Source organism: Bacillus cereus group sp. MYBK5-2 (assembly GCF_051915685.1).
Taxonomy (GTDB): Bacteria; Bacillota; Bacilli; order Bacillales; family Bacillaceae_G; genus Bacillus_A; species Bacillus_A cereus.
Window position 1 is genome coordinate 115,343 of the sequence record NZ_JBQAFE010000005.1, and the last position, 57,671, is coordinate 173,013.

Here is a 57,671-nt window from a genome sequence, read left to right on the forward strand (position 1 = left end):
CGTATTCTCGTTTTCAAGAGCTGTCACTTTTATATTTGAAGATCCGACTGTTTGTAAAAAATAAATAACATCTTGCATTGTCATAGAGCTTCTTGCAGCAGGAGCAGTAGATTCTTGATATGGAATAGCTTCTTTATATTGTACGATTGATTCTTCTTGTACTAATTCTTCATAATCAGTTATCGAATCTGAAGCTGGTGGTGTATAAAGTAAACGTTTTTTCGCTTGTTCACCGCTTGCAGCACGCATTTTATCTTTACGATGTTTTTTTGCTAGTTGAAGAGCTTGTTCATAGCTATAGCGAACAACAGCATTCCAGCGGAAACCACAAGCAGCAGATGTACGATTTAACTGATCCCCTACTTCCTCAAATGCATTTAATTGCGTACTTCCTTCTCTAACATGACGAAGTACCGTTTCAGCAAGTAATAAATCATCCTCATCTGTCCAAGCATCTTGTCTTACTTTCATAGATTCAACTCCCTTTCTTTTTATGAACTTCCTATTTTTATAATGGGCAAAAAAATAAACTTTTATACAAAGCTTTTAAAAATATGGTAGATTTCGATGAAAGGTAAAAATTTTCCCATGAATGGTGAGCGCTTCTGTAGGAGAGCATATAAATATGTAGCAATATGTAGAGAATAGGCTTTGTAGGGAAACTTGCAACGAGCTTCAAAGAGCGGTAAAATACCATTTAGTGTTTATTTTTAAATGTACTTGAGAAAAGTTTAAAATAGAGGAAGTGTTATATAATGGGAAACGAGTTTCGCGTGTGCGATGACTGTCAGGCAACGAACGTTAAAACGTTAGTTCCGAAGCTAAAAAAAGTAGATTCATGTGCAACGATTGAAGTTGGATGTCAGTCTTACTGTGGTCCTGGTCGTAAAAAATCATTCGCATTTGTAAATAACCGTCCAGTTGCGGCTCCAACAGAAGATGAGTTAATCATGAAAATTGAAGCAAAGTTAAATAAGTAAGAAAAAGAAGAGTGAAAAGATTCCTCTTCTTTTTTTATGCCCATAAGAGGAATGGTTTATTCTGCGAAAGTAATCTTGTGTGGATGAACGTTTTCTAAAGGATGGACATAACTTTTGTATTAAAATTCCAATTTATATAAATTTATATTTCAAAATAATGGTTGACAGTCTTTTAAAGCGATAGGTAGAATAGAAGTGTCTGATTCTGAGAATCATTATCAGGGAAATAACAATTCACCTAATTTTTTTATTACTATTTGAGAATAAATTTCATTTCAATAAATATATGTTGTTGGTTAGGATGGTTGAGGGATGGAAGCGAGCGCAAGCAGTATAGAACAGCAAGAAGAGAATGTTAAAGAGATTAAGAGCAGACCGCTCATCGCTTCTATTATTTTAGTAGCGGGTACAATTTTGTTAGCTTTAAGCATGGCAGTTTCTATTTCTTTTGGGGCTGCAGATATTAGTTTAAAGACTGTATGGCAAGCTGTATTTCAGTTTGATGGATCTATTACACATCATAACGTAATTCAAGAACTTCGCATGCCTAGAGCAATAGGGGGCGTAGTTGCAGGTGCCTTTTTAGCGGTATCAGGAGCAATTATGCAAGGTATGACGCGAAATCCACTTGCTTCACCATCGTTAATGGGGATTACAGATGGAGCTGTATTTGGAATTGCAATTATGTATGCATTTTTCCCTAATTCACCTTATTTAATGTTTGTTATCGCATCTTTTATTGGAGCTGCGTTTGGTGCAAGCATTGTATATGGAATTGGATCTTCTTCACCAGGTGGATTAACACCTGTGAAATTAGCTTTAGCAGGTGCAGCTATTAGTGCTTTATTAGGGGCAATTTCATCTGGAATCGCATTGTATTTCAATCTTGCCCAAGAGGTGAGTATGTGGAATGCAGGCGGAGTCGCTGGAGTGAAATGGCAAAGTATTAATATGTTAGTGCCAATTGGCCTTGTTTGTCTTTTTATCGCAATTATGATGTCGAGATATATTACAATTTTGAGCTTCGGTGAAGAAATTGCAATTGGACTTGGTCAAAATACGACATTGATTAAATTTATCGGAACAGTACTTGTTCTTGTTTTAACGGGTTCCGCAGTTTCCATGGCAGGATCAGTTGGATTTGTTGGTCTTGTAATTCCGCATATGACTCGTTTCCTCGTAGGCTCGGACTATAGATGGGTTATTCCATGTTCTGCGGTCTTAGGTGGGCTGTTAATTGAATGTGCAGATATGTTATCTCGCGTTATTAACCCGCCATTTGAAACGCCAATTGGAGCAATTACAGCGCTAATTGGGGTTCCATTCTTCCTCTACTTAGCACGTAATGAAGGGAGAGGAAAGATGTGAGGACGAGTGTCTTAACAAAAAAGAACATTTCTATATTAACGATTTTAGTAGGACTAATCGTTTCTATATTTCTTATTAGTTTAAATACAGGAACTTTTAAAATCCCGCCAATGGACGTATTAAAGTCATTGGTTGGACTAGGGGCTGAAGATCAGTCTGTTATTTTATTTGAATTCCGTATGCCGCGTATGGTAATTGCTATACTAGTCGGATCTGCTTTAGCTATGTCAGGCGCGATTTTGCAAGGTTTATCACGAAATCCGCTTGCTGATCCAGGTATTATAGGTATTAATGCTGGAGCGGGATTAACAGTTGTTATATTCGTCTACTTCTTCTTCGGAAAAGTAGGGACTGGTACATTTTTATCTGTATTCATTCTTCCATTCTTTGCACTAGTTGGAGCGATATTAGCAGCGGTAATTATTTATTTACTAGCATGGAAAGACGGCGTTTCATCGACTCGATTAATACTAGTCGGTATTGCCGTTGCAGCTGGATTTGGAGCTGTTAGTTTAATTTTCTCTATGAAGATGACATCTAACGATTTTCGTTTTGCTACGATTTGGCTGGCGGGAAGTCTATGGGGGACAGATTGGAAATTCGTATTAAGTGTACTTCCATGGATGGTTATTTTCTTACCGCTTGCTATAAGTAAAGCACACATATTAAATGTAATGAACCTAGGCGATTCTACAGCAGTTGGCCTTGGTGTAAACGTAGAAAAAGAAAGACGTAAATTATTATTTATTGCAGTTTGTTTAGCAGGTGCATCTGTTGCTGTTGCCGGCGGAATTGGCTTTATCGGTTTAATGGCCCCGCATTTAGCAAGGCGCCTTGTTGGTGGTAAACATCAAATTATGTTGCCCACAGCTGCGCTAATAGGAACGTTTTTACTTTTATTCGCAGACGTAATTTCAAGAAGTGTACTAACAACTTCAGAAATACCAGTCGGTCTTGTTATTTCTGTAATTGGTGCACCGTATTTCATTTATTTACTTATGAGGACAAAATAAAGGGAGGCTTTTCGTATGGCAACTTTAGCGGTGGATGCGGTATCTGTTGGCTATAATGAAGGTTTAATTATTGATGGGTTAACAGTTGAAATTCCGGAAGGGAAAATTACAACAATTATTGGACCAAATGGTTGTGGGAAGTCCACATTATTAAAAACGGCGTCTCGTATTTTGAAGGCAAAGCAAGGTACTGTTTATCTTGACGGAAAAGCAATTGAGAAACAGCCAACGAAAGAAATTGCAAAGAAAATGGCGATTTTACCACAAACTGCAGAAGTGCCAACGGGTCTTACTGTATTTGAGCTTGTGTCATATGGAAGATTCCCTCATCAAAAAGGGTTTGGCACGTTGAAAGAAGAGGATTATCGCTACATTAACTGGGCACTTGAAGTGACAGGAATGAAAGAATTTGCGAATCGTCCAGCAGAAGCGTTATCAGGCGGTCAACGTCAACGTGTTTGGATTGCAATGGCTCTTGCACAAGGAACAGAATTACTTGTATTGGATGAACCAACGACGTACTTAGATATGGCTCATCAATTAGAAGTATTAAACTTATTGAAAAAGTTAAATGAAGAAGAAGGTAGAACGATTGTTATGGTTATCCATGACTTAAATCACGCTTCTCGTTTCTCAGATCATATGATTGCATTAAAAGCAGGTAAGTTAATGAAACAAGGAACGCCAGATGAAGTTATGACAAGTGAAACACTTCGTAACGTATTTGAGATTGAAGCTCAAATCGTTCCATGTCCAGTAAACTGTAAGCCAATTTGTTTAACATATGATTTAGCGATGATTAGTAATCAATTGCGTAAAAAAGCATAAGTAGAACCCCCTCGTGAAGAGGGGGACTTCTAATGGACGTTGAGCTTCTTATATAAGAATGGGAAGTTGAACGCCCGTTAGAATGGGTTATTAACAACAATTAATAAATATATATTGATTAATTGTTATCTTTGTTTCTTATAGTTCGTTGTAACTTATAAGATAAATACAGCTAGAAGGAGTGGGAACATGAAGAATTTTAAAATGGCACTATTAGCAATGGTACTAGTTGTGACTTCTGTACTATTTGCAGCTTGTTCTAACAAAGAAGAAGAAAAGAAAGCAGATGCAAAGACTGAAGAGCGCACTGTAAAACATGCAAAAGGGGAAATTAAAATTCCTGCAAACCCAAAGAAAATTGCTGACCTTAGTGGTTCAACAGAAGAATTATTAATTTTCGGTATGAAACCGGTTATTACTGCTAATACATCTCAAGAAAAAATTGATGCACATATTGAAAAGAAACTAAAAGACGTTAAACCAGTTGGTTCTGCTTGGGGCGATAAAATTAACATCGAAGCAGTAGCTGCTGCAAAACCAGATTTAATTCTTGTAAATAATCGTCAAGAAAAGATTTATGATCAATTATCTAAAATTGCACCAACAGTTATGTTAAACACTCCATTAGATCAATGGCGTCCAAAATTTGAAGAAGTAGGTCAAATTTTCGGTAAAGAAAAAGAAACAAAAGAATGGTTCAAAAAGTATGATGAAAAAGCAAGCAAATTACATGACAAAATCGTCGCTAAAACTGGTGAAGCAACATTTATGAAAATGGCTGCATATCCAAATGCTTTCCGCGTATACGGTGACTACGGTTACGGTAGCGTAATCTTTAATGATTTAAAACTACCAGCAGTTAAAGGTACACCAACTGATAAACCGTTAGTACAAGTACAAAAAGAAGCTTTAATCGATTACAACCCAGATTACTTATTCGTGTTTACAACTGGTGACGGTTCTCAGCGCTTGAAAGAATTCCAAGAAGAATCAATTTGGAAAAACATGAACGCTGTTAAAAACAACCACGTATTTACAATTAAAAATGAAGACTTAAACAAAGGTTACTTCCCACTTGGGAAAGATATGATCTTAGACGAAGTTGCTGAATTCGTTTTAGGTAAATAATGTATAAAGGAAATCACTTTTACTTCGGTAAAGGTGATTTTTTCTTTTTATAAAGGGAATTAATACAGTCTTTCATTTCTTTCTGTTTCTCATTTCGTTTATAATATAAAGTAAGAATGTAGTAAAGAAAGGGGGATGTCGGAAAGTGGTATATTTAAACGACAAACTCAGCGAAACAAAAGTGTTTAAAGACCCAGTACATAAATATGTGCACGTGCGTGATCGTGTTATTTGGGATTTAATCGGAACGAAAGAATTTCAACGCTTGCGCCGTATTAAGCAGCTTGGAACGACATTTTTTACATTTCACGGTGCAGAGCATAGTCGCTTTACTCATTCGTTAGGTGTATACGAAATTATTCGTCGTATGATTGATGATGTGTTTGATGGCAGACCAAATTGGAATGCTGAAGATAGATTGTTATGTTTATGTGCGGCATTACTTCATGATGTCGGCCACGGCCCATTTTCTCACTCGTTTGAAAAAGTATTTTCATTAGATCATGAGAAATTTACGCAAAAGATTATCGTTGGCGATACGGAGATTAATGATGTATTAAGTCGTGTTGATAAGGAGTTTCCACAAAAGGTAGCAGATGTAATTGCAAAAACGTCTACTAATAAATTAGCGATTAGTATGATTTCGAGTCAAATTGATGCGGATCGTATGGATTATTTATTAAGAGATGCTTATTTTACAGGCGTAAAGTACGGAAATTTCGATATGGAACGTATACTGCGTGTAATGCGTCCGTATGGGAATCAAGTAGTCATTAAAAATAGTGGTATGCATGCTGTTGAGCATTACATTATGAGTCGTTATCAAATGTATTGGCAAGTATATTTCCACCCGGTAACGCGAAGTGCAGAAGTTATTTTAACGAAGATTTTACACCGTGCGAAATCACTGCACGAGAAGTATTATACATTTAAAAATCATCCTGTTCATTTCTATTCTTTATTTGAAGAAGAAGTAACAGTAGAGGATTATTTAAAGTTAGACGAGAACGTTATGTATTACTACTTCCAAGTATGGCAGGAAGAAGAAGATCCAATTTTAAGCGATTTATGCCGCCGTTTTATGAATCGAAATCTATTTAAATATGTAGAGTTTACAGATAAACACGGTTTAGATAATTGGATGGAATTAAGTAGTTTATTTAAAAAGATTGGACTTGATCCGGAGTATTATTTAGTAGTTGATTCAACATCAGACTTACCGTATGACTTTTATCGTGCAGGAGAAGAAGAAGAGCGTCTACCAATCCTACTTCTTATGCCAAACGGAGAGCTTAGAGAGCTTTCACGTGAGTCGGATATTGTTGAGGCGATTACAGGTAAGAAAAGAACGGATCAAAAGCTATTCTATCCACATGATTTAATCTATGAAGATGGAAGAAAAGGAAAATATAAAGAGAGAATTATTGAGTTGTTAGAAGGAAAGAAATAAGAAGCAGCTAATGGCTGCTTCTTATGAAAAAACTTGAAATTATTTGTCGCTTAAGCGTTTTCCGCCAACTGCATAATGGTTTTTAGACATTTCTTCGATGAAAACAACGATGTTTTCTTCAGGAGCACCAGTTGTTTCGCTTACTGCTGCTGTTACTTTCTCAGCAAGAGCTTTCTTTTGTTCTTCTGTGCGTCCTTCTAGCATTTTCACTGTTACGTATGGCATGTACAATCGCTCCTTTTATGTAAGTTACACTCTTATTATAGCGGATTATGGGGAAGAACAATCGAAAAAACAAATAATTTCTTTTTTTGACATATGGAAGAGGAGATGAAGTATGGATCAGTTATTTAGATATCCATTGCACGAAATTCCGTTAGTAGCAATGGCAATTATTATTGCACTATCCGTTCATGAATTTGCACATGCATATGTTGCATATAAATTTGGGGACGATACAGCAAAGAGACAAGGGCGTTTAACGTTATCACCGATGGCCCATTTAGACCCTATCGGTTTGATTGCAGTATTAATTCTTGGATTCGGTTGGGCAAGACCAGTTCCTGTTAACCCATATAACTTTAAAAGACCGCGTCTGGCAGGTATATTAGTTTCAATTGCAGGGCCGATTAGTAACTTAATTTTAAGTGCAATTGGTTTAATTATTTGGTATAGCTTATTAAAATTTGGTGTATTATACTCAATTCCATCTGCAGTGGCAGATACGTTAGCTCAATTTTTCCAGATTTTTATTATGCTGAATATCGTTTTACTTGTATTTAACTTATTACCAATCCCGCCACTTGATGGATATCGAGTTGTGGAAGATTTAGCGCCAGCAAATATTCGCGCGAAAATGACACAGTATGAAAAATACGGGGCAATTGCGTTATTAATTCTCGTTATTACACCGCTTAGTAATTATACAATTCAACCTATTTTTCAGGTAGTTATTCCGCATGTATTTGTATTTTTAGATAGCATCATTGCGCCTATTTTTGGCCTTTTATAATTTTTAAGTGAGGAGGATTTTACATATGACAGAGAAAAAGAAAAAAATCGGTTTTAATATCGTGAAAAATGATTCAACAGATGGACATGGTGGATTTGGTGTTGGGGCATTAAGCTTAGAAAACATTTCACCTGTATTTGTTGATGTACTAGAGAAGACTGCATTCGTTGATATCGGTGCGATGCATGCACGTAGTACAGTAGAAAAAGGTATTAAGTTTTTAACAAATAAAGATGAAGTTCCAAATGGAAAACCATTTTGGCTTGTTTGGGTAACAATTGAAAGAACTGCGACAGGTGCGTATTACGCAGGTGTAACAGCTTGTGAAATGACAGTTGACCGTGAGATTCGCCGCGGATATAAATCACTTCCAGAACACGTAAATAAAATGGATAAATCATTGAAGCGTCACATTATGGTTGACCATATGGATGAATCATCTAAAAAGGTACTTGGTACGTTCTTGAAAGAACATAATGAAGCGATTTGGAACGAATCTAGTGAAGAATTGCGCCGTGCATTATTAAGTGAATAAAAAATAGCTGACGGGTGCCCGTCAGCTATTTTTTTACCAAGGAAGATATTTTTTCCACCAACTTGTTTTTTTCTTTTCTTCAGTCGTTTTTTCAAATTCTTCTTTATCATCGACGTGATCCATACAATATTCAGTCGGTTCGGTACCTTTAGCGAAATACATTTTCACAGAAATAGGACAATTTTTTGTAGCAATTTTACCGTTCTCTGGATTGATATTAACCGCTACGACGTCACTTGGTTGTTTAAATTCTTTTTTAGGCTGTCCATCTAAGCCTTTCTCCATCGTATCAGTCCATATTTTCTTCGCATATCCTTGTTCTGCTACGTTTGAAATAGATTTAGGTTGATCATATCCGACCCATACACCTGTTACGATTTGCGGAGTAAATCCGATCATCCAACTATCCGTTTCAGTAGAACCAGATTTGCCGGCATATGTTCTTGATAATTTTGATAACATCGATTGGCCAGTTACAGCAGCATAACTGCTTAGTTTCTTATTAAACATACCAGTCATCATTTCTTCCATTACAAACGCTTTGCTCTTGTCGAGAACTTGTTTACTCTCTAAATGAGCATCGTATAATATATTTCCTTCATGATCCATAATGCGGCGAATGAAAGTAGGTTTTACTTCTTTTCCACCGTTTGCGAACATGCTATAAGCGTTAACCATTTCAATTGGTTTTACTGGTGATGTACCGAGAGCTAGAGAAGGTACATCTTTTAATGCACTTGTAATTCCAAATTGTTTCGCTGTTTTTGCAAGCGCGTCATCTCCTAAAAACAAATTCGTTTTCACAGCATATATGTTATCAGAGACTGCGAGAGCTTGTGCCATCGTTACGAAATCATCGGCATAATAATCTTTATAGTTCTTCGGTTTATACTTTGAAACGCCGTCACCTAAGGTGAATACAGTATATTCGCTTTTTAAGCGCGTAGCAGGCGTGAATCCTCGTTCTAATGCCGCATAATATAGAAATGGCTTAAATGTAGAACCAGGCTGACGAATGGCCTGTGTAGCCCTGTTAAATTGACTCGTAGTATAATCGGTTCCGCCAACAAGAGCAGCCACTTCACCTGTCGTTGGATTCATAGAGACGAGAGCAGTTTGTATGTTTGTTGTGTCAGGTATATGATCCTTTACAGCTTGTTCTGCTACAGCTTGTAGTTTAGGGTCTAGCGTTGTATAAATTCGTAAGCCACCTCGTTGTAAAGCTTGTTCGTCTAATCCGACATCACGAAGAAGCGAAGCTTGTACAGCATCTTGGAAATATGGTGCGACCTCTGCTACTTTTTTCGTATCTAATGAGGCAAAAGTTAGTGTTTCTTTCTTCGCTAAGGCTGCTTGTTGCTTCGTAATATATCCTTGCTTTACCATTTCATCTAATATGAGAGCTTGTCGTCCTTTAGCACGATCCTCTTTCAAAAAGGGAGAATAGACACTTGGCCCTTTCGGGATACCTGCCAGCATACTAGCTTCTGCTAATGTTAACTCTTTTGCCGTTTTATCGAAATATAGACGGGACGCAGCTTCGATGCCATAAGCGCCATGTCCGTAATAAATTGTATTTAAATATCCTTCTAAAATATGATTTTTATTATAGTTTACTTCAAGGCGGATAGTGTACATTGCCTCTAACAATTTTCGTTTCCACGTTTTATCATGATCTAAATACAGGTTACGCGCGTATTGTTGTGTAATTGTACTAGCTCCTTGTACCTTTGCCATCGCTTTTAAATCAGCAACAATTGCACCTGCAATCCGTTTCAAATCGAAGCCGTGATGTTTATAAAATCTTTGATCTTCAATAGAAAGGGTCGCTTCTTTTACATAAGGTGAAATTTCATTAAGAGAGACATTGTAACGTTTTTGAATTTCGTTACTTTGTCCAATAACAGTATCATCGTTTGCGTAAAAGACGCTTGTTTGCGGGACCGCAACAGGAGGAGGTCCCATAATTTTTGCAACTATAATAATAACAAAAAAAGAAAAAACGAAGAAAAGGACGCACGAAAACATTGCGGTGAAGAAAAGACGTTTATATTTTTTAAGTTTTGGATTCATAGTTTGATCCATCTTTTTTCAGCCCCTCATTAATACAAGCGTTATTGTATTAGTATTGAGGGTTTTCGTTTATTTTAAACAATGAAATTTCGAAAATAAAAAAGCCCTTTCCATTAAGAAAGGAGCTCAAAGGCACGTGCTGGCCAATCGGTAATGATGACATCTACACCATAATCAATCATAGTTTGTAAATCTTTGTATTCATTAATTGTATATGGACGGAAAACATATCCTTGCTCTTGTGCTAACTGCACAAATTCTTTCGTTAATAACTGGAAGTTTGGATGTAATCCACTTGCTTCTCTATGTTTTGCTTCGGAAATTGGATCAGCAAGTGGTGTATCATATAAAATTGCTCTTGGGATTTCAGGAGCAATTTCTGCTAATAATGAAACAGAGTCATGGTTAAATGATGAAAATACAATTTGATTAGAAAGATGATATTCACGCACAAGTGCAACAGCTTTTTCCTCAATATTTGGGTAATGAATAACATCTGTCTTTAATTCAATATTTAGTTGTAAGTTCGTTGTGGAAAGCCAAATGAAAACCTCACGCAACGTTGGGATTTTTGCTTCATGGAAAGAAGGGTCTTTATAGCTACCAGCGTCCAATAATTGTAGTTCCTCTACCGTTTTTTCAGAAACAAGTCCAACGCCATTTGTTGTACGATCGACGGTTTCATCGTGAATTACGACAAGTTCACCATCTTTTGATAAGTGGACATCGAGTTCAATTCCGTGAGCACCAATGCGTTCTGCTTCTTGGAAGGCAATCATCGTATTTTCGGGATGTGTTCCTTTTACTCCGCGGTGAGCGAAAATAAGTGGTTTACTCATGTGAAATTCTCCTTATTATCTCTTTTCTTTTATTATGAAACTGCTTTAGTGAAAATACAATTGAATATGACAAACATTTACAAAAGTCTAACAGTTGCAGAAAAGTTAACGTTAACGTAAAATGTAATAATCAAGTGAAGGGAGGAATAAACATGTATAAAATTGATGAAGTAACAAAGCAAGTCGGTTTAACAAAACGTACACTTCGTTATTATGAGGAAATTGGTTTAATTCATCCCCCAGAACGTAGTGAGGGAAATATCCGTCTGTATACGGATGAGGATATTGCCAGAATTAAAAGAATTGTAGAAGCGAAAGAAGTGCTAGGAATCACACTTCAAGAAATGCAGCATTTCTTATCACTAAAAGAAAGAATGGAGCAAAGAAGAAATAGCGAAAACCCTCGTGATCGTGAAGTGATTCAAGAAATTAAAGATATGCTTGAAAAACAAGTGCAAACGTTAGACGAAAAAATGGAGCAAATGCAACGTGTAAAGGCAGAACTAGAAGATAGTTTACATCGTGCAGTAACATTTTTAGAGAGCACAAAAGGAGAGTAATCAAAATGGAGAGCAAACAAAAACTAGGGAGATTGATTACAGTGGTGGCTACCTTCCTTGCCTTTTCGGGTATAGGAGTAGTCGACCCAATTTTGCCGATTATTGCAGAGAAAATTGGTGCATCGCATTGGCAAGTTGAAATGTTATTTACCGCTTATATTTTAACGATGGCAATTATGATGTTACCAGCTGGTATATTTGCATCGAGATTTGGTGATAAACGGATGATGACAATCGGTCTTGCGATTGTGACTGTATTTGCGTTTATATGTGGTATGTCGCAAACGATTGCTCAATTATCTCTTTTCCGCGCTGGATGGGGATTAGGGAATGCGATGTTCTTCGCGACGGCGATGACTTTATTGATTGCATTAAGTAAAGAAGTTCATGAAGCAGTAGGATTATACGAAGCAGCTATCGGCTTAGGTATGGCTGGCGGACCGTTATTAGGCGGGATATTAGGTGGTCATTCTTGGCGTTATCCGTTTTTCGCGACGAGTATTTTAATTTTCTTAGCATTTATTTTAGTATTCTTTTTTGTAAAAGAACCAGAACGAAAAGTGAAGCGTAAGGCTGCTGGCGTAGGGGAATTACTTAACCTGGTGAAGTATAAACCATTTATGCAAGGTGCCATTTCAGGGATGCTATACTACTACGGATTTTTTGTCGTGTTAGCATATTCACCACTTATTATGCATTTATCAGCTATTCAATTAGGCTTTGTATTTTGCGGATGGGGACTCGCGTTAGCTTACGGTTCTGCAATTTTAGCACATAAGCTAGAAGGGAAATATGAACCAAAAACATTATTGAAGGGTAGTTTACTCGTATTTGCGATTTTCTTAATTGCACTATTCTTTGTGAAAATTATGTGGTTACAAATTACTCTTATCGTTTTATCAGGGTTGGCATCTGGCTTAAACAATGCATTATATACAAGTTATGTAATGGATATTTCACCTTATGAAAGATCTGTTACGTCAGGTGTTTATAACTTTGTTCGTTGGTTAGGTGGTGCGATTGCTCCGATTTTATCAGGAATTATCGGTCATACTGTTTCACCACAAAGTCCGTTTTTAGTAGGTGGAATTGTTGTGTTAGTTGGTTGTATTATGATCCTAATTCCAATTCGTAAACCATTAGAAATAGAGACAAAAACCCTTTCTTAAGAAAGGGTTTTCTTTCCTTTTACGGTGCAAACCCTTTCCACACATATGTTAGAACCCTCTGACTAAAATATATTTTCGGTATTTTTGTACTTTTAACTATACATTTTGGATGTTTTGTTTTATTTTTGTTAGGGGACATTAATGATGTCCCTATTATAAATTTGCATTGAAAGGCGTGATTGTACGATGGAACTATGGTTCACTGAGAAACAAACAAAACATTTTGGGATTACGGCGCGTATTAACCGCACATTACATACGGAGCAAACAGAATTCCAAAAACTTGATATGGTCGAAACGGAAGAGTTCGGAAACATGCTTATTTTAGATGGCATGGTTATGACAACAGAAAAAGATGAGTTCGTTTATCACGAAATGGTAGCACACGTACCTTTATTTACACATCCAAACCCTGAAAACGTATTAGTTGTTGGCGGCGGTGATGGTGGTGTTATTCGTGAAGTGTTAAAACACCCAAGTGTAAAGAAAGCAACTCTTGTTGAAATCGATGGAAAAGTAATTGAGTACTCTAAACAATACTTACCATCAATTGCAGGCGCATTAGATAATGAGCGTGTAGAAGTAAAAGTAGGAGACGGTTTCCTACATATCGCAGAAAGCGAAAATGAATACGATGTAATTATGGTAGATTCTACTGAGCCAGTAGGACCAGCGGTAAACCTATTTACAAAAGGCTTCTACGCTGGAATTTCAAAAGCGTTAAAAGAAGATGGTATTTTCGTTGCACAAACGGACAACCCTTGGTTTACACCAGAACTAATTACAACTGTGTTTAAAGACGTAAAAGAGATCTTCCCAATCACTCGTTTATACACAGCAAACATTCCAACTTACCCAAGTGGTCTTTGGACATTCACAATTGGATCTAAAAAACATGATCCATTAGAAGTAAGTGAAGAGCGTTTCCACGAAATCGAAACGAAATACTACACAAAAGAATTACACAATGCAGCATTCGCATTACCGAAATTTGTTGGCGATTTAATTAAGTAAGAGAATTGTATCAAACAAATAAAGTGTAAGTAGCTCATTTAAGGTGTTTGTCCAGAAGACTTGAACATGCTAGCTACTTACACTTCTGTAGAGAAAATCGTCTTCTTGTTGTTAAAAAGAAGACCCGGTAAATCGAGAAAGAGGAGCAATTCGCTCCAAATTTGAGAAATAGTGAAAGGTTGGGATACCTTAAGTTCCACATAAGGAGGAAAAGAATATGCGTTTTGATGAAGCTTATTCAGGTAAAGTATTTATTAAAAGTCATCCAAGTTTTGAAGAGTCAAAGGTAGTTATTTATGGGATGCCTATGGATTGGACAGTAAGTTACCGTCCGGGATCTCGTTTTGGCCCTGCACGTATTCGTGAAGTATCAATCGGTCTTGAAGAATATAGCCCGTATTTAGATCGTGAACTAGAAGAGGTAAAATATTTTGATGCGGGTGATATCCCATTACCATTCGGAAACGCACAACGCAGTTTAGACATGATTGAAGAGTATGTATCAAAACTTTTAGATGCCGATAAGTTTCCACTAGGTCTCGGCGGTGAGCACCTAGTGTCTTGGCCAATTTTTAAGGCAATGGCAAAAAAATATCCGGATTTAGCAATCATCCACATGGATGCTCATACTGATTTACGTGAATCGTATGAAGGGGAGCCTTTATCCCACTCTACACCAATTCGTAAAGTGTGTGATTTAATTGGTCCGGAAAACGTATATTCTTTCGGAATTCGTTCTGGAATGAAGGAAGAATTTGAATGGGCGAAAGAAGTAGGTATGAACTTATACAAATTTGACGTATTAGAACCGTTAAAAGAAGTATTACCGAAACTTGCTGGCCGCCCAGTCTATGTCACAATCGACATTGATGTATTAGACCCAGCTCACGCTCCAGGAACAGGAACGTTAGAAGCTGGTGGTATCACATCTAAAGAATTATTAGATTCCATCGTAGCAATTGCAAATTCAAATATAAATGTAGTTGGAGCAGACTTGGTAGAAGTAGCTCCAGTCTACGACCATAGTGATCAAACACCAGTCGCAGCAAGCAAATTCGTGCGGGAAATGCTGCTCGGTTGGGTGAAATAAAAGCGAAGCCACCGATTATTCTAGCCGCTGCAGCTAGATAAAGTAAGAGCCCTCTATATGATTAGAGGGCTCTTATTTTGTCGTTATGTGCCGGTAAGTCGATATATTAAAAAAATCGCTGATATAATTCGAGTTGCGCCGATATATTTAAAAAACCGCCGATATAATTTCATTTACCGTTACGCGATACAAAAAAGAGCTATTCCTAAACGATGGGAATAGCTCTTTTTCTTATGCAACCTTCTCTTCCGAAGTAACTCCGCGAATTTCATCAGCAGAGCGGATCGGATATTTACGGAACACAATAGATCCGATGTATCCGACAATAGTGGTAACGATTCCACATAATATAGCAGCAATTGTTACTTTTACAACGTCATTAAATCCGAATAAGACAAGAAGTCCTGGGATTGGTGATGCTGTTCCTGGTGCATTATTAACGAGTTGGAACAGAGAGGTAATAATACCAGCAAGTGCACCGCCAACGAAGTTTGTCGCATAAATTGGAATCGGATTTGCTGAAACAACATCGGCTTGTGTTAAAGGCTCGATTGCTACAGCAATTGTATCTTTCTTTGAACAAATTTTTAAGCGTTTAAAGAAAATAAAGTTCATTGGGGCTGAAGCTGCTACAGCCAGACTACCAATTGCCATTGGTAAACCTGTTAATCCAAGCATTGCAGTTAGTGCCATAGAACTCAGTGGAGAGGTAGAAATAACTGTTATTAATCCACCAAGCATAATACCCATAATGATAGGACTTTCTGTAGTTGCAACTGAAATCATAGAACCGATTTTACCAAGTGTGGCGTTAACGAGCGGATCCATAAGCATTGCCATTCCGCGTGAGATTGGTGCAGCGATAAATAGGATTGCTAAAAATTCCACACCAGCTGGTAATTTCTTTTCGAGAAATTTCACGACGAAGGCACAAACGTATCCAGCGAAAAATCCTGGTAAAATACCGAATCCACTAGTAGCGATACCAATTAAAACAGCATATACGGGGGAAACACCGATTGCTAATGCGACTAAAATCGCTGCTGCGACACCGCTCATACTACCGGAAGCTTCTCCTACTGATTGTAAAAAGTCATTATGAAACATTTCTCCACCTATATAACGGTGAAATGCTTCAATAAGAAAACTTGCAATTGCTGCATTAGCTAAAGCACCCATCGCCTTCATTCCGTAAGGCGCACGGTAACTGAAAAGTGTAAATAGACAAAGTACAACAAGTAATAGTGCTAAACCTTGCAAGATAGCCATTTGAAAACTGTCTCCTTTGATTTTTGTAATAAAAATTCGTATCATTCAATAATAATATAAAAGTGTATGAAACGGAAAAATTTTTTCTTGGGAACTGGCTGTAAGAAAAAATCCCTTACAATAATGTAAGGAAAGTGTAAGACTTTTAGATAGAGTATAGTATGCTCTTTTCCGTATAATACAAGTATAGATATAATACTAGCGAGAAAGAAGTGCAAACAGGAGGTTCATGTATGAAATTGGTAATTAAAGTTTTAGCTGTATTCGCCATTATTCTAGGTGGAACAGCGTATTATTTGAACACAAAAACAGAAGGTGTACATGCTTTTGTAGACAACTTCTTTTCAAATAAAGAAATACAAGATTATTATGCGGTTATAGATAAAGGTGAGAAAAAAGACGGAGAATACTTGTATACTTTTAAAGGGTATACAGAAGATGGAAAGTTACAGGTTATTAAAAGAATGATGAACCGTGAATTGCATACGGGGGCGTTTATAAAAATTTATGCAAAAGGTATGCAAGGAAAAGGATGGGCTGAAATCCCGAAAGAATCCATTCCGCAAAAAGCGTTGGAAAAAATAGAAAAACCATAAAAGGAGCGACTCATTCGCTCCTTTTTTAGTACGTTAAAATAGTGATAGATGTCTTCTCTTTGTGAGAAATAATTTTTGCACGTCCACCAATTGGAAAAGTGAAAATCGGGGTTGTATGCCCGAAACTTGCGTTTGCAATGATAGGGATATGTGCAAGTTCAGGTTTTGAAGCAATCATTTCTTGAATGTCTTCTATCGTACATTCTGCACCTTTTTGCATCTTTCCTATAACGATTCCCTTTATGTATTCAAAACCTTGCTGCTGCATAAGGGAATGTAAATAACGATCAAAAGTTTTAAGAGTAGATGTTCCAGTTAAACTATCTTCTTCAATAAATAAAATTTTCTCCTTTAAATTTGGCATATATGGTGTACCTTGCAGTAAGTTAAATGTGCTCATATTGCCACCGATAATATCTCCCGTAGCTTCTCCTTCTTGAATTGAAACATATCCTTCATTTTTAATAAATTCTCGATTTTCCTGATCTATATACCAAGAATCATCGCTCCATGTTTCAGATGGAAGGACTTCAATAGGCTCATTAGAAGTTAAGCACTTTAAAAAGTAATCGGTTGTATAACCGAGCCCTTTCTCCATTCCAAACGAAGAGAAATGGGGTCCTGAATATGTAACAAGCCCTGTTTTTGCGTAAATTGCATTATTTAAGGCAGTAATATCAGAATAACCACAGAAAAATTTCGGGTTTTCACGAATTAAATCATAATCGAGATGTTTCAATAAACCATTTGAGTTGTATCCGCCAAGTGTAGTCAAAATAGCTTTTACATTAGGGTCTCGAAATGCTTCATGGAGGTCTTGAATGCGGGAAGAAATAGAGGAGGAAGCAAATCGATCTATCTCATCAGCATATTTTGAGAATGTAACTTGAAAGCCCATGTCAGTTAATCTTTTTATAGCAAGTTTTCTATTTTCATTTGAAACAATACTTAAACTACACGATGGTGAAATCACTCGTATTTCAGCACCCTTTTTTAACTTTGTTGGTATCACTACATTCACCTCTTTAATTGAAAGAATATTTAGATTTAAAAAATATTTTATCATATGAAATAAAGTAGAAGTGAATTATTTTTTGAAATGGAGTTTTCCTGATTTTTCAGCAGACAGACAGAGTCTTTTTTTGATATGATAGGAAAAGTGATTTATTATAAGTAGTATTTAATATCTATAACATTTGAAAGGTGTGCAAGACGTGGAGAAACAACTTGCAGGCTTGCCGGTACACGTTCATTTCGTAACAGAAATCCGTGAAGGGGCGAGGAAGGAAACCGTTGCTTTTGAAGCAAATGGTCAATACTATGTAAAAGGTCAAGGTACATATGTAACATTCCAGGAGCCGAACGAACAAGGCGAAGTGAAAACAATTATTAAAATTCAAGATGAACAAGTTCTCATTATGCGTTCAGGTGCTGTTTCTATGCGTCAGACGCATGTGAAAGGTGAATGGACAACTGGTACGTATACGAGTGAACTTGGTACGTTTGCATTGCAAACAAAGACTGATAACGTTCTTTTTAAATGGTCGGATGAAAAGAAAAAAGGACAACTCTTCTTAACGTACGCATTGCTTCTAAGTGAACAAGAAGCTGGCAGATATACTATTACAATTAATTTGAAGGAGGCAAAATAATGAATTCCTTAGAACAGGTAAAAGGATTGATTAAAGAAGAAATTCAGGCTGCTGTATTAAAGGCAGAATTAGCGACAGAAGAACAAATTCCAAACGTTGTATTAGAATCTCCAAAAGATAAAACAAATGGTGACTTCTCTACAAATATGGCAATGCAACTTGCACGCGTTGCGAAAAAAGCACCTCGTATGATTGCAGAAGAACTAGTTGCAAACTTCGATAAAGCAAAAGCTTCTATTGAAAAAATCGAAATCGCTGGTCCTGGTTTTATTAACTTCTATATGGATAATAGCTACTTAACAGATTTAATTCCAACAATCGTAAACGCTGGTGAAGCTTACGGTGAAACGAATACTGGTAAAGGTGAAAAAGTACAAGTTGAGTTCGTATCTGCGAATCCAACAGGTGACCTTCACTTAGGACATGCACGCGGTGCGGCAGTAGGTGACACTTTATGTAACCTATTAGCAAAAGCAGGATACGATGTATCTCGTGAGTACTACATTAATGACGCTGGTAACCAAATTCATAACTTAGCTCTTTCTGTTGAAGCTCGTTACATGCAAGCTTTAGGCTTAGAAAAAGAAATGCCAGAAGACGGATACCATGGTGCGGATATCATTGGAATTGGTAAACGTTTAGCAGAAGAATTCGGTGATCGTTATGCGAAAGCTGATGAAAAAGAAAGCTATGAATTCTACCGTGAGTACGGTTTAAAATATGAATTAGCAAAACTTCAAAAAGACTTAGAAAGCTTCCGCGTTAAATTTGATGTATGGTTCTCAGAAACATCATTATACAAAAACGGGAAAATTGATCAAGCACTTGCTGTATTAAAAGAGCGCGATGAGATCTTTGAAGAAGACGGTGCAACTTGGTTCCGTTCAATGACTTACGGTGACGATAAAAACCGTGTATTAATTAAAAATGATGGTTCTTACACATACTTAACGCCAGATATCGCGTATCATCGTGATAAATTAGAGCGTGGTTTCGATAAGTTAATTAACATTTGGGGTGCTGACCATCACGGTTATATTCCACGTATGAAAGCTGCTATTCAAGCACTTGGTTACGATAAAGACACGCTTGAAGTAGAAATCATCCAAATGGTACAACTATACCAAAATGGTGAAAAAATGAAGATGAGTAAGCGTACGGGTAAAGCAGTTACACTTCGTGAGCTTATGGAAGAAGTAGGCGTGGACGCAATGCGTTACTTCTTCGCAATGCGTAGCGGTGACTCTCATTTAGACTTCGATATGGACTTAGCTGTATCAAAATCTAATGAAAACCCAGTATACTATGCACAATACGCTCACGCTCGCGTATGCAGCATCCTTCGCCAAGGTGAAGAATTAGGATTAGCTACAGGCGGAGATGTGAACTACAAACTTGTTACTTCTGAAAAAGAAGTAGAGTTACTGAAAAAACTTGGTGAATTCCCAGCGGTAGTTGCGGATGCAGCACAAAAACGTCTACCACACCGTATTACAAACTATGCATTTGAATTAGCAGCAACATTACACAGCTTCTACAATGCAGAAAAAGTATTAAACCAAGATAATTTAGAATTAAGTAAAGCTCGTTACGAGTTAATGAAAGCAGTACGCACTACACTTCAAAATGCATTAGCAATCGTAGGAGTATCTGCACCAGAAAAAATGTAATTAAGAAAAGCGGAAGCGGCTCGTTTAGAATAGGAGGGGGATGGAGCTCCTGAAAGAGAGGCGTACTTTGCCTCGGAGGAAGGCGCGAAGCCACCGAGTATTCTAGCCGCTGGAGCTGGACAATTAAGAAAAGCGGAAGCGGCTCGTTTAGAATAGGAGGGGGATGGAGCTCCTGAAAGAGAGGCGTACTTTGCCTCGGAGGAAGGCGCGAAGCCACCGAGTATTCTAGCTGCTGGAGCTAGACAATAAAGAAAAGCGGAGCCGACTGTTTAGTCCTGAAGGCTAAGGTTCTTTCCCACAGAAGATGCATTTTATCTTCTAGTGGGGAAGGTTCTTAGACAGAAGGGGCTAGGAGGTAGAGCTGGACATAAAGAAAAGCGGAAGCGGACTTTCGTTTTTAAATAAAAGGCAATCACACGATGTTGTGATTGCCTTTTTATGTGGAGATAATAAAAAAATAAAATTTTATCAAACAAAAAGGGAATTTGCGTCGTCTTATATAAATGACAGGAGGCTTATGATGGAAGAAAAGGTAGAAGAATTAATTGATATATATAAGAAGCAAATATATTCCTTATGCTATAAGTTAGCAAAGACGAAAGAAGACGCGGAAGATATTTTTCAAGAGACATGGATAAAAGTTTTTTCATCGCGGCACCAACTTTCTTACGTGGAGAATTATAAAAAATGGATTACTACAATTTGTGTTCATACGTTTTATGATTTTTATCGTAAGAAAAAAAGGTGGAAAGATCGAATATTGGATTTGTTTCATAAAGAGGATGGTGGAGAAATAGATTTCGCAGATGATGTGAATATATCAGAAGAATTTATTCAAAAAGTGGAAGCGGAAATGATACGGGAAGTTATACAGCTATTGAATGAAAAATATAAAACCGTGCTCGTACTCTACTATTATGAACAATACTCTTATAAAGAAATGAGCGAAATATTAAATATACCGATTGGTACGGTAAAGTATCGGCTTAATTATGGGAAAAAGAAAATGCGAGAACATTTGGAGGGGTTCGTTCATGAAGGAAGATAAATTTGAACAGAAAATAAAGAGCAGTTTAGCAGAAGAGATAGCTCCAAGCGAAGAGCTAATAAATAACACGAAGCAGGGCGTGCGAAAGGCTCAGAAGTTAGAGAGGAAATGGATGATTTGTATTCACACCATTTGGATTGTTTTGTTAACAATTGTTATAGAACAATTTGTCACTCATTTGGATTATAAAATTCCTATGTTAATAGCCATTGTGATTATGATGCATGTATACATTCCGATATATGTTGTAATACAGTCATTTTTAAAGAAGGAGTATAAATTACATGAAAGAGTTCGCTAATCCGTTTGTACTATTTGAAGTAGCTGGAGTGACGATGTTTTTAGCTTTTATAGCACTTTTAATATGTGTTGCATCATGGGTATATACAGATGCTAAAGCACATCAAATGAGCAAAGGGTGGAGTATTTTAGCAGTTATATTGCCATTCTTTATTGGGTTTTTATTATATATGGTAAGAAGAAGTAAAAAGAAAGTTGAAGGAGAATATAAGATGAACTTTGTTAAAAAACAGAAAGTAACATTAGTTGCGATATTGGCAAGTACAATGTTTGTATTACTTAGTGGTTTTGTTTTTGCACAAACGTTAGATGACGCGTGGAAAGCAGGAGATATATATTTAGAAAATGAGAAGCAAGGGGAGACAAGTTACGAGGCGAAATTCTCATCATGGGATATTGCCGGTAAAGATATTGAACTTCAGTATGAGAAGGACACAGAAGTGACATTTTCTTATGAGACAGATGCAAAACGAGGGAACTTATGCTTTAGCGTGTATGAAAGACGAGGAGAAGGTATAAAAGAGTTAAAGGAAATCTGTGAATCGAAAAAAGGTAGTTTTACAGTTACTTTAAAAGCAAATGAAGAGTATGTATTGAATATAAGCGGATTAAAAGTGAAAGATGGATTCGTAAAAGTGAATTGGCAAGAGAAATAAAAGGGGCCCTATAAAGGACCTCTTTTTTATTGAATAGTATAAGTAACAGAAAAACTAACAGGACTATAGTAAACGTAAGGTGCATGAAATTGAACATACATATTTCCATCTGTTTTTGCAGTGAAAATTCGGCCGTAACCATCAGAATAACGTCCAATTAGGTTATGATTTGAGTCATAAACACTGTAACTAGGAGTTTTGCTGTTAGGATGAATTGTTAGTTCTTGTCCTTTTTGAAGGAAAATAGGTTCTTGTTCAGAACTACCTCCAGTTTGCAAAGAATAAAATTTTGTAAAGCTTTGTTCTTGAGCGGCAGCAGCGACTTTTGTTTCAGGAATAAACGCAGTAGCTCCAGTAATTCCTGCTAAAGTTAATGCACCTGCTAAAATCATTTTTTTCATAATAGAAAAAGCCTCCTTATTAGTTGTAATCGGTGTTGTTACAGTTAATATTGTATACGATAATGGGTAGGATAAAATATGCTTTTATGCATATATATTTTTTCTCAATAAAAGACCACTGATAAAATCAGTGGTCTTTTAAATGATTAAGCAGCTTTCTGTTCAGTTTGAGGAACAGGTTTTTGAAGCGAGTTATAAACTCCTGTTCCGATAACGTCTAATGCCATTCTCATTCGTTCAGGTGAAATGTTTTCTAATACGTTATCTTGAGGTGTATGGTATACCTTCTCAATATGATAGATTAATGGATTCCAACTATCGACACCCATCCAAATGAATAGAGCAGCAGGAATACCAGCTTCAGCAAATGGAACATGATCGCTAGAACCGAATTTACCTTGTAGGACGAGGTCATTATTTAGTTGTTTACCTGCTTGCAAGGCAGCGTCTGTTACAAAGTTTGTAGAGCCATCAGGTGTCATAGCGTATAAATTCTTTGCTTTATCATAATTTGTTGCAACCATGTCGGCGTTAAAGACGCCTAAAATACGGTCGCGTTCTTTTTGGGATAGACTATTCACGTAATAATCCGAACCAAGTAATCCAGTTTCTTCAGAACCAAAGGTAATAAAGCGAATTTCTTTATCAGTTTCTACATTTTGAAAAGCACGAGCTAGTTCTAATACTAATCCAGTTCCAGAAGCATTATCATTTGCGCCAGGTGCTCCGACAACACTATCATAGTGCGAGCTTACAACGACTGCTTTCTCATTACCTGTACTCTTTTTTGGTTTCTTTTTGGCGATAACATTTAGAGATGTTAATTTAGATTCATGTCTCGCTTTTAGGGAAAGAATTGTTGTCCCTTTTTTAGCGATTTCTTCTTTAAATGCATTTCCTTGCGCATAAGCAAGACCAAAGACAGGGATAGATTGCTTTTTCGTTAGGCGGGGATTGAAGGTTTGTCCATAATTTCCGCGTCCGCCAATTAAACTGTATAAAAGAACACCTTTTGCACCTTTGCTAACAGCATTTTCAACTTGTTTATTATAGTCTGTAACTGTCGTTCCTCTTTCAAATAAAACAATTTTACCGTTTACTTCATTTGGAATATCTTCTAATTTTGTCCCACCTTGAACAAAGATAAGGGGAGCTGTAACAGCTTCTGTAGAAATGAGTGCATTAGGAGCAGCACCAGCTTGCCAATTACGTTTTGTTGATAGTGGTGATTCAATGAATCCAACGTATTGATCGGGCACCTGAAATGGTTGATATTCTACGTCATAGCCCATTGATTTAAGCTGCATACCAATGTAACGAGAAGCCCATTCTTCGGATTTTGTTCCACCGGGGCGAGGACCAATTGTTTCAGATAAGAAACGAACATGTTCAATCGCGCGGTTTGGATCAATCTGTTTTGTAATAGATGGAGTTTGTGTAACCTCTGACGTGGAATCCGCTTTTGCTTGCCCAATTGGAGCTAAGCTAACAGCGAGTGATACAGCAAGCAAAGAGCTTACTATTTTTTGTTTCAATGATTTTCTCATTTTTTCCTCTCCTATTCTTCTATTCTCTCTGACTGACAAAAGAAGACGGATAATGACTTTATTTTACCTTTGCACCTTTTATTTTTCAATATTCCGACATTGAGAAATAAAAACGATATATGCATATTTGCATATTTTTGAGGGAGATATGTATGCTATCATTTTAAACGAAGGTTCGCTTTCTACTCTGAAAGCTCCTACATTGCATGAATCTAGTGTACCCAAACTTTAGATTATGTAGAGGAATGGAATCACTGTAGGGTTTCATTTCTCATGTTTGAATCAGTTGATGGTAATTATGTTTCCGCATTTCATAATTATTATCAGTGATATATGTAAGGCATCCATATGAAAATAAGAGGCTGTTCAAAGGTTTTCCGTACTTTTGGGCAGCCTCACCCCGTTAAAAGGACGATACTTTATGTATCGTCCTTTTTGTATAAAAAAACATCCAATCAATTGAGAGATTGATTGGATGTGAAAAAATTATTAATAATTTTTTTTGCGTTTTGTAGCCAAAATACTTAATAATCCAGCTAGTAGAAGAAGGATACCTACTGTTTGTGTAGGGTCTTCTTTATGACCTGTATTTGGAAGGTGTTTATCCGTATTTCGATCATCTTGCTGTTTGTTATCTGTTTTATTCGATGTTTCTTCGGAAGTTCCGTTTTCGTGTTTCTCAGATATTTCATTGCCTTTGTTTTCTTCTTTATTTGGGGGAGTAACTGGCTTGTCATCTCCACCTGAAGAAGATTCAATTTTTTTATTTGAAACTGTAATTTGTAGTGGCGTAGCTTGGGCTTTATCAATTGTAAAGTTTATTGGTGATGCATCTAATTGATAGCCTTTAGGAGCCTTTGTTTCTACTAATTGATAAGTACCAGGTTTCAAATCATTTACGATTACTTTTCCGTGTTGATCTGTTTTTAAACCTTCTCGGATAACTTTTCCATCTTGGTCTAAAATATTGAAAATGGCACCTTCAAGTGTTCCATGGTGATCAATATCAACTTTAGTTAACTCAATTGAACCTGTTGTTAAACTATTTAAGGCTGTAACAGAGGTAACCTGAGATTGTCCTTTCGTAATTGTGAAAGGAATTGGTTTAACGTTTAAATCATAGCCAGTTGGAGCTTTCGTTTCAATGAATTGATAGTCACCTGGACGTAAATTAGAAACAGAAATCTTACCATCTTTATCAGTAGTTAAGTCGGTGCGAACGTCTTTGCCGTTCATATCCACAATTTTAAAGATAGCCCCTTTAAGAGTAGTGCCATCGATGTCATCAACTTTAATTAATTCAACTGCACCTTTCGTTAAGCTATTCGTAGCAGTAACAGAAGCTTTAGCAGTTTGACTCTTTTCAATAGTAAACTTGATAGGATTTTGATTTAAGTCATAATGCTTAGGAGCTTTCGTTTCAATGAACTGATAATCTCCCGGACGTAAATCAGAAACAGAAATCTTACCATCTTTATCAGTAGTTAGATCAGAACGAACATCCTTGCCGTCCATATCTACAATTTTAAAGATAGCCCCTTCAAGAGTAGTACCATCGATGTCATCAACTTTAGTTAATTCAACTGCGCCTTTAGTTAAGCTGTTAGTAGCAGTAACAGAGGCGATTTTTTCTTGGCCTTTTTTAACTGTGAACTTAATAGGTGTGTCGTTTAAGTCATAGTGTTCAGGAGCTTTTGTTTCAATAAACTCATAGTCTCCTGGTGGTAATTCATCCACAACTAAACGGCCGTTTTTATCAGTAGTTAAATCGGTACGAACATCGTGTCCATCCTTATTAACAATTTTAAATACTGCACCTTCAAGTGTTGTGTTTTGCTTGGCATCATCAACTTTAATTAACTCCACACTACCTTTCGTTAAGCTATTAATAGCTGTAACGAAGACATGCTTTGTTTGACTTCTTTCGATTGTGAACTTAATTGGTTCTTCATTTAAGTCGTAATGTTTAGGAGCTTTCGTTTCAATAAATTGATAGTCTCCTGGTTGTAGGTCTTTAGCGATGATTTTACCATCTTTATTTGTAACTAAATTCGTACGAATGTCGTTACCATTCATATCAGTAATTTTAAATACCGCACCTTCTAGCATTTCTTTTTTATCTACAGAGTCAATTTTCGTTAATTCCACGCCACCTTTTGTTAGGCCGTTCTTAGCAGTAACAGAAACGTGAGTTAGTTGACTTCTCTCGATAGTGAAATCGATAGGTGTTTTATTTAAATCGTAATCTTTCGGAGCTTTCGTTTCAATGAACTGATAATCTCCCGGACGTAAATCAGAAACAGAAATCTTTCCATCTTTATCAGTAGTTAAATCAGAACGAACAATTTTACCCTTCGCATCGACGATGTTAAACACTGCATCAGAAAGTTTTGTATCTGGATTTATATCATCTACTTTTATTAATTCTACAGAACCCTCAGTTAAGCTATTTGTAGCAGTAACTTGGAACTTTTCTTTTTGGCTTTTCTTAATTGTAAACTTAATAGGTGTACTATCTAATTTATAGTGTTCAGGAGCCTTCGTTTCAATAAACTGATAGTCCCCAGGACGTAAGTCAGAAACATAAATTTTTCCATGTACATTTGTTGTAAGCTCAGTGCGAATGTCGTTACCATTCATATCAGTAATTTTAAATATCGCATCTTTAAGAGCAGTACCATCTACATCATCTACTTTAGAAAGTTCCACAGCGCCTTTCGTTAAGCTATTTGTAGCTGTAACGGAGATAGGATCAGCTTGGCTCTTTGTGATTGTGAATGGAATTGGCTCTTTGTTTAAATCATAGTGTTTCGGAGCCGTTGTCTCGATGAATTGATAATCACCAGGACGTAGGTCAGAAACGCTAATTTTACCTTGTTGATTCGTAACAAGATCTTTGCAAATTACAGTGCCATTCATATCCACAATTTTAAATACTGCGCCTTCAAGAGTAGTGCCATCGACGTCATCCACTTTAGAAAGTTCCACGCCGCCTTTTGTTAAACTATTTTTCATAGTAACGGTAGCAATATCTTTTTGGCTTTTTTCAATTGTAAATATAATTGGTTTTTTGTCTAAATCATAGTGTTCAGGAGCCGTTATTTCAACGAATTGATACGTACCAGGACGTAAGTTTTCGATAACGATTTTACCTTCACTGTTTGTTTTTAAATCTGTTTTAAGTACTTTGCCATCTTGATCTAATAAATTAAATACCGCATCAGCAAGTTTTGTTTGAGTGTTTAAATCATCAACTTTAAGTAATTCGATACTACCTTGTTTTAAGCTATTTTTAGCAGTTAAAGAAATAGCTTTCTTCTGTCCTTTTTCAATAGTGAATTTGATTGGTGTTTCATCTAAAACGTAATGCTTAGGAGCTTTCGTTTCGATAAATTGGTAATCACCAGGACGTAGGTCGTTAATTTCGATTATTCCTTGTTCATTTGTAACAAGGTCTTTATGAACTACATCACCGTTCATATTAACAATTTTAAATACTGCATCTTTAAGAACAGTGCCATCAACATCGTCTACTTTAGAAAGTTTAACTGCACCCTTTGTTAAAGCATTTGTAGCAGTGATATGAAGAGTTTCAGTTTGGCTCTTTTTAATTGTAAATACGATAGGTTTTTTATCTAAATCGTAATGTTCAGGAGCAATTGTTTCAACGAATTGATACGTACCAGGACGTAGATTTTCAACAACAATTTTACCTTCATCATTTGTTTTTAAGCCTTCTTCAACTAGCTCCCCGTCTGCATCTAATAAATTAAATACGGCGTTAGCAAGTTTTGTATTTATATCAATATCGTCAATCTTTGTTAGTTCAACACTACCTTTTTTCAAAGCATTTTTGCCTGTAACATTGATCTCTTTCGTTTGACTTCTTTCAATTGTAAATGGAATCGTTGTTTCATCTAATACATAGTGCTCAGGAGCTTTTGTTTCAATGAACTGATAGTCTCCAGGGCGTAAATCAGAAACAGAAATTTTACCGTTTTTATCTGTAACAAGATTCGTATGAACTTCCTTACCATTCATATCAACAATCTTAAAGATTGCACCTTCGAGCATCGTACGATCGATGTCATCAATTTTTGTTAATGTTACTGCACCTTTCTTTAAACTGTTAGTAGCAGTAACAGTAATATTCTCTTTTTGACTTTTTTCGATAGTAAACGGAATAGAGTCTTTGCTTAAGCTATAGTCTTTTGGAGCTTTTACTTCAACAAATTGATAGTCTCCAGGACGTAAATCAGAAGCAGAAATTTTACCGTTTTTATCAGTCGTTAAACCTTTGCGAATTACCTTTTTAGTATCATGAGCGTCAACGATTATAAATTCTGCACCTTCAAGAATAGTGCCATCAACATCATCAACTTTTGTTAAAGTGACGCCACCTGTAAGTAAACTATTTTTTACAGTAACAGGGATAGGAAGATCTTCCTTACTACCTTTTTTAATTGTGAACTTAATAGGTGTTTTGTCTAATTTATAATGTTCAGGGGCTTTTGTTTCGATAAATTGATAATCCCCTGGTGCTAAATCAGGAATAACTAATACTCCGTAATCATCTGTTGTTAAATCTTTCATAATTTCTTTGCCAGTTGCATCTTGCAATGTGAATACAGCGCCGGCAAGAGCTTTACTACTTTCCACATCATCTTCTTTAATAAGTTTAACTTTTCCTTTCGTTAAACTATTTTTAAATGTAAGTGGAAGGAGTTTTTGTTGTCCTTTTTCGATTGTAAATTCAATTGGTTCTACATTTACATCGTAATAAGTTGGAGCCTTTGTTTCGATAAGCTTATAGTTACCAGGACGTAAGTCATCTACAACTAGCATTCCTTTACTATTCGTAACAAGGTCCGTACGAACATCTTCATTAGTATCTCTATTAACGATTTTAAATACTGCACCTTCAAGTGTTTCCTTTTCATCTGCAGCATTCACTTTTGTTAACTCAATACCGCCTTTTGTTAAGCTGTTTTTAGCGGTAACAGTAGCCTGAGTTGTTTGACTTTCTGTAATCGTAAATTTAATTGGTTTTGTATTTTTTTCGTAATACTTCGGTGCTGTTACTTCGATAAATTTATAATCGCCAGGGCGTAAGCCAGTAGCGATAGCTTTACCATCCGCACCAGTTTTTACATTTTCGCGAATAACTTTCTTTTCATCATTTGCATCAACAATTTTAAATACAGCACCTTCAAGAGCTGTACCATCGATATCATCAACTTTTGTTAATTCAACATCTCCTGGTTTTAAAGCATTTTCAGCTTTCACAAGTAGAGTTTCTTTCTGACTTCTATCGATTGTAAATTCAATAGGTTCTGCTCGTAAAACGTAATGTTCAGGAGCAGCTATTTCAATAAATTTATACGTACCAGGACGTAGGTTACTAACTTTAACTTTACCGTGTTTATCAGTAGTTAAGTTAGTGTGAGGGGAAACGTCATTATTATTTGTATCGACAAGTTTGAATACAGCACCTTCTAGTGGTTTTTTCTCACCAAACTCATCAACTTTTAATAATTCAACCTCGCCCGTTTTTAAGCTGTTATTTGCCGTAACAGTAGCAAGAGCTTGTTGGCTTTTATCAATTGTAAACTCGATAGGGTTTGTACTTAACGTATAATCCTTAGGAGCTTCTGTTTCGATAAATTTATAAACACCAGGCTCTAGATCTTTAACGGTAACTTTTCCATCTGAACCTGTTTTTATATTTTCACGAATTACTTGTTTCTCGTCATTCGCATCGACAATTTTAAATACAGCACCTTCAAGGGCAGTGCCATCGACATCATCGACTTTTGTTAAAGTGACACCACCTTTAATGAGGTGATTCGTCGCAGTAACAGTAACTGCTTTCTTTTGACTTTTTATAATTGTAAACTCAATTGGTTTTTTATCTATGTCGTAATCTTTAGGTGCTTTTTCTTCGACAAATTGATAGTCTCCAGGGCGTAAATCTTTTGCTTCGATTTGTCCTTGATCATTTGTCGTTAATTTTTCATATCCACGAATTACTTTGTTATATCGATCGCGTACACTGAACTCCGCACCTGCTAAAGTTTTTCCATCTTTATCGAATTTTGTTAAAATGGCCGATCCTGGAATCAAACTGTTTATTGCAGTTCGGTTTATTACTGTTGTTTGATCTTCTTTGATTGTGAATTGAATAGGTGTACTGTCTAATTTATAATGCTCAGGAGCAGTTGTTTCTTGTAAGTAGTAAGTTCCTGGTTTTAAATTATCTACAGTAATTTGTCCTTGATCATTTGTTGTTAATTTTTCGTGTTCTGAAATTATTTTTTTGTCTTTATCAAGTAGTGTGAAAACGGCACCTTGCAGTGTGACGTTTTTATTCAGGTCATCAGACTTTGTTAAAACTACTTTACCGACAAACTTCTTATTTGCAAGTTTATATGTTGTAGTCTCTTGTGTACCAAGTTCAACAATTTTCCCTTGTTTTAAATCCCAGCTAATTACATAGCCTTCAGGAGCCTTTGTTTCTTTTAATAAATATTTATCGCGTTTTAAATTATTAAATTTAGCGATACCGTCTTTGTCTGTTGTAATTTTACGGATAACAGTTTTACCTGTACGATCGTATAAAGTAAATTCTGCCCCAGCTAATAGTGCGTTCTTATTGTCGTTATCTACCTTTATAATTTCAAGGTTTCCACGGCCTTTAGTAGCAGATCCTCCGCCTGAACCAGAAGACATTCTCACTTCAATCGTTTCAGTAGTTTCTGTGTTTTTAACTGTCAACTTATTGCCTGTGATTTTCGCTTTATTACTTACTTTTTCTTTATCGTCTGCATTAATAAGTGAGCGATATTCTAAAATATAAGCTCGATCAATTTTTTTCAAGAAGGCAATTTCGAAATGTTGCTTTCCGGTATTATTGTCTGTTGTTATTTTGAGTTTATAGTCTGTTCCTTCTTTTAATTCGTTTACTGTATCTTTTGTTAAATTTCCATATGGATCAACAGTTGTAGGATATAAGTGGAATGAATCTTCCACAATTACCTGATTTTCGGTTGGGTCATCTGTTACAACGGCATCTGCAATGGTTGATTGGCTTTCGTTAATTGCGATACTCCAATTAATATAGTTGTCGTCTTGCACAGCTTTTTTAGTAACGAAGCTACCACCTTTATTTACTTGAGTGTCACCTGTAAGGGTGTTTACGATTTTAGAGCCATCTTTTAAATCTGCCTCGTTTTTGTAGGTGCCTTGGATAAGTTCACCATCAAGGCTTGTTTTAAAGATAATATAGTAAGGTGAATTAATTGATTGTTTGAAATGAACCTTTAGGGTGTTTTTATTTTTCTCTGTAGGTTCTTCAAGTTCATATTTCTCAGTTGGTACAGCATTACCAGGTTGTGCATTATCAGGATTTCCATTTAGAATCATATCGCGCACTTCAATGGATCCAGGCACTAATTTTTGTTTATCTTGTATTACGTCTATAACATAAGGATCTTTAATCTCAACATTATTATAGTTAAAGCCTATTATCCAAGTAATTTCCTTCGTTTGGGCGTTATAAGAACCGTATTTATAACCATTTGCCTTTGTGAAAGTATCAGGATCGAAATTAGCTTCAACTTTATTTGATTGTGGATTAGAATCCGTATCTATCCAAGAAAGGTTACCTGTATTTTTAAATGAAGTTTTACCACTTTCTAGCTTTGTATAATCAAAGTCTGTCGTATATTTTACGACTAATGTCTTTGTCATATTAGACTGATACGTACCTATAAGAGTAATTTTGAAGCCTTTATCTGTTACATCTAAAACATAGTCAGTCCCAGCTTGAAGGGTATAATTTCCGTCTTTAATTTCTAGTTTCTTATCTTTTAATTGTAATCCACCATGATCAAAGGTGTCCGTAATAATCGCGTTGCTTAATGGATAGTTGTTATTATTTACTATAATTGTCCAAGTTGTTGTTTTGTCTTTATAATTTGTTTCAGCTTTATTATTAGATTTAATAATATTTTGCTGCTTGAAGCTAGCTTCATTTTCTTTACTTGAATCATTATCAGCTGTAACTTTATTTTTTACTTTTCCATCTTCTATAACTTTATTAGTTGGCTTGGTTTTATAGGTAATCACATAAGCACTATTAATATCATCATTAAACTGTAAATCGAATCCATTCTTCTTGTTACTTACAGTGTAATTATTAACAGCGTCTCCTGTTACAAGCGTTCCTTTTTCATTATAAGAAGCGTTTTTTACAACAATAGAATTTGCATCTAGTTCGTGTGTATCGTCAAAAATATCTTTTAAAATCGCATCTGCTTTTTTGATCTCTCTTTGATCACCATTGTAAGTAATTGTCCACTCAATTGTTTGCGTCTTTGGATCATATTTACTTGTTTTATTTAAGTGTGTACCACGAGAAACCGTTACAGTAGAACTTGCGTTTTGTTGCTTTTGATTATCACTCGTTATCGTAACGTTATTTCGGAAACTTTTAATATTTTCATCAGTAATTTTTGTGGCATATTCGATTTGATATGCTTTATTGATAGAATCTTTGAAAGCAATCTCCAATTTTGAGCCATCTGATGAAATAATATTGTAATCTGTTGGCTCAGCTTCTGCACCACGCGTTACATTCCCATTAACATCAACTTCTAAATAATAAACTTTAATAGAATCTTTATTTAAGCTTGTACCCTGTGGAATGTTATCTTTAAAAACAGCGTTTTTAAGGGTGTCTTTCGTTTTGTTCATCTCTACTTTCCAATTAATTTCATTTGTATTAATTGGTCTATCAGGTAAACCCTTTTTATTCGTAGCTGTTTGTACATTAGGCTTAAAGTCAACTGTAATAGAAACATCCTTATCTTTAATCGGGAAAGGAATTTCTTGTGTTGTTGTACCTTTAATTTCAGCTTTATTAAATTCTGTCTTTAATTGTAGGTTACCAGCAACATCTGGATGCTCTTCAACATAATCGTTGAATGTCATCGTGACTTTTCCATCTTTTGTAACAGTAAAATTACCAATTTGATGGTTTTCACTATCATATAAAGGACTGTTAATTGTATTGTAAATCTTAAAATGTTTAGGAAGATCAAAAATATAGTAATCTCCATTTTTCACATTCATTGATTTTAAAAGTTCCCATGTAAACTCAATATTGGCAGGGGAATCTGTACTTGGACGGTTATCCTCTGTAAATGGTTTTCCGTCTTTATCCGTCAACTTTACACTGGTTAAAATGTTTGTTGTTATTTGCTTTGGACCTGAATTTGTATTCTCAGCAGGGTCGCTTGATAGCTTTTGTTCTGGATTGTCAGTAGCAATTTTAGCTGCTGGGTTTTGTTCCGGATTATCAGTGGCAGTTTTAGCTGCTGGGTTTTGTTCCGGATTATCGGTAACAGTTTTAGTTGCTGGGTTTTGTTCCGGATTATCAGTGGCAGTTTTAGCTGCTGGATTTTGTTCCGGATTATCAGTAACAGTTTTAGTTGCTGGATCTTGCTCCGGATTGTCAGTAACAGGTTTAGCTACTGGATCTTGCGCTTGTTTATTAGTATCCTGTTTGGTGCCATCTTCTTTAGAGTTTTCTACTTGAACAGGAACTGATATAGGCTGAACCATTGTTCCTAAAGGAAAAGCGATTTGAACTGATTTTTCCCCAGGTTTTAAAGTTGAGTTAAACACGGTATCAACTTTAATTTTTCCTTTAGCATCTTTCAAATTTTCTACTTGATTATTAAATATTAATTTTAATTTATTATCTTTAGCTGTTATAAAATATTGACCAATATTTTTTTGATCCGTTACTAAATCCCCTTGCAAATCTTTAGATACTTTTAATGCAAGTGGTATTTGAACTACTGCTGTATCATTTGCGTGTGCAACTTGTTGATCTTTTATTGACCAAGCGTATTCTACTTGAATGGTTGATCCTATCTTTATTAAATTGTTAGGATTTTTTGATTCGTCAATAATATGATTCGTTGCATCTTTCATTTCAACAGTGTCAAATAAGGAATCTCCTGTTAAGGTTTCCGCTCTTACTTGATTGTATGGAAAACTAGCAAGTTGCGAAAATAGTACGAATACAATTAAACATACATTAAAAAGTTTTTTCATTTTTCCTCCTCTGAACATTCATTTGTCCATTGGGGACTTATTCCACATGAACAAATGGAATATTAAAAGTATTTGTTATAAGCTATTTATTTTTGTTATCCCTCCGTTTCTATACGCGTTCTCAGACAAACAGAATTATGTTCAAAGCAATATTATTTAACGTAAAACAAAATGTATATTTACACAGTTCTATGGAAATATACACAATTCGACAAAAAATGTCGAAAAAAATACTGATATAAATAATGATATCAGACCTTTATATGTGAGATAGTTTTCATGTATATCTAGTAAAAAAGAATGGTTATAAAGGTAAGTTTTACGATACATACTAACCAAGGTAGTGTATCCCTTTGTGAAGGCTTATTTTTGCCTTAAAGTTATGTGGAAATAAAAATCTAGATAGGGTTGGTTTTGGTCAGAATGAAGACAATATGTACTTTGAAAATAGTCATTTATTTTGTCTAAAGAGAGTTGTGCGACTAGTGGACCGAAGTTGAAAGGTGATAGTTTCTTACATTGTTAGAGAAATATAAGGATTACAGAATATTCGACTAACACGTTACTACGGTCATTTTTGAGCCTGTTTAAACAATAAGAAAGAAGGTGTTTTACTCCTTAGTTACAATATCTTTTTAGTAAAGATAAGCTTAAGTAACCTCCGCTAAAGATTATATACTTAAATGATAAAGAGTTCAACAATGGTTCACATATTTTCCCAAAAATAAAAACGGCTGTTTTATGTGGAATAAATCTACAAAACAGCCGTTTTTGGTATTAGATTTCTGTTAAGATTATTGGCTCGCCGCGTGTTACGACAACAGTATGTTCACATTGTGCAACAAGACTTTTATCAGGTGTAACGAATGTCCAACCGTCGTCACCACGTTCAATAATATGATCAGCTTTCATAGAGATGAACGGTTCTACAGCGATAACAAGACCGTCTTTTAGAAGCGCATTATCCATTGGATCATAGTAACTTAAAATGTGATTTGGTGCTTCATGTAAGCTAAGACCAATGCCGTGACCAGTTAAGTTTTGAATAACATTGTATCCACTTTTATGTGCGAAGTTTGAAACAGCACGACCAATTTGATTTTGTTTTGAGCCAGCTCTAACCTTTTTCATTGCTGCCCAAAATGCATCAACTGCTGCTTGGCAAAGTTTTTCTTTTGCCTCGTCTTCTCCAAGAACAAATGAAATGCCTGTATCTGCATAATAGCCATCAAGTGCAGCAGATACATCGACGTTTACTAAGTCGCCTTCTTTTAATACACGATCTCCTGGAATACCATGAGCAACTTCCTCATTTACACTAATGCAAGTTACACCTGGGAAATCATATTCTTTTTCAGGTGCAGAAATAGCACCATGCTCATCTAATACTTTTTTACCGATCAAATCAAGCTCTTTCGTTGTCATACCTGGCTTCGCTTGTTTTTTCATTTCTTCACGTGCAAGCGCAACGATGCGGCCGATTTTTCGTAAGCCTTCTAAATCTTGTTCATTACGAATAATCATGAAAACCACTGTCCTTCCTCGAATATATATCTTATCCGATTGTATCATGTTTATTTTCGTCCTGCTACTCGCTTGCGGTATACGGGTTGATTCCTCTCATAAAGAATACATGACAATTGTCATATCGATGTCATGACGCATCATACTGTTTCCTAAGTTTTCCAAGTAATACAATGTAAATATAAGAAACAGCGGGGGTGGAGAGATGGAAAAGATTATTGAAGTAAATGGTGTTTCTAAAACATTTAAACATAAAAACGCAGTAAATAATGTTTCATTTCATGTAAATAAAGGGGAAATAGTAGCGTTACTTGGTCCGAATGGTGCGGGGAAAACAACGACGATGTCGATGATGCTTGGATTAAAGGACCCAACAGAAGGTAAGGTCTTTATATTTGGAAAGAGTCCAAAGCATAGAGATGTTCGTAATAGCCTCGGTGCGATGCTGCAAGAAGTAAGTGTCATTGATAGTATTACGGTGGAAGAGGCAATTGAGTTATTCCGTAGTTATTATACGAATCCTATAGCGAAAGAAACGTTACTGCAGTTATCAAATTTAGAATCAGAGCGAAAGCAAAGATGTGAGAAGTTATCAGGTGGGCAAAAAAGAAGGTTAAACTTTGCGCTTGCACTTGCGGGAAATCCAGATTTGTTATTTTTAGATGAGCCGACAGTCGGAATGGATATTACGTCTCGAAGAACGTTTTGGGAAACGATTCGAAAGTTAGCAAGTGAAGGGAAAACGATTATTTTAACGACGCATTATTTAGAAGAAGCAGATGCTTTAGCAAATCGTATCTTATTATTTGCGAACGGAAAGATTATCGCAGATGGTACACCAGACGAAATGAAAGCAACAATTTCGAGAAAAACAATCACATTTTACTCAAAGGAAAGCATTCCTACAAAATTACTAAAGGAATTACCAAATGTAACAGAAGTAAAGTCAAACGAAGGACGCTTCATTTTAACAACGGAGGATACGGATGCAACTTTAAAAGCCATTTATCAAAGGAGTTTACCTGTAACAGATGTTTCAGTTGAACGTGGAAGTCTTGATGAGGCATTTGAACAATTCGTTGCAAATCAGAAGGAGGAAATCGCATGAGAGCGTTATGGATGCAGTGCAAAATAGAAATTTTACGTACATTCCGCAATAAATTATTTATCTTTTTCTCATTATTAATGCCTGTTATGTTTTACTACATTTTCACAAATGTTGTTCAAGTACCACAAAACGGAGATGCGTGGAAAGCACATTATTTAATTTCGATGGCAACTTTCAGTATTGTAGGGACTGCACTCTTTAGTTTCGGTGTGAGACTTTCTCAGGAAAGAGGGCAAGGATGGACACATCTTCTAAAAATTACACCGCTTCCAGAGGGAGCATATTTAACAGCAAAAATTATCGCTCAAACAGTAGTAAATGCTTTTTCAATATTAGTTATCTTTATTGCAGGGATACTAATTAATCATGTTGAGTTAACGGTAGGGCAATGGATTGGTGCGGGGTTATGGTTATTGTTAGGGGTAACACCATTTTTAGCGTTAGGAACAGTAATAGGTTCCATTAAGAAGGCGGACGCAGCTGCTGGCTTAGCAAATATTTTAAATATGAGTTTAGCTATAGTTGGCGGGTTGTGGATGCCGATTGAAATATTCCCAAAAATATTAAGAACGATTGGTGAATGGACACCGACATACCATTTCGGAAGTGGTGCGTGGGATATTGTAGCTGGAAAATCAATTGGATGGGAAAATATCGCGGTATTAGGAGGTTATTTCCTTATATTTGTTGTAGTATCAATATATATAAGAAAAAGACAGGAAGCGGTATAAATGATAGAGAAGAAGAGGATTGAGATTTTTCCGAAACATATGGGATTTTTTCCGTACATGTGGCTTGTATATTTATTATTTCCAATTTATCATTTAGCACAAGCATCAGGATGGAAGCTTGTGCTAGGAAGCGGTATGTTGATACTTTTTATTATCACATACCGTCAGCTATATTTTGTTCAGAAGACGTTTATTTTATGGGCATGCATTCAAATGATACTCACCTTTTTATTTGCTTTATTTTATAATCCTTTTATGATATTTTTTGGCTTTTTCACAGCAAGTGCGATGGGATTTGCGCCAAATAAGAAAGTATTTCGAGTGCTGTTATGCTCGTTAGTTATAATGCTTGGAGCATTTTTATTTGTAAATATGAATCAACTAACAACTACAAGTTTAGTAAATATCGTTCCGATGTTTATTTTAATGCTTCTTACGCCATTTGGTATGCGTAATTTTAATCAGAAAAAGATGTTAAGAAATCAATTAGATGAGGCGAACGAGCAAATTAAAGATTTAGTAAAACGTGAAGAACGGCAGCGAATTGCAAGAGATCTTCATGACACATTAGGGCATACGTTATCTCTTATTACTTTAAAAAGCCAGCTCGTTGAGAAGTTAATTGTGAAAAATCCAGAGCGTGCAAGTGCGGAAGCGAAGGAAATTACACAAACTTCTCGTACCGCCTTAAAACAGCTTAGAGAATTAATTTCTGATATGCGTATGATTACGGTAGAAGAAGAGCTAGAGCAAATAAAAGCGATCTTACAAGCAGCTAATATTGAATTAGAAGTGAGGCAAGAAGCAAGATCGAGCTCGTTATCACCAATTGAACAAAATATTGTCGGGATGTGTTTACGTGAGGCCGTTACAAATGTTGTAAAACATAGTAAGGCAACGCGGTGCGCAGTTTCTGTATTAGAATCACAAGGTGAACTGATTTTGAAAGTAGAAGATAACGGAATCGGTTTAACAGATCAAAATCATGATGGAAATGGTATTCGCGGCATGAAAGAACGAATTGCTCTTATTGATGGATTTGTTGAACTAGGTACAATCAATCCAGGGACGTTATTAACGGTAAAAGTTCCAGTTGTTATTAGAACAGGAAAAGATGAGGTGAGGGCATGATTCGAATTATTATTGCAGAAGACCAGCGGATGCTTCGTGGTGCATTAGGGGCCCTGCTTGATCTAGAAGATGATATCGAAGTAATTGGGCAAGCTGCGAACGGAGAAGAGGCGTTAAAATTAATTGAATCGTTAAAGCCAGATGTAAGTATTATGGATATTGAAATGCCGATTCAAAGTGGATTGGATGTCGCTGAGACTTTAAAGAAAGAAAAATCATCATGCAAAGTAATGATTTTAACAACATTTGCACGGCCGGGATATTTTGAAAGAGCAATGAAAGCTGGTGTGCACGGCTATTTATTAAAGGATAGCCCAAGTGAAGATTTAGCGGCAGCAATTCGTAATGTAATGAAGGGGAAACGAGAGGTCTCCCAAGATTTAATGTTTGGCTTATGGCAGGAGCAAAATCCGTTGTCAGATCGCGAAAAGGAAGTACTGTTGCTTGCGAAAGAAGGAAAGACGGCAAACGAAATTGCGAAGGCACTTTATCTTTCGCCGGGTACAGTACGTAATTATATTTCTGAAGTATTAGCGAAGCTTGATGCGAAAAATAGAATTGAGGCAATTACAATTGCGGAAGAAAAGGGTTGGATATAAAAAGAAGGTTACCTATGAGAGGTAACCTTCTTTTTATAATTATTGTACTTCTATTACTTGATTTACTTTTTGTAACGGTTTGTAACCGTGTGCTTCAAATGCCTTTGCAAATTCATTTGATACGGCAGTGCCATATAAATCTTTTGCAGCTTGTACGATATGAGATTGAAGTGATTCAAAGTCTTCAGCGGAAGTTGCATAATTTTGCAATGCACGCATAACAACTTTACTTACTTTTTCATTTCCTTGTTTTTGAACAGCAATACCGTTATATGTTTTACCTTCAGCTAATTGATATAATACGTGACTGATAATACCAGAATTCACGTGTGATTCTTGATTATTACCATCGTTATAGAAATCTTGTAAATTTGTATATAGTTTATGACCGCCGTCACCAATTTCCCTTGGGATATCACGAATTGTTAGGCCACCTAATGTATCGCCCATAATCCAGTTTCCTTTATCTTTCTTTACGTAATATTCGATTTGTGTACCCCAGAAATCCGCTAATCCCTCGTTTAGTGCAGATGTTTCAGCGCTTGGATATCTCACGACTTTATTTTTCGTCGTGCCACTGAATACAGCATGTCCAAATTCATGAGCTGTTACATCAAGAGCGGATGTTAGTTTTCCGTCTAAACCATCACCAAATACCATTTGGTTCCAAGCGGGATGCCAAAATGCATTTACATAGTCTTCTTTTACACCATCACTAACTTCAGTAGAATCAAAACCGTGTACACTAGCAACAACTTTTGAATCTTTATTGTCGTAACTTTTTAGATTATGTTCTTTCTTAAAGTAATCGTAAATATCACTCATGTTCTTCATAGCGCCCGCGGCTTCTTTATCTGCAAAATTAGGAGTACTACTTGAAATTAGTGTCCCTGGATAACCAGCTTGACTATATCCTCCAAGGGAATCGGCGTAGTTTGCATTATAAATATAAATACCATTTCCGCGTGATAAATCCGCTAAATAAAATTTTCCATCAGTTCCTTTGGCAATATTGAAAGAGATGTTTTCTTGAAGTGCATTTTTCCCAGTTCCTTGCTCACTTGCAGGGGATAATCTAGGTGATGTTACTTGATTTATAGTCTTATTCTCTTTGTTTTTAATGAATTTTTCTTGAAAAAGTACTTCGCCAGTTTTTAAATCAACGATAGCATTGCCGTTTATAATTTGTTCATTGTTTTCATAAGTAAATGTAATAACAGTTGCGAATGTATAATAGCCATCTTTTTTCTTATAAACAACGGTTTCGCTAGAGAATTCAGTCTCAACTGCATCGCTTGGAATTTGAACTATATCGCGTAATTTAGATTTTACTTCATTTTTCGACAAAAAATTTGTTATAGTAAGATTAGGTTGTTGATTTAAATTTTGAACAACTTTACCACTAACAGTTGTGATCACTCCATTTTTATCTACTTTTACAATGAGATCTTGGCCATATACTTTATAGTTTTTATATGTTTGTGCAAGGCGAACTTCGGTTTGATTTTCTTTGGTTTCTTTATTGGTAGGTTGGAAATCTACATTTTTTTCAGTAGTGACTTGTTCTTGTTGAGCTTTCGCCCCATTTACCTCACCTTTTAAATACTTTTTAGCAATATTTTCTTTCGTATCATTTTGAGGTTGTGTTAATTTCCCGATTGTTAAACCAGGCTGAGCAATTTCAACTTTGACTGCACTTTTGTCTAATTCTTGAGAATGAATAGCTTCTGTTGATAAAGGGCAAAGAAGACCGAATGTAACGAAAGCACTAGCAAGTTTTCTATAATTCATCTATAACACTCCTAATCTATTATTGTATGTGAGATGAATTGTATGAAAAATTTGCCGAATTTTATATATATTATGCATTATTTCATATCAAAAATTGTCGAATTCACATTATTGTAGTGGTATGACAACTTAACAAATTAGATTGTTATAATGGGATGGTGAGTAAGTATGCACGCAGAGAAATTAGGAAGTGAAATTAAGAAAATTAGAGTGTTGAGAGGATTAACACAAAAACAGTTATCCGAGAACATATGTCATCAATCGGAAGTGAGCAGAATTGAATCGGGTGCGGTATACCCAAGTATGGATATATTGCAAGGTATTGCAGCAAAGTTACAAGTTCCCATTATTCATTTTTATGAGGTACTCATTTATTCCGATATTGAGAGGAAAAAGCAGTTAAAAGATCAAATCATTATGCTTTGTAAGCAAAAGAAATATAAAGAAATTTATAATAAAGTATGGAATGAGTTGAAAAAGGAAGAATATCATCCTGAGTTTCAGCAATTTCTTCAATGGCAATATCATGTAGCAGCGTATGTATTGAAGAAAAGTGATTATGAATATTGTATTTTAGAATTGAAAAAATTGTTAAATCAACAATTAACTGGGATTGATGTGTACCAAAATCTTTATATAGAGAATGCAATTGCAAATATTTATGCTGAAAATGGTTACTTTAAGAAGGGCATGGAGTTATTTGAAGGTATATTAAAGCAATTAGAGGCATTACCTGAAAATAAAGAGTTTGATGTGAAGGTAAGACATAATTATGCGAAAACATTATACTTAGATAATCAATATGAAGAGGCTCTTTATCAAATAAATAAAGCTATTGAAATATCGTGTCGAATTAATAGTATGGCATTGATTGGGCAGCTATACTATCAAAAAGGTGAATGTTTAGAAAAGCTAGGCTACGATGAGGTAGAGAGTGAAGAAGCTTATGAAAAAGCTTATTTCTTTTTTGATATACTAGAAATGCATACGTATAAAGAAAAGTTTATGAAAAAAATGACGAAATAAAATAACGTAAAAACTAAATATGCATAATTGCATAATGTATGGATAAATTTTCATGATATATTAAAAGAAAAAATGTGGGTGATGGAATATGAAGAAACTACTTATCGGTAGTCTATTAACGTTAGCAATGACATGGGGTATTTCATTAGCGGATACAGCTTTAGAGAAAAGCCAAGTAATTTCTCATGATGATCAAGAGGTACAATTAGCTTCAGATATGCCTTTTGAGTTTTAAAAAAAACAACCGTCTTACTTAGACGGTTGTTTTTTTATGGAGTAACATCCAAACGTCTTTACTAGAAACAGGTTTGCTAATAAAGAATCCTTGAATGTGATCACAATTTTGTTTATGTAAAAATTCCCATTCTTCTTCCGTTTCTACACCTTCTGCAATCACTTTTAAATTTAGTTGTTTTGATAGTGTAATAATGGAAGAGACAATTGCTTCTTCTAAAGGGCTAGTTGTAATTCCACAAATAAACTCTCGAGCGATTTTTAATGTGTTGATTGGATATTTTGTTAAATAAGCTAAAGAACTATAACCAGTTCCAAAGTCGTCGATTGAAATTTGAATACCGAGATTTTGAAGTTGTTCGAGTTTTGCAACTACAGATTGATTTTGATTAATTGCGATGCTTTCCGTAATTTCAATATCTAGTGCTTCTGGTTTCAGTTCTGTTTCTTCCAATACCTTTGAAATAGTTGGGATTAAATCTGCATGGTTAAATTGAACAACAGATAGATTTACACCAACTTTTAAGTGAGAGAAACCTTGATTATGCCATCTTTTTGCCTCTAAACAAGCAGTACGTAAAATCCAATTGCCAAGTTCAATAATAAAACCAGTTTCCTCTGCTAGAGGGATAAATTGGGCAGGAGATACGATACCGAGTTTTGGATGCTTCCAACGTATTAATGCTTCAAAACCGATAATTTGTTTTGTTTTTGTGCTTACTTGTGGCTGGTATTCAAGGAAAAATTCATTTTGTTGTAATGCTTTTGAAAGTTCACCTTCTAAGAATTGAATTTCATTTTGAGCGATACTCATTTCTTTTGAGAAGAAAACAAATCTGTTTTTTCCATTTGCTTTCGCACGATACATAGCCATATCAGCATTTTTCATTAACTCATTTACATCAGTTCCATAATCAGGGTACATCGCAATTCCGATACTTGGTGTAATAGAGAGTTCTTCGCCTTGAATGAAGAATGGTTTGTTTAAAATAGTTAAAATCTGTTCAGCTATAAAAATTGCACTTTTTTCTGAGTACATTTCTGGTAATAGAATTGTAAACTCATCTCCACCTTGGCGAGCGACGATATCTTTTGAACGCAAGCAACCGCGTAATCTTTTTGCTACTTCAATTAATAATAAATCTCCAACGTCATGGCCAAGTCTATCGTTAATTTTTTTAAATCGATCTAAATCAAGGAATATGACGGCGACATCATTTGCGTTAGTTTGGGCTGTATTTAAAATGGCTTTTAAATCTTTTTCGAACTTTCGACGATTTGGTAATCCAGTAAGTGCATCGTGAAAGGCTAAATGTTCTACTTGTTTTTGTTTTTCATATAAGGTGGTAATATCACGTGCTATCCCAAACATTCCGACCACTTCTTTGTTTATAAAAGTAGGGATAAGTGTAATATGGAGATAATAATAATAGCCTTCTTGTTCTTTTGTACGAACTTCTAACGTTTGTGGCCTACCTTCCTTTGTAATTTGTAAAGCCTTCTTTAGTAGTTCGTGGTCTTTTGAATCAATGAAGTGTACCAGAGAATAGCTTGCCACTTCGCAATAATAGGCAGTAAATAAGCTTTCGCACGCCTTATTAGATTGTTGAAAAATGCCATTCATATTTAAAGAGAAAACGGCATCGGGATGGTCCTCGAATAAAGATTTATAACGTTGTTCACTTTTTGATAATGCAAATGCACCTTCTTCAACTTCGCCCTCTAGTTGTGTAGTCAACTGTTCATATGTATGAATTAGTGCTTGATTATCTTTCCACATGTAAAGTTGCCGCAAGAATAACAAAATAAGTGATAATACGAGACCGATTAACATGAATTTATCATCCCAAGGTTGAATGATAATAAAAGAAAAAGTAATAATTATACTAAAATAAGGTAGTATAAAACGTACATAATCGAATCGATAATATTTTGTTTTCGTTTCATGCTGCATTGGTTTATCTAAAATATATAGTATGGAAGAAAGTCCAATTAATAAAATAGAAGCAGTGTGTATTAAATAATTAATTTCAGCAGAAGTTTTCATCCCAAAATTCAATTGAAACAGATGAATATAACCGTATACGAGTATAATAGTGAAACCGATAATTAATGCAATTCTACTAGAAGAATATTGTTCTCTTCTATATAGGCTAATAACGGCGTAAATTACTAATGATTGTGCAATGAAATACCCAATTAAAATCCAAGTATCCTTTGTTAACATGCGGAAGCTTGAAAGGTCTAAGATAAAAGTTAAGGTGAAATAAATGTTCATAATAATAATAAAGATGCTATCGAATGAAAATTGAGAAAGCCCCTTAATAGAATAATTTTTTATAAACTTTATAGCAAATCCAACAAAGAGCAAAATATATTGTATGATAAAAAAAGGTAATGCTTTATATGAAAATATAGATTGATCATGTATAGAAAGTGAACTAAGAAATAGGGTTATCTCCATAACTAATCCACATAGGCAAGTACATAGTAATAAAATCCAAAATAGTTTATCACTGCGTTTCATTCTCTTAATAGCTTTATATAAACAGTGACAAGAAAAAAGTGCAGCGAAACAGAATAAGAAAAGAATTCCAATCTCCTTTATATGCGACTCATTTGGAATAAAGAGTATCCAAAGAGCAAATATAGATATGTATATTATGACAAATTGTACATATTTTTTTTGATTAATCATATTATGACTCCGTTTCAATAAAGTTGAATCTCGAGGGAATGCTAATTTAAATAATAGCATATAAAATAGGATGTTTTTTACTATAAAAATTACTTTTTTGAAAAAATGGTGCAAAGTTACAATTTACCACTGTAACATTGCACCACTTATTCTTTTAATTCCTCTTATAGCAGAAAGTTCATCTATTAATTGGAATAATGCTAAGTCTTTTTGTTTACTTTCAATCATAATATCGAAATTATGATTGTGTTTTTTTGCAATGTGTAAGAAAGGCTTAATAAACTCTAAATCGATATATTCAGCATGAGCCCTAAATTCTTTTTCCGATCTCGGGGAGGAAATGTGAACTTTAGGAGAGATATTTGTATGTGACCAAGTTTCAAAAATTGCAGGAAGCAACTCTTCTAGTGGTTCCTCGCAAAGATTGGCCATATGATGATGATAATCAAATACAAATGGAATATTTTCTTTTTGGCAAATTGATAAAGTTTCAGCGGTTGTATAGGTTTTGTCATCATTTTCAAGAGTCATTTGTTTTTTTATATGTGTAGGAAGTTTTTTTATGTTTTCATGGAAGCGCTCAATTGCCTTTTCTTTATTTCCATAGGCTCCACCTACATGAATATTAATGTAAGAAGAATCTGCAATGCCTATAGCATCCAATATTTTATAATGATAAGTCATATCCGTAATAGCGTTAGTAGTAATATGTGGCTTGTCGCTTGTAAATAGCGTAAATTGATTTGGATGAAAACTTATTCGTAAATTGTGTTCTTTAATTAAAGCCCCTATTTTACACCAAAGTGGTGTGAATACCCCAATATAGTCAAACTCGACTTCGGGATGTGTTGCAAGTGGGACGATGGAAGACGATAGGCGATATAGTGGGATTTCATGCGCTATATTGTAATGAAGGATACGTATTGTGTGCTCTAAATTTTGCCTTATAACATGGTACAGTTTGTCTTCTCGCTCTTGCTTGCTGAGTTTCTTAAAGCTTGTAAACGTCATTGTTTTGGCAGGAGAACAGTCCCAGAGTGCCATTGCATGTGAGACATATCCAAACCGTATAAGCATATGAGATACACCTCTTTTATTCATTGTCTTTCCTATAAAAAGAAAGCAAACATTGTTCCAATCCATTCCTTTCCTCTATCGATAAGAGAAGGCGGGTTTACATCGCTATAGGAAAGTACAGATGCATTCTCTAGATCTTCATGGAATTTCTTTTTTACTGTTTGAATGAAATGTTTATTATATAACAGGCAGTTTATTTCATGGTTAATATATAAACTTCTCATATCAAAGTTTGCTGTTCCGATATCGCAAATATCATCGTCTACTATAATAATTTTGGCGTGAAAAAAACCTTGTTGAAATGCATAAATATTGCAACCAGCCTGTATTAATTTTCGGCAGTACGGAAATTTGGCTTCTCGAACAAGAGGGTGATCAGCTTTTTCTGGAACAAGAATTGTGATTTGAACCCCTCTTTCTCTTGCTTTTAATAAGGCATTCATAATTTTTTTTCCAGGAATGAAATATGGTGTACCGATACAGATTTCTTTTTTTGCCGCATTAATTAAATGTAAAAAAGTATGCTGTAAATAAGCCCCATCAGTCGGAATAAATTGATGCAGGATGGTACCTGGGTTTTGTTTTGGAAAATAAAGAGAAGCATCTAATAAATTTTGTTTCGTATCATCAAACCAGTCATGCAAAAATTGCTTTTGTAAATCTTGAACCCCTTCTCCTGTAAGACGTAAATGGTAGTCTCGCCATAATCCTAAATATTCATTATGCCCTAGATACTCTTCACCGATATTAAATCCCCCGATATAGCCGGTTTTCCCATCAATCACTGTAATTTTCCTATGATTTCGTTGATTGGCAGAAAAGAAAGGCAGAGGAAATTTTACCTTATGACAAAATGAAAAAGATACACCATGCTTTTGCAGGGAGCGAATAGCTTCGTTTGATAAAGAATGGCTGCCAAATCGATCAAGTAAAAGTCGTACTTCAATTCCTTCCTGAGCCTTATCAATCAGCAATTTTAAAAATTCACGACTGATTTTATCGTTTTTTACAATGAAGAATAAAATATGAATGTGATGCTGTGCTTGTTTTATATCAGTAAATAAAGCGTCATACAAATCTTTCCCGTATGTATAAAGGTGAAAATCACTTTGACGTAAAGGGAAAGTGCGAGAGCTTACTCGTTTTAAATGAAGAAGTCTCCCGTATGAAAGGTCAATTGTAATCCAAAGAGCAACGGATATTAACAAAAGAGATAAGTAGAGCATTAGTGAATTCCCTCCTTCGCATTCTTTTCACCTTCAGTGTGTTACAAATGATACGGGTAGCACGGCTGTTATTATAAATTTCTTTAGAGGATGGATCTTGTACTGGTTAAAGTGTCACTTTATCTCGCTTTAACGGGCAGTAAGCTTCCTATTTCAAAAATTGATGAATAAGCAGAAGCTAGTTTGGAAATCAACTGCCCGTAAAAGCCCGATTGGTTCAACTAATAATCAGCGGGGGATGAACTACCCCTGCTGATTAAAGTTTCACTTTATAGTTTCACCGAAATAAACAGCTTTATGAAAAAATGTGTTGTTCTATAACAAAAAACTGTTGACTGAATGCTCACTCATTATATAATGGGGATAGGGGATATAATTCAGAAAATTATATATTTTTGAAGATTCAAAAAAGAAAGAAGGCTTACAAAGAGAGGGGTAGCATAAAAATGAATAGCTTACTGATCATTAATTGGCTGGCTGCCATTGCTGTTATTGCTTATGCAGGATATTTGTTTGTATATCTTATACGGACGAGAATGGCCTACATACAATTAGGAAAAAAAATTGAATTTGACCGTCGTTTTAAAGAGCGTTGGGATCTCCTTAAGGTCAATGTTTTCGGTCAGAAAAAGCTGCTGAAAGATAAGAAAAGCGGCATCATTCACGTTATGTTCTTTTACGGATTTATTCTTGTCCAATTTGGAGCAATTGACTTCGTTTGGAAAGGACTCGCACCAGGATCACATCTTCCACTTGGACCACTATACCCTGCATTTACATTCTTCCAGGAAATTGTTACACTTGTTATTTTAATTGCAGTATTTTGGGCTTTTCATAGACGTTATGTAGAAAAGCTTGTTCGTTTAAAACGTAACTTCAAATCAGGTCTTGTTCTTATCTTTATCGGTGGCTTAATGATTTCTGTGCTACTTGGTAACGGTATGGGACTTATATGGCATGGCGAGGAGCTTTCATGGAGTGAACCAATTGCTTCTGCAATCGCTTACGTTTTTAGCGGGATAAATGAAACCGTAGCCATTTCAGTGTTCTATTTTTCTTGGTGGGTGCATTTACTAATTTTGTTAACGTTTTTAGTGTATGTTCCACAATCAAAACATGCGCATTTAATTGCAGGACCAGCTAATGTATTCTTCGGTCGTCTTTCAAACCCAGGGAAGCTTGAAAAGATTGATTTTGAAGATGAAACGCAAGAAACATTTGGTGTTGGTAAAATTGAAGACTTTAGACAAAATCAACTTATTGACTTATACGCTTGTGTAGAGTGTGGCCGTTGTACAAATATGTGTCCGGCAACAGGAACAGGAAAAATGTTATCGCCGATGGACTTAATTTTAAAACTTCGCGATCATTTAACTGATAAAGGAGCTGCGGTAACATCAAAAGCACCGTGGGTTCCAGTAGTTGCCTTCAATAATACACAAGGAAATCAGTTAGCGATGATGGCAGCTGGAAAAGGACAACAAGAATCAGCGTCTACAACGCTCGCTTACGATCCGAGTTTAATCGGAGATGTTATTACAGAAGAAGAGATTTGGGCATGTACAACGTGTCGTAACTGTGAAGATCAATGCCCAGTTATGAATGAGCATGTTGACAAAATTATTGATTTACGTCGATATCTCGTTTTGACTGAAGGGAAAATGGACGCGGAAGCACAACGCGCGATGACAAATATCGAGCGTCAAGGAAATCCGTGGGGGCTGAACCGTAAAGAGCGTGAAACATGGCGCCAAGGTGATGATGAAGTAACAGTTCCAACTGTAAAAGAAAAATCAAAAGCTGGGGAGGAATTCGAGTATTTATTCTGGGTTGGTTCAATGGGATCATACGACAATCGTAGTCAGAAGATTGCGATATCGTTTGCGAAGTTAATGAACGAAGCAGGCATTTCATTCGCAATTCTCGGTAATAAAGAAAAGAATTCTGGAGATACACCACGCCGCCTCGGAAATGAATTTGTATTCCAAGAGATGGCGACAAAGAATATCGAAGAATTTGAAAAGGCAGGAGTGAAGAAAATCGTTACGATTGATCCTCATGCTTATAACACATTTAAAAATGAGTATCCGGACTTTGGCTTGCAAGCAGAAGTCTATCATCATACAGAATTGTTAGCTCAGTGGGTGAAAGAAGGGCGCTTAAAGCCTGTTCATGCTATTGAAGAAACAGTTACGTACCATGATTCCTGTTATTTAGGAAGATACAACGAAGTGTACGAAGCGCCACGTGACATTTTGAAAGCGATTCCTGGAGTGAATCTTGTAGAAATGGCACGTAACCGTGAAACTGGAATGTGCTGTGGCGCAGGTGGTGGCTTAATGTGGATGGAAGAAACAACAGGTTCTCGTATTAACGTTGCTCGTACAGAACAAGCATTAGCTGTACAACCATCTATTATCGGTACAGGTTGTCCATATTGCTTAACGATGATCAGTGATGGAACGAAAGCAAAAGAGGTAGAAGAGAAAGTTCAAACTCTTGATGTGACAGAGATTTTAGAACGATCTGTTATCGGACAGAAAAAAGAAGCGATGTAGTTTGTAAGAATGTATACAACTTTAGAAAGAGGTGCAATGATTGCACCTCTTCTCAACGTAGGGATACCGAGCGAGCGCTCAGTGTTAAAAAATGAAATGGGGGAAAGAAAAATGAGTAAAACAGTTATTTTAAGTGCTGCAAGAACACCAGTTGGAAAATTTGGAGGATCTTTAAAGGATGTAAAAGCGACGGAACTTGGAGGAATTGCAATTAAAGCAGCGCTTGAAAGAGCAAATGTTGCGGCTAGTGATGTTGAAGAAGTTATATTTGGAACGGTTATTCAAGGTGGGCAGGGACAAATTCCATCGCGCCAAGCTGCGAGGGCTGCTGGAATCCCTTGGAAAGTGCAGACGGAAACAGTGAATAAAGTTTGTGCATCAGGGCTTCGTGCGGTTACGTTAGCGGATCAGATTATTCGTACTGGCGATCAATCACTGATTGTAGCTGGCGGTATGGAGTCGATGAGTAACAGTCCTTACATTTTACGTGGAGCAAGATGGGGATACAGAATGGGCAACAACGAAGTTATTGATTTAAACGTTGCTGACGGTTTAACATGCGCATTTTCAGGTACACACATGGGCGTTTATGGCGGAGAAGTTGCAAAGGAAGATGGAATTTCTCGCGAAGCGCAAGATGAATGGGCATATCGTAGCCATCAGCGTGCGGTTTCAGCGCATAAAGAAGGGCGTTTTGAAGAGGAAATCGTGCCAGTAACGATTCCGCAAAGAAAAGGCGATCCTATTGTCGTTGCAAAGGATGAGGCGCCACGTGAAGATACAACGATTGAAAAGTTAGCAAAGTTAAAACCTGTATTTGATAAGACAGCGACGGTGACAGCTGGTAATGCGCCAGGACTAAACGATGGTGGTGCCGCACTTGTATTAATGAGCGAAGACAGAGCGAAGCAAGAAGGAAGAAAGCCATTAGCGACAATTTTGGCGCATACAGCAATTGCAGTGGAATCTAAAGATTTCCCAAGAACTCCAGGTTATGCAATTAACGCATTGCTTGAAAAAACAGGAAAGACAATTGAAGACATTGATTTATTCGAGATTAATGAAGCCTTTGCAGCGGTAGCAATTGCAAGTACAGAAATCGCAGGAATTGATCCGGAAAAATTGAATGTAAATGGCGGCGCGGTAGCGATGGGACATCCAATTGGAGCAAGCGGAGCGCGCATTATCGTTACACTAATCCATGCACTTAAGCAGCGCGGCGGCGGAATTGGAATTGCTTCGATTTGTAGCGGTGGCGGTCAAGGGGATGCAGTGATGATTGAAGTTCACTAATTAAAGTTCGAGGGTATAAAATTTATTAACAATTAAGGGGGAAGAAAAAATGGGTGTACAAAACATTGTTGTAATTGGTGCAGGGCAAATGGGATCAGGAATTGCACAAGTATGTGCAATGGCAGGATATGACGTGAAGGTACAAGATTTAAAGCAAGAGCAATTAGATAGAGGATTGGCTATCATTACGAAAAACTTAGCACGCCAAGTAGAAAAAGAACGTATGAAGGAAGAAGAGAAGGAAGCCACATTGAATCGTCTTACAGTAACGCTTGATTTAGATTGTGTGAAAGAAGCGGATCTTATTATTGAAGCAGCTGTTGAGAAAATGGATATTAAAAAGAAAATCTTTGCGAATCTAGATGAAATTGCTCCAGAACACGCAATTTTAGCGACGAATACGTCATCTCTGCCAATTACAGAAATTGCAGCGGTAACGAAGCGTCCGGAAAAAGTAATCGGTATGCACTTTATGAATCCAGTTCCAGTTATGAAGCTTGTTGAAATTATTCGTGGTTTGGCTACCGATGATGCGGTATATGAAGCAATTGAAGATATTACGAAAAAAATTGGGAAAGTACCAGTTGAAGTGAATGATTTCCCAGGTTTTGTATCAAATCGCATTTTGCTACCGATGATTAACGAAGCAATTTATACGTTATATGAAGGTGTAGCGACGAAAGAAGCAATTGATGAAGTCATGAAGCTTGGTATGAACCATCCGATGGGGCCTTTGACACTCGCCGATTTTATCGGTTTAGATACGTGTTTATACATTATGGAAGTGTTGCATGAAGGATTAGGAGATAGTAAATATCGCCCATGTCCGTTATTACGTAAGTATGTGAATGCAGGATGGTTAGGGCGTAAAACAGGTCGTGGATTCTACGTTTACGAATAAATGCCCCCTTTGTTACAACATAGTGGTCTTACCAAATTATTTAAAGGATATATAGCAAATGGAGGCGGAATATATGAACTTTCGTTTTAATGAAGAGCAGCAAATGATGAGGAAAATGGTTCGGGATTTTGCACAGAAGGAAATAGCTCCCTTTGTTCCTAGTATGGAACAAGGGGTGTTCCCGAAAGAGATTTTGCAAAAGATGGGTGAGCTTGGATTAATGGGTATTCCAGCGCCTGCAAAATACGGTGGGGCAGAAATGGACTTTATATCTTACATTCTAGCAATTGAGGAAATCTCAAAGGTAAGTGCAACAGTTGGTGTAATTTTAGCTGTACATACGTCAGTTGGAATGAATCCGATTTTATATTTCGGAACAGAAGAACAGAAGAAAAAATATGTTTCTAAACTTGCAACCGGGGAATATTTAGGTGCATTTGCTTTAACAGAGCCAAATGCAGGATCAGATGCAGGGAGTTTGAAATCAAGAGCTGTGAAAAAAGGTGATCATTATATTATTAATGGATCGAAAGTGTTTATTACAAATGGTGGTGAAGCAAGTACATACATTGTATTCGCTTCTACAAATCCAGAGGCAGGAAAAAGTGGTATTTCTGCATTTATAGTAGAGAAAGATACACCTGGTTTAATCATCGGAAAAGATGAACATAAGATGGGACTTCTCGGTTCTCGTACAGTACAACTTACTTTTGAAGATATGAAAGTGCCAGCTGAGAATTTACTTGGGGAAGAAGGACAAGGATTTAAGGTGGCGATGGCGAATTTAGATGTTGGGCGAATTGGAATCGGTGCGCAGGCGTTAGGAATTGCTGAAGCGGCGCTTGGCTGTGCAATTGATTATGCAAAAGAAAGAGAGCAATTCGGGAAGCCAATTGCGGCGCAGCAAGGGATTGGCTTCAAGCTTGCAGATATGGCAACAAGTGTCGAAGCAGCAAGGTTACTCGTATATAGAGCGGCATCTCTTAGGGCACAGGGATTACCATGCGGTAAAGAAGCATCTATTGCGAAATTATTTGCTTCTAAGACAGCGGTTGAAGTCGCGATTGAGGCGGTGCAAGTGTTTGGTGGTTACGGTTATACGAAAGACTATCCAGTAGAACGATTTTTCCGTGATGCGAAAATCACGCAAATATATGAAGGAACAAGTGAAATACAGAAACTTGTTATTAGCCGTGCTTTATAAAAGGGCGAGGGGGAGACGGAGATGCATTTTAAACTATCAGAAGAACATGAAATGATAAGAAAAATGGTTCGAGATTTTGCTAAAAATGAAGTGGCACCAACAGCAGCTGAGCGTGATGAGGAAGAGCGATTTGATCGAGAATTATTTGATCAAATGGCAGAGCTTGGTTTAACCGGTATTCCGTGGCCTGAAGAGTACGGTGGAATTGGAAGCGATTACTTAGCGTACGTAATCGCTATTGAAGAATTATCCCGCGTTTGTGCTTCAACAGGCGTAACACTGTCCGCGCATACTTCACTTGCGGGATGGCCAATTTTTAAATTTGGGACGGAAGAGCAAAAGCAAAAGTTTTTACGACCGATGGCTGAAGGAAAGAAAATTGGTGCATACGGCTTAACTGAGCCAGGATCTGGATCGGATGCTGGTGGAATGAAGACAATCGCAAAGAGAGATGGAGACCATTATATTTTAAATGGATCAAAAATTTTCATTACAAATGGCGGTATTGCTGATATTTATGTTGTTTTTGCGCTAACTGATCCTGAATCAAAGCAGCGCGGTACGAGTGCATTTATTGTAGAAAGTGATACACCGGGATTTTCAGTTGGGAAGAAGGAGAGCAAGCTAGGGATTCGCTCTTCACCAACGACTGAAATTATGTTTGAAGATTGCCGTATTCCTGTAGAGAATCTACTTGGAGAAGAGGGGCAAGGGTTTAAAGTTGCGATGCAAACATTAGATGGAGGTCGTAACGGTATTGCGGCGCAAGCTGTTGGTATTGCACAAGGGGCTTTAGATGCTTCTGTAGAATATGCAAGGGAGCGCCATCAATTTGGAAAACCAATTGCGGCGCAGCAAGGGATTGGCTTTAAACTTGCGGATATGGCAACAGATGTAGAAGCGGCACGCCTTTTAACATATCAAGCGGCTTGGCTTGAATCAGAAGGGCTTCCGTATGGAAAAGAGTCAGCGATGTCAAAAGTATTTGCAGGAGATACAGCGATGAGGGTGACGACTGAAGCGGTGCAAGTATTTGGTGGTTACGGTTATACGAAAGATTATCCAGTAGAGCGTTATATGCGAGATGCAAAAATTACACAAATATATGAAGGAACACAAGAGATTCAGAGGCTTGTAATTTCTCGTATGTTAACGAAGTAGGAACGAAAGCGTAGGTATTTTCCTACGCTTTTTCCTTCCAAAAAATAATAGAGAGAGGTGAAGGGAATGGTTAAACATAATGTACATGCATCGGTGAAAGATGAAAAATTAGTTGCGTTAAGACGTGAGCAAATGATTAAAGGTGCGGTGCAACTGTTTAAACAAAAAGGATTTCCGCGTACAACAACGAGAGAAATTGCAAAAGCGGCTGGATTTAGTATAGGGACACTTTATGAGTACATTCGTACAAAAGATGATGTTTTGTATTTAGTTTGTGATAGTATTTATGAACATGTAAAAGAAAGATTAGAGGAAGTAGTTTGTATAGAAAAAGGGAGTGTAGAAAGTTTAAAGATAGCAATAACGAATTACTTTAAAGTGATGGACGAATTACAGGAAGAAGTATTGATAATGTATCAAGAGGTACGCTTTTTACCGAAAGAATCACTTCCGTATGTATTAGAAAAGGAGTTTCAAATGGTAGGAATGTTCGAGAATATTTTAGAACAGTGTACGGAAAATGGAACATTTACATTAAATAAAAAAGAAATACAGCTTCTTGCCCATAATATTTTTATACAAGGACAGATGTGGGGATTTAGACGCTGGGCGCTGCAAAAACTGTATACGCTCGAAGAATATACAGAAATGCAAATTAGGTATGTATTGCAAGGGGCCCATATGCTTCCGAAATAAGGAACAGACAAATTATAATTTTACTACCCTATAAAAGTTTCCCGTTTTTTTTGTAGCATATTTGTGCGACTTTTGTTTATAATGAATAGTATGGATTTTTTTAAGCAGGCCGTTATATATAAGGTTATATTTGATGAAAGGAAGTGCCGCATAAGTGGATTTTAAGCAATATTCACCAGAAGAGCTAAAAGAATGTTCAATGATTGAAGTTGTACATAGCGTTTTAGGGGATAAAAAACAAGCAACGACATTCAACGAGTTGGTTCAAGAAATCGCTCAAGTGCTGGGACTATCTCAAGAGCAAGTTAATGCGAAAATCGCACAATTTTATACAGACTTAAACATCGATGGACGTTTCATTAATTTAGGAGAAAATCGTTGGGGGCTACGCAGCTGGTACCCGTACGAGCAAATTGATGAAGAAATCTTGCCTCAACCAAAACCGAAGAAGAAACGTAAAGTTGAAGAAGACGGTTTTGACGACTACATTGAAGAAGATGAAGATGATTTCGACGATGCAGACGTAAATGAAGACGAAGATGATGATGTAGAAGATTTGGACAAGGTTCTTGAAGAAGAAGACGGAGATGACGACGATCTTGATGATTTAGACGAAGATGACGACGACTTCGCTGAAGAAGAACTTGAGTATGACGAAACTGAAGAAGAAGAAGAGGAAGAACTGTAGTTCTTGACTTTTCATTATCGTCCATGTAGAATCATTTTTGGGCTCTTTAAAAAAGGACGATAATACTTTTAAAGTGTAAATATAAAAGAAAATTGCTCCCTACTTATTACTTTTTGTGATGAGGGGAGCAATTTTCTTTTTTGTTTTTTGTTTAGAAAATAAAAAGAGTCTAACAATAAGATGGATACAGTGTTATCTACATACGTTGCGCTTTGCAACGGTGATTATATAACAGCAAAATAGAAGGGAGCTTTTTCATGACTAAGTATATTTTTGTAACAGGCGGTGTAGTATCGTCTTTAGGAAAAGGTATTACAGCAGCATCTCTTGGAAGACTTTTAAAAAATCGTGGTTTAAACGTAACGATTCAAAAGTTTGATCCATACATTAACGTAGACCCAGGGACTATGAGCCCATATCAACACGGTGAGGTATTCGTAACAGATGATGGCGCAGAAACTGACTTAGACCTTGGTCACTATGAGCGTTTTATCGACATTAACTTAAACAAATACAGCAACGTAACAACAGGTAAAATTTACTCTTCAGTTCTTCAAAAAGAGCGTCGCGGTGAATATTTAGGAGGAACAGTTCAAGTTATTCCTCACATTACTAACGAAATTAAAGAACGCGTATATCGTTCTGGTCGTGAAACAAATGCGGATGTTGTTATTACAGAAATCGGTGGAACTGTTGGTGACATCGAGTCTCTACCATTCTTAGAAGCAATCCGTCAAATTAAGAGCGACATCGGTCGTGACAATGTAATGTACATTCACTGTACGTTAATCCCGTACTTAAAAGCAGCGGGTGAAATGAAGACAAAACCAACACAACATAGTGTTAAAGAACTTCGTAGCTTAGGTATTCAACCAAACATTATCGTTGTTCGTACAGAAATGCCTGTTTCTCAAGATATGAAAGACAAGCTTGCATTATTCTGTGACATTGATACAAAAGCAGTTATCGAAGCTCGCGATGCAGATACTTTATATGCGGTTCCATTATCTCTTCAAGAACAAAACATGGACCAAATCGTTTGTGACCACTTAAAATTAGACAATCCAGCTGCAGATATGACAGAGTGGACTGCTCTAGTTAACAAAGTGCGTAATCTTTCTAAGAAAACAAAAATCGCTCTTGTTGGTAAATATGTAGAACTTCAAGATGCTTATATTTCTGTTGTAGAAGCACTTCGTCATGCTGGTTACTCATTCGACACAGATGTAGAAGTAAAATGGGTAAATGCTGAGCACGTAACAGCAGAAAACGTAAAAGAATTAGTTGGCGATACAGACGGTATTCTTGTACCAGGTGGCTTCGGCGATCGTGGTGTAGAAGGTAAAATCGTTGCGATTCAATATGCTCGTGAAAACAAAGTTCCATTCTTAGGAATTTGCTTAGGTATGCAACTTGCATCAATCGAATTCGCACGTAATGTATTAGGTTTAGAAGGTGCTAACTCTTCTGAAATCAACCCTGACACACCATATGCAATCATCGACTTATTACCAGAACAAAAAGATGTAGAGGACCTAGGTGGTACACTTCGTCTTGGTCTATACCCATGTAAGCTTGCTGAAGAAACAAATGCTTACAATGCTTATAATGAGCCGGTTGTATATGAGCGTCATCGTCATCGTTATGAGTTCAACAATCAGTTCCGTCCGGATATGGAAAAAGAAGGATTTGTATTCTCTGGTAC

At 36.2% G+C, this 57,671-nt stretch carries 46 protein-coding genes (2 of these 46 running past the window's edge); 32 read left to right on the forward strand and 14 right to left on the reverse strand.

The features are described from left to right. Window positions 1–471: the 5' portion of an RsfA family transcriptional regulator gene (locus ACTFP3_RS18445; protein WP_000868358.1), read on the reverse strand. It extends 222 nt beyond the left edge of the window; only the first 471 of its 693 coding nucleotides appear in the window; its start codon is at window positions 469–471; the stop codon falls past the left edge of the window. Between the two features lie 284 nt (window positions 472–755). Here ACTFP3_RS18445 and ACTFP3_RS18450 point away from each other — a divergent pair, with 284 nt between their 5' ends. The 6 genes from ACTFP3_RS18450 (at window position 756) to ACTFP3_RS18475 (ending at window position 6,767) form a co-directional block, all read left to right on the forward strand. Beyond that, window positions 756–980 carry a DUF1450 domain-containing protein gene (locus ACTFP3_RS18450; RefSeq protein WP_149150091.1) on the forward strand — a complete coding sequence of 75 codons (225 nt, stop codon included), beginning with the start codon at window positions 756–758 and terminating at the stop codon, window positions 978–980. A 312-nt stretch (window positions 981–1,292) separates the two neighbouring features. Then, window positions 1,293–2,348: a FecCD family ABC transporter permease gene (locus tag ACTFP3_RS18455; protein WP_000388294.1), complete on the forward strand. Its 1,056-nt coding sequence runs from the start codon at window positions 1,293–1,295 to the stop codon at window positions 2,346–2,348. Continuing rightward, entirely contained in the window at window positions 2,345–3,361 is a 1,017-nt protein-coding gene (locus ACTFP3_RS18460; protein WP_001260757.1) for a FecCD family ABC transporter permease, read from the forward strand. Before ACTFP3_RS18455 ends, ACTFP3_RS18460 begins: the two co-directional genes overlap by 4 nt. A 15-nt stretch (window positions 3,362–3,376) precedes the next feature. Next, complete coding sequence (locus ACTFP3_RS18465) at window positions 3,377–4,189, forward strand: ABC transporter ATP-binding protein (RefSeq protein ID WP_000212068.1); 813 nt, start codon at window positions 3,377–3,379, stop codon at window positions 4,187–4,189. Window positions 4,190–4,378: 189 nt separating this feature from the next. Continuing rightward, a complete protein-coding gene (locus tag ACTFP3_RS18470) occupies window positions 4,379–5,317 on the forward strand; it encodes an ABC transporter substrate-binding protein (RefSeq protein WP_000787724.1) in 939 nt (312 codons plus the stop codon). 145 nt (window positions 5,318–5,462) lie between these two features. Next, a complete protein-coding gene (locus tag ACTFP3_RS18475; protein ID WP_000262730.1) occupies window positions 5,463–6,767 on the forward strand; it encodes an HD domain-containing protein in 1,305 nt (434 codons plus the stop codon). Between the two features lie 39 nt (window positions 6,768–6,806). Here the strand turns inward: ACTFP3_RS18475 and ACTFP3_RS18480 are convergent, their stop codons facing one another. Next, the gene (locus ACTFP3_RS18480) at window positions 6,807–6,992 is read right to left on the reverse strand and encodes a 2-hydroxymuconate tautomerase (protein WP_001147171.1); all 186 of its coding nucleotides are present in this window, start codon (window positions 6,990–6,992) and stop codon (window positions 6,807–6,809) included. A 112-nt stretch (window positions 6,993–7,104) separates the two neighbouring features. On the opposite strand from ACTFP3_RS18480, the gene ACTFP3_RS18485 reads away from it, so the two are divergent. Together ACTFP3_RS18485 and ACTFP3_RS18490 are read left to right on the forward strand one after the other, a co-directional pair. After that, the gene (locus ACTFP3_RS18485) at window positions 7,105–7,779 is read left to right on the forward strand and encodes a site-2 protease family protein (protein WP_000372445.1); all 675 of its coding nucleotides are present in this window, start codon (window positions 7,105–7,107) and stop codon (window positions 7,777–7,779) included. Window positions 7,780–7,804: 25 nt separating this feature from the next. Next, complete coding sequence (locus tag ACTFP3_RS18490) at window positions 7,805–8,314, forward strand: YwhD family protein (protein WP_000136678.1); 510 nt, start codon at window positions 7,805–7,807, stop codon at window positions 8,312–8,314. 33 nt (window positions 8,315–8,347) lie between these two features. On the opposite strand, the gene ACTFP3_RS18495 is transcribed toward ACTFP3_RS18490, so the two are convergent. Continuing rightward, window positions 8,348–10,399, reverse strand: a complete 2,052-nt coding sequence (locus ACTFP3_RS18495; RefSeq protein WP_006922007.1) for a transglycosylase domain-containing protein — start codon at window positions 10,397–10,399, stop codon at window positions 8,348–8,350. 101 nt (window positions 10,400–10,500) lie between these two features. Continuing rightward, the gene (locus ACTFP3_RS18500; RefSeq protein WP_017656744.1) at window positions 10,501–11,226 is read right to left on the reverse strand and encodes a glycerophosphodiester phosphodiesterase; all 726 of its coding nucleotides are present in this window, start codon (window positions 11,224–11,226) and stop codon (window positions 10,501–10,503) included. Between the two features lie 152 nt (window positions 11,227–11,378). Here ACTFP3_RS18500 and ACTFP3_RS18505 point away from each other — a divergent pair, with 152 nt between their 5' ends. The 4 genes from ACTFP3_RS18505 to speB all read left to right on the forward strand — a co-directional run bounded on the left by ACTFP3_RS18505 (window position 11,379) and on the right by speB (window position 15,059). Continuing rightward, window positions 11,379–11,786, forward strand: a complete 408-nt coding sequence (locus ACTFP3_RS18505; protein WP_000276560.1) for a MerR family transcriptional regulator — start codon at window positions 11,379–11,381, stop codon at window positions 11,784–11,786. Between the two features lie 5 nt (window positions 11,787–11,791). Next, window positions 11,792–12,955 carry an MFS transporter gene (locus ACTFP3_RS18510; protein ID WP_000444227.1) on the forward strand — a complete coding sequence of 388 codons (1,164 nt, stop codon included), beginning with the start codon at window positions 11,792–11,794 and terminating at the stop codon, window positions 12,953–12,955. A gap of 186 nt (window positions 12,956–13,141) precedes the next feature. Beyond that, a complete protein-coding gene (gene speE, locus ACTFP3_RS18515) occupies window positions 13,142–13,969 on the forward strand; it encodes a polyamine aminopropyltransferase (RefSeq protein WP_000424696.1) in 828 nt (275 codons plus the stop codon). 217 nt (window positions 13,970–14,186) lie between these two features. Beyond that, window positions 14,187–15,059, forward strand: coding sequence for an agmatinase (gene speB / locus ACTFP3_RS18520; protein ID WP_001209831.1), 873 nt, complete (start codon window positions 14,187–14,189; stop codon window positions 15,057–15,059). A gap of 231 nt (window positions 15,060–15,290) precedes the next feature. On the opposite strand, the gene ACTFP3_RS18525 is transcribed toward speB, so the two are convergent. Continuing rightward, entirely contained in the window at window positions 15,291–16,328 is a 1,038-nt protein-coding gene (locus tag ACTFP3_RS18525) for a PTS sugar transporter subunit IIC (protein ID WP_000996319.1), read from the reverse strand. Between the two features lie 233 nt (window positions 16,329–16,561). Here ACTFP3_RS18525 and ACTFP3_RS18530 point away from each other — a divergent pair, with 233 nt between their 5' ends. Further along, on the forward strand, window positions 16,562–16,924 hold the full coding sequence (locus ACTFP3_RS18530; protein ID WP_000779921.1) for a YxeA family protein: 363 nt from the start codon (window positions 16,562–16,564) through the stop codon (window positions 16,922–16,924). 25 nt (window positions 16,925–16,949) lie between these two features. Here ACTFP3_RS18530 and ACTFP3_RS18535 read toward each other — a convergent pair whose 3' ends face one another. After that, window positions 16,950–17,936 (reverse strand): S66 family peptidase, encoded by a 987-nt coding sequence (locus tag ACTFP3_RS18535; RefSeq protein ID WP_006922030.1) that lies wholly within the window; start codon window positions 17,934–17,936, stop codon window positions 16,950–16,952. Between the two features lie 202 nt (window positions 17,937–18,138). Here ACTFP3_RS18535 and ACTFP3_RS18540 point away from each other — a divergent pair, with 202 nt between their 5' ends. From ACTFP3_RS18540 to ACTFP3_RS18560, 5 genes are all read left to right on the forward strand, one after another. Next, a complete protein-coding gene (locus tag ACTFP3_RS18540; protein WP_000414867.1) occupies window positions 18,139–18,576 on the forward strand; it encodes a DUF1934 domain-containing protein in 438 nt (145 codons plus the stop codon). Beyond that, window positions 18,576–20,246: an arginine--tRNA ligase gene (gene argS / locus ACTFP3_RS18545; protein WP_001086454.1), complete on the forward strand. Its 1,671-nt coding sequence runs from the start codon at window positions 18,576–18,578 to the stop codon at window positions 20,244–20,246. The genes ACTFP3_RS18540 and argS overlap by 1 nt, the downstream gene beginning before the upstream one ends. Window positions 20,247–20,766: 520 nt before the next feature. Continuing rightward, window positions 20,767–21,294: an RNA polymerase sigma factor gene (locus tag ACTFP3_RS18550; RefSeq protein ID WP_113303493.1), complete on the forward strand. Its 528-nt coding sequence runs from the start codon at window positions 20,767–20,769 to the stop codon at window positions 21,292–21,294. After that, window positions 21,281–21,595: a hypothetical protein gene (locus ACTFP3_RS18555; RefSeq protein WP_025709662.1), complete on the forward strand. Its 315-nt coding sequence runs from the start codon at window positions 21,281–21,283 to the stop codon at window positions 21,593–21,595. The genes ACTFP3_RS18550 and ACTFP3_RS18555 overlap by 14 nt, the downstream gene beginning before the upstream one ends. Beyond that, the gene (locus tag ACTFP3_RS18560) at window positions 21,579–22,250 is read left to right on the forward strand and encodes an anti-sigma factor (RefSeq protein ID WP_440010960.1); all 672 of its coding nucleotides are present in this window, start codon (window positions 21,579–21,581) and stop codon (window positions 22,248–22,250) included. Before ACTFP3_RS18555 ends, ACTFP3_RS18560 begins: the two co-directional genes overlap by 17 nt. A gap of 26 nt (window positions 22,251–22,276) precedes the next feature. Here the strand turns inward: ACTFP3_RS18560 and ACTFP3_RS18565 are convergent, their stop codons facing one another. The 4 genes from ACTFP3_RS18565 to map all read right to left on the reverse strand — a co-directional run bounded on the left by ACTFP3_RS18565 (window position 22,277) and on the right by map (window position 35,892). Then, window positions 22,277–22,651 (reverse strand): hypothetical protein, encoded by a 375-nt coding sequence (locus ACTFP3_RS18565; RefSeq protein ID WP_000738221.1) that lies wholly within the window; start codon window positions 22,649–22,651, stop codon window positions 22,277–22,279. Between the two features lie 146 nt (window positions 22,652–22,797). Continuing rightward, window positions 22,798–24,198, reverse strand: a complete 1,401-nt coding sequence (locus ACTFP3_RS18570) for a M28 family metallopeptidase (RefSeq protein WP_001232218.1) — start codon at window positions 24,196–24,198, stop codon at window positions 22,798–22,800. A 489-nt stretch (window positions 24,199–24,687) separates the two neighbouring features. After that, window positions 24,688–34,320 carry a SpaA isopeptide-forming pilin-related protein gene (locus ACTFP3_RS18575; RefSeq protein ID WP_440010962.1) on the reverse strand — a complete coding sequence of 3,211 codons (9,633 nt, stop codon included), beginning with the start codon at window positions 34,318–34,320 and terminating at the stop codon, window positions 24,688–24,690. 777 nt (window positions 34,321–35,097) lie between these two features. Then, complete coding sequence (map, locus tag ACTFP3_RS18580) at window positions 35,098–35,892, reverse strand: type I methionyl aminopeptidase (protein WP_003313889.1); 795 nt, start codon at window positions 35,890–35,892, stop codon at window positions 35,098–35,100. 157 nt (window positions 35,893–36,049) lie between these two features. Here map and ACTFP3_RS18585 point away from each other — a divergent pair, with 157 nt between their 5' ends. Genes ACTFP3_RS18585 through ACTFP3_RS18600 form a run of 4 tightly spaced genes read left to right on the forward strand, consistent with a single transcriptional unit; the run spans window position 36,050 to window position 39,413 of the window. Continuing rightward, window positions 36,050–36,952, forward strand: a complete 903-nt coding sequence (locus ACTFP3_RS18585; protein ID WP_000411129.1) for an ABC transporter ATP-binding protein — start codon at window positions 36,050–36,052, stop codon at window positions 36,950–36,952. Continuing rightward, window positions 36,949–37,683 carry an ABC transporter permease gene (locus ACTFP3_RS18590; RefSeq protein WP_001202430.1) on the forward strand — a complete coding sequence of 245 codons (735 nt, stop codon included), beginning with the start codon at window positions 36,949–36,951 and terminating at the stop codon, window positions 37,681–37,683. Before ACTFP3_RS18585 ends, ACTFP3_RS18590 begins: the two co-directional genes overlap by 4 nt. Then, window positions 37,684–38,814 (forward strand): sensor histidine kinase, encoded by a 1,131-nt coding sequence (locus ACTFP3_RS18595; RefSeq protein ID WP_440010965.1) that lies wholly within the window; start codon window positions 37,684–37,686, stop codon window positions 38,812–38,814. It begins immediately after the preceding gene. Further along, the gene (locus tag ACTFP3_RS18600; protein WP_000619259.1) at window positions 38,811–39,413 is read left to right on the forward strand and encodes a response regulator transcription factor; all 603 of its coding nucleotides are present in this window, start codon (window positions 38,811–38,813) and stop codon (window positions 39,411–39,413) included. Before ACTFP3_RS18595 ends, ACTFP3_RS18600 begins: the two co-directional genes overlap by 4 nt. A 39-nt stretch (window positions 39,414–39,452) precedes the next feature. Here the strand turns inward: ACTFP3_RS18600 and ACTFP3_RS18605 are convergent, their stop codons facing one another. Continuing rightward, entirely contained in the window at window positions 39,453–41,204 is a 1,752-nt protein-coding gene (locus tag ACTFP3_RS18605) for a M4 family metallopeptidase (RefSeq protein WP_440010967.1), read from the reverse strand. 168 nt (window positions 41,205–41,372) lie between these two features. Here ACTFP3_RS18605 and ACTFP3_RS18610 point away from each other — a divergent pair, with 168 nt between their 5' ends. Together ACTFP3_RS18610 and ACTFP3_RS18615 are read left to right on the forward strand one after the other, a co-directional pair. Beyond that, a complete protein-coding gene (locus ACTFP3_RS18610) occupies window positions 41,373–42,230 on the forward strand; it encodes a helix-turn-helix domain-containing protein (RefSeq protein WP_000542908.1) in 858 nt (285 codons plus the stop codon). Between the two features lie 88 nt (window positions 42,231–42,318). Next, window positions 42,319–42,465, forward strand: coding sequence for a quorum-sensing peptide PapR (locus tag ACTFP3_RS18615; RefSeq protein ID WP_000734744.1), 147 nt, complete (start codon window positions 42,319–42,321; stop codon window positions 42,463–42,465). An 18-nt stretch (window positions 42,466–42,483) separates the two neighbouring features. Here ACTFP3_RS18615 and ACTFP3_RS18620 read toward each other — a convergent pair whose 3' ends face one another. The 3 genes from ACTFP3_RS18620 to cls form a co-directional block, all read right to left on the reverse strand. Beyond that, a complete protein-coding gene (locus ACTFP3_RS18620; protein ID WP_440010970.1) occupies window positions 42,484–45,162 on the reverse strand; it encodes a DUF4084 domain-containing protein in 2,679 nt (892 codons plus the stop codon). 123 nt (window positions 45,163–45,285) lie between these two features. Next, complete coding sequence (uvsE, locus tag ACTFP3_RS18625; protein ID WP_326035796.1) at window positions 45,286–46,239, reverse strand: UV DNA damage repair endonuclease UvsE; 954 nt, start codon at window positions 46,237–46,239, stop codon at window positions 45,286–45,288. Window positions 46,240–46,271: 32 nt separating this feature from the next. Then, window positions 46,272–47,465: a cardiolipin synthase gene (gene cls / locus ACTFP3_RS18630; protein WP_000966423.1), complete on the reverse strand. Its 1,194-nt coding sequence runs from the start codon at window positions 47,463–47,465 to the stop codon at window positions 46,272–46,274. 446 nt (window positions 47,466–47,911) lie between these two features. On the opposite strand from cls, the gene ACTFP3_RS18635 reads away from it, so the two are divergent. From ACTFP3_RS18635 to pyrG, 8 genes are all read left to right on the forward strand, one after another. Then, a complete protein-coding gene (locus tag ACTFP3_RS18635) occupies window positions 47,912–50,023 on the forward strand; it encodes a heterodisulfide reductase-related iron-sulfur binding cluster (protein ID WP_001086776.1) in 2,112 nt (703 codons plus the stop codon). Window positions 50,024–50,032: 9 nt separating this feature from the next. Next, on the forward strand, window positions 50,033–51,316 hold the full coding sequence (locus ACTFP3_RS18640; RefSeq protein ID WP_326035759.1) for an acetyl-CoA C-acetyltransferase: 1,284 nt from the start codon (window positions 50,033–50,035) through the stop codon (window positions 51,314–51,316). A gap of 49 nt (window positions 51,317–51,365) precedes the next feature. Further along, a complete protein-coding gene (locus ACTFP3_RS18645) occupies window positions 51,366–52,217 on the forward strand; it encodes a 3-hydroxybutyryl-CoA dehydrogenase (RefSeq protein WP_326035760.1) in 852 nt (283 codons plus the stop codon). 73 nt (window positions 52,218–52,290) lie between these two features. Further along, a complete protein-coding gene (locus ACTFP3_RS18650; RefSeq protein ID WP_001011179.1) occupies window positions 52,291–53,421 on the forward strand; it encodes an acyl-CoA dehydrogenase in 1,131 nt (376 codons plus the stop codon). Window positions 53,422–53,442: 21 nt separating this feature from the next. Then, on the forward strand, window positions 53,443–54,582 hold the full coding sequence (gene acdA, locus ACTFP3_RS18655; protein WP_000545544.1) for an acyl-CoA dehydrogenase AcdA: 1,140 nt from the start codon (window positions 53,443–53,445) through the stop codon (window positions 54,580–54,582). A gap of 66 nt (window positions 54,583–54,648) precedes the next feature. Next, entirely contained in the window at window positions 54,649–55,278 is a 630-nt protein-coding gene (locus ACTFP3_RS18660) for a TetR/AcrR family transcriptional regulator (RefSeq protein ID WP_326035761.1), read from the forward strand. Between the two features lie 154 nt (window positions 55,279–55,432). Further along, window positions 55,433–55,966 (forward strand): DNA-directed RNA polymerase subunit delta, encoded by a 534-nt coding sequence (gene rpoE / locus ACTFP3_RS18665; protein ID WP_000346278.1) that lies wholly within the window; start codon window positions 55,433–55,435, stop codon window positions 55,964–55,966. A gap of 257 nt (window positions 55,967–56,223) precedes the next feature. After that, window positions 56,224–57,671 carry the 5' portion of a CTP synthase gene (gene pyrG, locus ACTFP3_RS18670; protein ID WP_000170459.1) on the forward strand. The gene runs 160 nt beyond the window's last position, so only the first 1,448 of its 1,608 coding nucleotides appear in the window; the start codon lies at window positions 56,224–56,226; its stop codon lies beyond the right edge, outside the window.

Coding starts and splice junctions, on each gene's coding strand:
- ACTFP3_RS18585 (WP_000411129.1), top strand. CDS start 36,050: ATGGAAAAGATTATTGAAGTAAATGGTGTTTCTAAAACATTTAAACAT.
- map (WP_003313889.1), bottom strand. CDS start 35,892: ATGATACAATCGGATAAGATATATATTCGAGGAAGGACAGTGGTTTTC.
- ACTFP3_RS18485 (WP_000372445.1), top strand. CDS start 7,105: ATGGATCAGTTATTTAGATATCCATTGCACGAAATTCCGTTAGTAGCA.
- uvsE (WP_326035796.1), bottom strand. CDS start 46,239: ATGCTTATACGGTTTGGATATGTCTCACATGCAATGGCACTCTGGGAC.
- cls (WP_000966423.1), bottom strand. CDS start 47,465: ATGCTCTACTTATCTCTTTTGTTAATATCCGTTGCTCTTTGGATTACA.
- ACTFP3_RS18590 (WP_001202430.1), top strand. CDS start 36,949: ATGAGAGCGTTATGGATGCAGTGCAAAATAGAAATTTTACGTACATTC.
- ACTFP3_RS18455 (WP_000388294.1), top strand. CDS start 1,293: ATGGAAGCGAGCGCAAGCAGTATAGAACAGCAAGAAGAGAATGTTAAA.
- ACTFP3_RS18480 (WP_001147171.1), bottom strand. CDS start 6,992: ATGCCATACGTAACAGTGAAAATGCTAGAAGGACGCACAGAAGAACAA.
- ACTFP3_RS18450 (WP_149150091.1), top strand. CDS start 756: ATGGGAAACGAGTTTCGCGTGTGCGATGACTGTCAGGCAACGAACGTT.
- ACTFP3_RS18645 (WP_326035760.1), top strand. CDS start 51,366: ATGGGTGTACAAAACATTGTTGTAATTGGTGCAGGGCAAATGGGATCA.
- ACTFP3_RS18470 (WP_000787724.1), top strand. CDS start 4,379: ATGAAGAATTTTAAAATGGCACTATTAGCAATGGTACTAGTTGTGACT.
- ACTFP3_RS18570 (WP_001232218.1), bottom strand. CDS start 24,198: ATGAGAAAATCATTGAAACAAAAAATAGTAAGCTCTTTGCTTGCTGTA.
- ACTFP3_RS18505 (WP_000276560.1), top strand. CDS start 11,379: ATGTATAAAATTGATGAAGTAACAAAGCAAGTCGGTTTAACAAAACGT.
- ACTFP3_RS18525 (WP_000996319.1), bottom strand. CDS start 16,328: ATGGCTATCTTGCAAGGTTTAGCACTATTACTTGTTGTACTTTGTCTA.
- ACTFP3_RS18495 (WP_006922007.1), bottom strand. CDS start 10,399: ATGGATCAAACTATGAATCCAAAACTTAAAAAATATAAACGTCTTTTC.
- ACTFP3_RS18500 (WP_017656744.1), bottom strand. CDS start 11,226: ATGAGTAAACCACTTATTTTCGCTCACCGCGGAGTAAAAGGAACACAT.
- ACTFP3_RS18465 (WP_000212068.1), top strand. CDS start 3,377: ATGGCAACTTTAGCGGTGGATGCGGTATCTGTTGGCTATAATGAAGGT.
- ACTFP3_RS18555 (WP_025709662.1), top strand. CDS start 21,281: ATGAAGGAAGATAAATTTGAACAGAAAATAAAGAGCAGTTTAGCAGAA.
- speB (WP_001209831.1), top strand. CDS start 14,187: ATGCGTTTTGATGAAGCTTATTCAGGTAAAGTATTTATTAAAAGTCAT.
- ACTFP3_RS18550 (WP_113303493.1), top strand. CDS start 20,767: ATGGAAGAAAAGGTAGAAGAATTAATTGATATATATAAGAAGCAAATA.
- acdA (WP_000545544.1), top strand. CDS start 53,443: ATGCATTTTAAACTATCAGAAGAACATGAAATGATAAGAAAAATGGTT.
- argS (WP_001086454.1), top strand. CDS start 18,576: ATGAATTCCTTAGAACAGGTAAAAGGATTGATTAAAGAAGAAATTCAG.
- ACTFP3_RS18600 (WP_000619259.1), top strand. CDS start 38,811: ATGATTCGAATTATTATTGCAGAAGACCAGCGGATGCTTCGTGGTGCA.
- ACTFP3_RS18660 (WP_326035761.1), top strand. CDS start 54,649: ATGGTTAAACATAATGTACATGCATCGGTGAAAGATGAAAAATTAGTT.
- ACTFP3_RS18620 (WP_440010970.1), bottom strand. CDS start 45,162: ATGATTAATCAAAAAAAATATGTACAATTTGTCATAATATACATATCT.
- ACTFP3_RS18510 (WP_000444227.1), top strand. CDS start 11,792: ATGGAGAGCAAACAAAAACTAGGGAGATTGATTACAGTGGTGGCTACC.
- ACTFP3_RS18640 (WP_326035759.1), top strand. CDS start 50,033: ATGTATACAACTTTAGAAAGAGGTGCAATGATTGCACCTCTTCTCAAC.
- ACTFP3_RS18650 (WP_001011179.1), top strand. CDS start 52,291: ATGAACTTTCGTTTTAATGAAGAGCAGCAAATGATGAGGAAAATGGTT.
- ACTFP3_RS18565 (WP_000738221.1), bottom strand. CDS start 22,651: ATGAAAAAAATGATTTTAGCAGGTGCATTAACTTTAGCAGGAATTACT.
- ACTFP3_RS18575 (WP_440010962.1), bottom strand. CDS start 34,320: ATGAAAAAACTTTTTAATGTATGTTTAATTGTATTCGTACTATTTTCG.
- ACTFP3_RS18610 (WP_000542908.1), top strand. CDS start 41,373: ATGCACGCAGAGAAATTAGGAAGTGAAATTAAGAAAATTAGAGTGTTG.
- ACTFP3_RS18595 (WP_440010965.1), top strand. CDS start 37,684: ATGATAGAGAAGAAGAGGATTGAGATTTTTCCGAAACATATGGGATTT.
- ACTFP3_RS18635 (WP_001086776.1), top strand. CDS start 47,912: ATGAATAGCTTACTGATCATTAATTGGCTGGCTGCCATTGCTGTTATT.
- ACTFP3_RS18560 (WP_440010960.1), top strand. CDS start 21,579: ATGAAAGAGTTCGCTAATCCGTTTGTACTATTTGAAGTAGCTGGAGTG.
- speE (WP_000424696.1), top strand. CDS start 13,142: ATGGAACTATGGTTCACTGAGAAACAAACAAAACATTTTGGGATTACG.
- ACTFP3_RS18605 (WP_440010967.1), bottom strand. CDS start 41,204: ATGAATTATAGAAAACTTGCTAGTGCTTTCGTTACATTCGGTCTTCTT.
- ACTFP3_RS18615 (WP_000734744.1), top strand. CDS start 42,319: ATGAAGAAACTACTTATCGGTAGTCTATTAACGTTAGCAATGACATGG.
- ACTFP3_RS18530 (WP_000779921.1), top strand. CDS start 16,562: ATGAAATTGGTAATTAAAGTTTTAGCTGTATTCGCCATTATTCTAGGT.
- ACTFP3_RS18490 (WP_000136678.1), top strand. CDS start 7,805: ATGACAGAGAAAAAGAAAAAAATCGGTTTTAATATCGTGAAAAATGAT.